Source organism: Ottowia sp. (assembly GCF_046348305.1).
In the GTDB taxonomy this organism is placed as follows: domain Bacteria; phylum Pseudomonadota; class Gammaproteobacteria; order Burkholderiales; family Burkholderiaceae_C; genus Ottowia.
Genome location: NZ_JAXMEM010000004.1, coordinates 1 through 55,945, shown reverse-complemented (window position 1 = coordinate 55,945; position 55,945 = coordinate 1). Strand labels below are relative to the sequence as shown.

Sequence of the window (55,945 nt, the reverse complement as noted above, 5' to 3'; positions counted from 1 at the left end):
GCGCGTGCGCGTGCCAAGGGGACCGCCGGCGTCTAGTACTGCGACCCGAAAGTATCGAAACATGAAATCGCGCCTTCGCACGCATGGCGGCGTTGCAAATCCTCGCAATAGCTTCGGCTATTGCTGCGGTTTGCGCCTTGCCCTGCGCGTGAATTCATCGATTTCATCTTGTTCCTCTACTTCCGGGTCGCAGTACTAGCGTTTCTCACGCATGCGCGCAGCGGCTTCCCTCGACTGCATGGGCAGCGAGATGACCAGGTAATCCACTTCCAGGTAATGCACGGGCCGCGCCCCATGCGTGACGAGCACCCGGCTTTCCTGGACGGGCTTGCCTTGCATGTCGTGCGAGGTGAAGTACACGGGCAGTGGCTTGGAAGAAGCGAAGTTCTCCAGCAGCGCGTTGACGATGGCCTCACTGCCGTTTTCGCCGTTGCGATTTGACGGGTGGTCGGCCAGCTTTTCGATCAATCTGAGCCAGCGCTGGCGTACCGCGTTGTCGGCTGGCGACAGGTTGAGCGCTCGCATGCTTCGGTGCAGCGGCCGGCCTTTCTTGAAGATGCGAAATTCTTTCTGAATCTCCGCCATTTCCTCGATGCCCCCATACAGCCGCTCGTCGGCCACGTTGGGCTGCGGCGGTGCAAACCGCAGATTGAGCTGGTTGAGCAGGTCGGGAATCAGGATGTCCGCATATGACATGAAAAAGCCCATGTTGGTCTCCTCACTCAAAAAATATGGGGGCGTCAAATATCCCATGGTCGCCGGGGACGGCGCAAGCACGGACAAGGTAGGCGCGCGGGCCCGGTCCTGGGGGTCGCCTCGCGCGTCAACGGTCGATCGGACGGCTGGTCGATCCCGGTGGCGCGTGCGCATGTACCAGCAGGGTGTATTCCGGGAGGCCGTAGCCGTGCAGCAGGGTGACTTCGGCGCCGGGCTGGTGCTGCGCCAGGTGCGTCAGCCAGTGCTCGGGCGGCGGGCGGTACAGCTGGGGCGGGCTGGCCTGGCCCGGCGCCGGTGGGACGATGAAGTTGACCGCCCAGCCCAGGCGGCTGTGGCGCTGCAGGTCGGCCAGGGTGCGCGCCACCAGCGCCTCCCACGCGGGCAGCGGGCAGTCCAGCTTGACGTTGAAGATGCCGCTGGCCAGGCTGTAGTCGGCCAGGCGCGTGGCGCCGGCGGCCACCTCGAACGCGCAGTCGCCGCGGTGGCGCCAGCGGCGGCGCGCGGCGGCCACCATGGCTTCGGACACGTCGGTGCCCCGATAGTCGATGCGGGCGCGCCGGTGGCGCTGGCTGAGCAGGGCGCGCAGCGCGCCATAGCCACAGCCGACGTCGTTGAGCGTGCGTGGCCGGCTGAAGTCGCACAGCTTCAGAAGTTGCACGAAGCGCAGCTCCTGGTTGAGCCGGTTGGGCCAGTCCACGCCCAGCGGGGTGGCGCCAAAGCGCCGCAGTTTTTGCGTGTAGTAGTCGGCCACGGCATCCAGCGCGCGTGTCGCGGCGGGGTTGTGTTCAGGCGCGTTCATCGGCGTCATCCGGCGGTCCATGCCGCACGGGCTCCAAGGCGGTGGCGCGCGTTGCGCGGCGCCCGGCCGGCAAGCCGTGGCGGGAGTGAATAATGCGCCCAATGAAAATCCACAACATCGGTGATTCCGTGGTCGGCTCCCGGGGCGATCGCGGCACAGGCGGTGCCGGCCTTGTCTGACAGCGTACCGGTTTCTGGCGAGGCGGCGCCCGAGGCGCCGCGCAAGCTGTCCTGGCTGGACACGCTCAAGGTCTATCTGGCCCCCGAAAGCCTGCGCATGCTGACGCTGGGCTTTTCCGCCGGCCTGCCGCTGCTGCTGGTGCTGGGCACGCTGAGCTTTCGCCTGCGCGAAGCGGGCGTGGACCGCGCCACCATCGGGCACCTGAGCTGGGTCGGGCTGGCCTACGGCTTCAAGTGGGTGTGGGCGCCGCTGGTGGACCGGCTGCCGATCCCGCTGCTCACGCGCGCGCTGGGGCGCCGCCGCTCGTGGCTGCTGCTGGCGCAGCTGGGCGTGGTGGCGGGCCTGATCGGCATGGCGCAGGCCGACCCGCGCGCCAGCCTGGCGCCGCTGGTGTGGTGCGCGCTGGCGGTGGCCTTTGCTTCGGCCACGCAGGACATCGCGCTGGACGCCTACCGCATCGAGTCGGCGCCGGTGGACGAGCAACCTGCGCTGGCCGCCACCTACCAGACCGGCTATCGCCTGGCCATGATCTGGGCCGGCGCCGGCGTGCTGTGGCTGGCCGCGCGCGCGCAGGGCGCGGCCGACGGCTACGACCAGCGTGCCTGGCAGTGGGCGTACCGGGTGATGGCCGGCTCGATGGCCGTCGGCATGCTGACGGTGCTGCTCGCGCGCGAGCCGGTGCCACGCCCGCTCAAGCCGGCGGCCACGCTGGGCGAGTGGCTGCAAGGCGCGCTGCTCGAGCCCTTTGCCGACTTCTTCCGGCGCTACCGCTGGCAGGCGGCGCTGATCCTGGCGCTGATCGCCATCTACCGCATCAGCGACGTGGTGATGGGCATCATGGCCAACCCGTTCTATGTGGACATGGGCTACACCAAGGACGAGGTGGCCGCCGTCACCAAAATCTACGGCGTGGTGATGACGCTGGCCGGCGCCTTCGTGGGCGGCGCACTGGCGCTGCGCGTGGGCGTGATGCGCGTGCTGATGCTGGGTGCGGTGCTGAGCGCCGCCACCAACCTGGCGTTTTCATGGCTGGCGGGCGTGGGACACAACCTGACGGCGCTCATCGTGGTGGTCTCGGCCGACAACCTGGCCTCGGGCATTGCCTCGGCGGCCTTCATCGGCTACTTGTCCAGCCTGACCAACGTCAGCTACTCGGCCACGCAGTACGCGCTGTTCAGCTCGATGATGCTGCTCTTGCCCAAGTTCGTGGCGGGCTTCTCGGGTGACTACGTCAATGCCTTCGGCTACGCCAACTTCTTCGCCAGCACCGCGCTGCTGGGCCTGCCCGTGCTGGTGCTGGTGCTGCTCGCCATGCGGGGGCAGACCCGAAAAAACAAATGAAAATGCCAGAAGCCGGCGTGGACAATGCGCAAACAGCTATCAATAACATAGTGTCCGATGGCGGCCGCCGGGCGCGGCCGGGTTTACCTATCTTTACCCGCGGTTCAAGCGCCGCATGCCTGGAGCGGCCACCATGGCCGATCACGATGGAAAGGACGGCATGAGCATCCCTCAGTTGCTGATGATCGAAGACGACGCCCGCCTGGCGACCATGGTGGGCGAGTACCTCAAGCAGTCGGGCTACGGCGTGGCGCACGCGGGCGACGGCGAGACGGGTCTGGCGATGCTGCAGGACGCGCCGGTCGACCTGGTCGTGCTCGACCTGATGCTGCCCGGCATCGACGGGCTGGAGGTGTGCCGGCGCATCCGCGCCCAGCCGGGCGAAGCTGCGCGCGTGCCGGTGCTGATGCTGACGGCCAAGGGCGACCCGATGGACCGCATCGTCGGCCTGGAGCTGGGCGCCGACGACTACCTGCCCAAGCCCTTCGAGCCGCGCGAGCTGCTGGCGCGCATCCGCGCCGTGCTGCGCCGCCGCCAGCCGGGTGCGGCGCCCGAGCAGCAGCGCCTGCGCTTCGGCGCGCTGGAGATCGACCGCGACGCGCGCACCGTGACCGTGGGCGACGTGCCCTGCGATCTGACCAGCTACCAGTTCGACCTGCTGGTCACCCTGGCCGAGCGCGCCGGGCGCGTGCTCACGCGCGAGCAGATCATGGAAGCCGTGCGTGGACGCGAGCTGGAGGCGTTCGACCGCTCGATCGACGTGCACATCGGCCGCATCCGCGCCGCCATCGAGCAGGACGTGAAAGCGCCCAAGCGCATCGTCACCGTGCGCGGCGTGGGCTACGTGTTTGCCAAGCAGCAGGATTGAAATGGAACACCCCCAGTCTTCACTCGCTGCGCGATGTTTCGCCCACCCCCTTGTATCTTTGCAACTGCAGTCCTCGTTCAGTTGTCGTCAGTGCGCCAAACCTGCCTCCCCCTGGAGCCTTGAGTTCGACCTTGAGCAATCGGTCAACGCATTGACATCTTTCATCCAACCACGTAGCCCGAACAGTTGCCGATCATGAACATGCATGCACAAGGTGGGGTAGTGAGTGGCGTCGGTCGAGCCAACGCCGGTATTGATGTGTCCAAACTGCATCTCGATGCATGCGTGGGCGATCAGCATCGGCGCGTGCCCAACGACGCCGACGGGTGGCAGGAGCTGATCAATCAGTTCAAGAGCACCGATGTTGATTTGGTGGTCATCGAGGCCACTGGTGGCTACGAGCGTGAACTGGTGTGGGCGCTGCAACGTGCCGGCATTGCGGTCGCGCGTGTCAATCCGCGTCAGAGCCACGACTTCGCCAAGTCGATGGGTGAGTTGGCCAAGACCGACAAGGTCGATGCCCGCATCCTGCGCGACTTTGCCGACGTGTTGGCGCGCCACAAGGATCGAGCCAAATACATCACGCCTATGGAGGATGTCCGGCGCCAGGAGTTGGCAGTGCTGATGACACGGCGTCGGCAGCTCATCGAGATGCGAGTGGCTGAAGGCCACCGCTTGGAGCAGGCCAGCGCACGCGCCGCGCGCAGCATCAAAGCCGTCCTCGGGATGCTGGACAAGCAGATCGCGGCCATTGATGCGGACGCCGACTCGCACCTGGATCGACACTTCAAGCAGCAGCGCGCGTTGCTCGACAGTGTCAAGGGCGTCGGTCCGGTGGCGATTCTCACCCTGAGCGCGGCGCTGCCCGAATTGGGCCGGCTCAAGCGACGCCAGATCGCCAAGCTGGTGGGTGTGGCTCCCCTGGCCAATGATTCGGGCGAGCGCAGTGGCAAGCGTCGTATCTGGGGTGGGCGCGCCGAGGTGCGGGCCGTGGTGTACATGGCCGCGCTCTCAGCCATTCGCTACAACCCCGTGTTCAAGGTCTTCTATGAGCGTTTGCTACAAGCGGGCAAACCCAAGAAAGTGGCCATCGTCGCTTGCATGCGCAAGCTCTTGACGATTCTCAACGCCATGCTCAGAGATAAAACCGCCTGGGATCTGTCCAAGCATGAAAATTTCATTCAACAGACTTGACTTGAGAACACAGTTGCTCAAGGGGGCATCGCCCTTGGCCGGGGGACCCCGGCCACGGCGATCGCGCGCATGGCCGGCTTCGCGGCCGTTTCGCTCTTTGGATTCATGCGCCGCGCCATGAGTGACGGTGATGACAACGAGCGGTACCTGACGCCTTGCTGCCCGCTGCGGGATACAGACCATGTCCAATCCCATCGCTCGTAAGCTGTACGTGCGCATCTGGCTCGCGGTGGCCGGCAGCGTGCTGCTGCTCAGCCTGGTGCTGGCCTGGGCCTGGCACCAGGCCGAGCGCGAGCGCGATCGGCTGCGCCCGCTGCCACGCGAGGTGGTGGTGCGCAACGACGCGGGCGAGCGCATCGGCACCGCCGTCGCGCTGCTGCGCCGCGGGCCGGGCCGCGGGACCGGGTTTGCCGTGACCCTGGATGACGGCGAGGTGCTGAACCTGGAGCTGGCCTCTCCCCGTCCAAGCGTGGATGGGGAGCCGGTCGGCCCGCCGCGCTGGCGCCTGCTGGCGTGGTTTCGCCCGCCCTACGGCTTCATCTGGATGGTGACCCTGGCCGGGCTGGCGGTGATGGTGGGCGTGTTCCCGATCGCGCGGCGCCTGACGCAACGGCTGGAGGCCTTGCAGCGCGGCGTGCAGCGCTGGGGCGAGGGCCGGCTGGACGAGCGCGTGCCCGTGGCCGGCGCCGACGAGGTGGCCGACCTGGCGCGCCACTTCAACGCCTCGGCCGCGCGCATCGAGGAGCTGATGCACAACCAGGCCGCGCTGTTGCAGTCGCAAAAGTCGCTGCTGGCCAATGCCTCGCACGAGCTGCGCTCGCCGCTGGCGCGCATCCGCATGGCGGTGGAACTGATGCCCCCACGCTCCGCGGCTGCGCCTGCTGCGCTGCCCCCCGAGGGGGCGCTCGCCACCTTGGGGCGGCCCGGCGGTGGCTCGGAGATGCCCCCACACTCCGCGGCTGCGCCTGCTGCGCTGCCCCCCGAGGGGGCGCTCGCCGCCTTGGGACGGCCCGGCGGCGGCTCGGAGATGCCCCCACACTCCGCGGCTGCGCCTGCTGCGCTGCCCCCCGAGGGGGCGCTCGCCGCCTTGGGACGGCCCGGCGGTGGCTCGGAGATGCCCCCACGCTCCGCGGCTGCGCCTGCTGCGCTGCCCCCCGAGTCCGAGGCACGGGCCGAAATCCAGCGCAACATCGCCGAGCTCGACCAGCTGATCGACGAGATCCTGCTGGCCAGCCGGCTGGACGCGCCGCAGAGCGAGCTGGGCACGATGGAGGTGCTTGACCTGGTCGGCCTGGTGGCCGAGGAGGCCGCGCGCATCGACGCCGACCTGACGCTGGCCCCCGGCCTGCCGCAGGTGCAGGTGCGTGGCGTGTCCAAGCTGCTGCGCCGGGCGGTGCGCAACCTGCTGGAGAACGCCGCGCGCCACGGTCGGCGCGTCGGCCAGCCGCTCGCCGTCGGGGTCGCCCTGTCGGTGCAGGGTGGTCAGGCCGTGCTGCAGGTCGATGACCGCGGGCCGGGCGTCCCCGTCGATCTGCGCGAGCGCATCTTCGAGCCCTTTTATCGCCTGCCCGGCGCCAGCGAGCGCGAAGGCGGCGTGGGCCTGGGCCTGGCGCTGGTGCGCTCGATTGCGCAGCGCCATGGCGGCAGCGTCGCGTGTGGCGAGCATCCGGGCGGCGGTGCGCGCTTTAGCTTGCGCCTGCCCCTCGCTCCCTGAGCACTATTGCACGCTGCGCGGCGTGTCGTCGCCGGGCGGGGCGCGGTGCGCGGCATCGGGCTGGGTATAGTTCCAAGCCATCGCTGTCACACGATCCCTCGGTGGGGCAACGTCGGTCTCATGCCGGCGCTCGCCAGCCACCACCACCGGCCGCCCTTCACGGGCGGTTTCTTTTTGGCCAGGCGCGGGGGCCGGGCACACGGCGGATCCCGCAGGTCGTATCGGCCGCAGCAGACGAAAAGCACCCGGCGGCGCGCGGGCATCCGGGCCGTGGGCACGGCCTGTCACGCACAGAACCCGCTCCGATTTTGTATTCTGTTGCCCGGCGTCGCCTTTGCGTTGTGCGCGCGCTTGTTCAATCCACTGGCCCATCACCTCGAACCATGCAAACCCCCCTCAACCCCTTCAAGCAGGCGCTGCACGACAAGCGGGCGCAAATCGGCTACTGGCTGAACCTGCCCAACACCCTGGTGGGCGAGATCGCCGCCGGTGCGGGCTTTGACTGGCTGCTGATCGATGGCGAGCACACGGCGCACAGCCTGCAAAGCATCCTCTACCAGTTGCAGGCCATTGCCGCCTACCCGTCGGCGCACGCCATCGCGCGCCTGCCCATGGGCCTGGGCCACGTGGGCGAAATGCTGATCAAGCAGTATCTGGACCTGGGCGTGCAGACCCTGCTGGTGCCCATGATCGACACCGCCGAGCAGGCCGCGGCTGTGGTGCGCGCAGCGCGCTATCCGGACGAGGACGGCAGCGGCGGCATCCGCGGCATGGCCGGTGGGCGCGCCGCGCGCTGGGGGCGCCATCCGCGCTACGTGCACGAGGCCAACGACCGCCTGTGCGTGCTGGTGCAGGCCGAGACGCGCACCGCCATGGACAACCTGGAGGCCATCGCCAACGTGGACGGGGTGGATGGCATCTTCATCGGTCCGGCCGACCTGTCGGCCTCGATGGGCCACCGCGGCAACCCCGGTCACCCCGACATGGTGGCGCTGTTCGAGCAGGCCACGCGCCGCATCGTCGCCACCGGCAAGGCCGCCGGCACGCTGGCGGTGGACGAGGCCATGGCGCGGCGCTATCTGGACTGGGGCGCCACCTTTGTCGCCGTGGGTCTGGACACCGTCAGCCTGGCGCGCGAGACCACGCGCCTGGCCAAGGCCTTCAAGGGACAGGCATGACCGCCGCCGCCATCCCCGCCCGCAAGCTGCTGGGTCGCGTGCATGCCGACGAATGGGCCGCGCGCGTGCAGCTGGCCGCCTGCTACCGCGTGTTCGCGATGCTCGGCTGGACCGAGATGATCTACAACCACATCACCCTGCGCGTGCCCGAAAGCGCCGCAGGGGGCGACAAGCATTTCCTGATCAACCCTTTCGGTCTGCACTACAGCGAGGTCACGGCCAGCAACCTGGTCAAGATCGACCTGGCGGGCAACATCCTGGACGGATCGGAGCACCCGATCAATCCGGCCGGCTATGTGCTGCACAGTTGCATCCACGACGGGGTGCCAGGCGCGCACTGCGTGATGCACACCCACACCACGGCCGGCGTGGCCGTGGCCTCGCTTGCCTCGGGCCTGAGCCAGAGCAACTTCTACAGCGCGCAGCTGCACGGCATGGTGGCCTGCCACGACTTCGAGGGCATCACCATTCGCGCCGAGGAGAGTCCGCGCGTGGTTTCGAGCATTGCTGGCCGCAAGGCGGTGATCCTGCGCAACCACGGCCTGCTGTCCTGGGGCGAGACCCTGCCCCTGGCCTTTGCCGTGCTGTGGACGCTGCAACGCGCCTGCGAGGTGCAACTGGCCACGCAAAGCATGGGCGCGCCGCTGCCCGTGCCCGAGGACATCGCCGCGCAATGCACGCGCGACTCCTTCCAGTTCGACCCGCGCAAGGGCGCCGGGCAGGATGTGTTCGACGCGCTGGTGCGGCAGGTCGACCGGATCGACGCGAGCTATAAAAACTAGTACTGCGACCCGGAAGTAGAGGAACAAGATGAAATCGATGAATTCGCGCGCAGGGCAAGGCGCAAACCGCAGCAATAGCCGATGCTATTGCGAGGATTTGCAACGCCGCGATGCGTGCGAAGGCGCGATTTCATGTTTCGATACTTTCGGGTCGCACTACTAGAGCTGGCTGCGATTGATGGACAAGCGCGTGCGGCTCAATGTCCATCGTCGCCGCGGTCGATGGCGCGCACCAAGGCGGCGAACTCGTCGGCATTGAGGTCCGACACCACCCAGTGCGTCATGCCGCCGCGGATTTGTTCCCGCCCGACCGGGCGTTGGCCCCATCGAACTTGCAATCGAATGTGCGTATCGGCCGGGCACCCGCTGGGCGAGAATGGAATCGGCCGGCGGGCCGCAACCCGATGCTCGCCCGAGGGCCCAACCACTATCAAAAATGAAGCTGCTTGCGCTTGATGGGCAAGCGATGAAAGGCGATATGTTTGAAAAAATCACGATCTACGGCGTCGGCGCCATCGGTGGCTGGATCGGCGCGCGCCTGGCCGCGCAAGGGCAGCAGGTCAGCGCCGTGGCGCGTGGCGCCACGCTGGCGGCGCTGCGCGCGCACGGGCTGCGCCTGATCGAGGCCGGCGCCGATGGCCAGCCGCACGAGCGCGCCTTCGCGGTCCATGCCGCCGCCACGCCGGCCGAACTGGGCGTGCAGGATTTGGTCATCGTTGCCGTCAAGGCGCCGGCCATGGCCGATGTGGCGCGCCAGATCGGCCCGTTGCTGGGGCCCGACACCGTCGTGCTGACGGCGATGAATGGCGTGCCCTGGTGGTTTTTGCAGGGCTTTGGCGGCGCGCTTGCGGGCACGCGGCTGGAGTCGGTCGATCCGGGCGGCGTCATCGCGCAGGGCATCCCGGCGCGGCACGTCATCGGCGGCGTGGTGCACGCCAGTTGCGCGCTGGATGCGCCGGGCGTGGTGCGCCGGCACTTCGGCAACGGCCTGATCGTGGGCGAGCCGGCCGGTGGCCAAACGCCGCGCCTGGCCGCGCTGGCCGCGCTGCTGCGCACGGCCGGTTTCGACCTCACCGTCTCGCCGCAAATCCAGAAGGACGTCTGGTACAAGCTGTGGGGCAACATGACGATCAACCCCATCAGCGCCTTCACCGGCGCCACGGCCGATCGCGTGCTGGACGACGACCTGGCGCGCGGCTTTGTCAGCGCCGTGATGCTGGAGGCGCGCGAGATCGGCGCGCGCATCGGCGTGCCCATTGCCGAGCTGCCCGAGGACCGCCACCAGGTGACGCGCAAGCTGGGCGCGTTCAAGCCCTCGATGCGCCAGGACGTGGAGGCGGGCCGCGCGGTCGAGATCGATGCGCTGGTCACCTCGGTGCGCGAGCTGGGGCAGCTGAGCGGCGTGGCCACGCCCTTCACCGACGCGCTGCTGGGCCTGGCCCGGCTGCACGCGCGCCAGCTGGGCCTGTACTGAACACGCCCCAGTCCCTACCCGCTGCGCGATGTTTCGCGCGCCCCCGCAGGAGGCGCGCCACCGCCCGCGGCGACTGCTGGCGTGGCCTGCTTGGCGGCCGCCGGGCTCTTGTGATCGCGAGGCTCGCCGGTGGTTTTTGAGCATCGTCGACGACCGACCGCTCGGGTTACGATGGCTGATTCCATTCAAGCCCATGTCATGACCGACGCCCCCACCCCGCCCGACGCCACCGCCTTTGAAGACGACCCCGTCAGCGCCACCCTCGGCGCGCTGGAAAGCGCGCTGGACACCGTGCGCGAGCGCCATCCCGACAGCACGCCGCAATGGGAGTATTGCGAGGGCGTGCTGACCGCGCTGCTGTGCACGCGCCGCGCGGTGCCGCCCGAGGAGTGGCTGCCCATGCTGTTTGACCGGGAGGCGGACGAGGTGTTTGCCAGCGAGAGCGAGCGCACCCACTTCATGATGCATTGGCTGGCGCGCGAGGCGCAGTTGCGCGCCGGCATGCAGTCGGACGTCGATGACCTGAACGACGAACGTGCGCTGGACCCGGGCGTGCTGGACTGGCGCGGCCTGCTGGCCACCCTGCCCGAGGCCGAGCGCGCCGAAGCCTCGGCCGAAGGCCAGCCACCCCCCTTTGCCCAAGCCTGGGCGGCCGGTTTTCTGGACGCCACCGAATACTGGGCCGACGACTGGGCGCCGCCGCGCGACAAGGAAGTCGCGGCCGCCATGGAAGATGCGCTGGATTGCTTCGTCGATCTGCTGGACGACGAGCGCGATCCCCCCGTCCTCAACCTGTACGACCACGACGCCGCTCCCAGCGTCAGCCAGGCACGCTTCGACGCCTTTGGCGAGGCGATCTGGGCGGTGTATGACCTGTATGACATTGCCCGCAGCCTGGGCCCGCGCATCGCGCCGGCATTCAGCGTCAAGATCGGCCGCAACGAGCCTTGTCCCTGCGGCAGCGGCAAGAAGTACAAGAAGTGCTGCGGACAGTGACCACCCCAGGCTCCACACGCTGCGCGTTGTTGCGCCTCCCCCTCAAGGGGCGCGCCCACTGGCCAGGGAAACCCCGGCCACGGGCGCTCTGGCTTGGCCTGCTCCGCGGCCCCTCGATCATGGCCGACGCGGCAAAATCGCTGGACACTCTTCTGTCGATAGCTGCCTGCGCTTGACGGATAAGCGCTGGAGCCCGATTTGATCCTGAACTACGTCTGGCTGGCCTTCTTCCTCAGCGCCTTCGTTGCCGCGCTGGTGCAAACGCTGGCGGGCGATCTGGGCGCCTTTCCGCGCCAGATGGAGGCGCTGTTCGGCGCGGCCAAGACCGGCTTTGAAATTTCGCTGGGGCTGACCGGCATGATGGCGCTGTGGCTGGGCTTCATGAAGATCGGCGAGCGCGCCGGCATGATCGAGCACTTCGCGCGCGCGGTGCAGCCGGTCATGCGGCAGATCTTTCCGGGCGTGCCGGCGGGCCACCCGGCGCACGGCGCGATGACCATGAACATCAGCGCCAACCTGCTTGGCCTGGACAACGCCGCCACGCCGCTGGGCCTGAAAGCCATGCAGGAGCTGCAATCGCTCAACCCCCGGCCCGACACCGCCACCAACGCGCAGATCATGTTCCTGGTGCTCAACACCGCGGGCTTGACGCTGATCCCCACCTCGGTCATCGCCATCCGCCAGACCATCGCCGTGCAGCAGGGCGTGGCCGGTTTCAACGCGGCCGACATTTTTTTGCCCACGCTGCTGGTCACCGCCATCACGCTGGTCGTGGCGCTGCTGGCGGTGGCCTGGGTGCAGCGCATCAGCCTGCTGCGCGCCAGTCTGCTGGCGCCGCTGGCGGGCTTTGTCGCCGTCACCGGTGCGCTGGTGGGGTGGCTGGCCAGCCTGCCGCCCGATCGCGCCGCGCAGTGGATGGGCGTGATCGGCGCCGGCGCCATCCTGTCCATCGTCGCGCTGTTCATGGCCGCCGGGCTGGTCAAACGAGTGGACGTGTATTCGGCCTTCGTCGACGGCGCCAAGGAGGGCTTTGCCGTCGCCGTGCAAATCATTCCCTACCTGGTCGCCATGCTGGCGGCGATTGCCGTGTTTCGCGCCGCGGGCCTGCTGGACTGGCTGATGGGCGGCATTGCCTGGGCGGTGGCGGCGGTGGGCCTGCCCACCGATTTTTTGCCGGCCGTGCCCGTGGGGCTGATGAAGGTGCTGTCGGGCTCGGGCGCGCGCGGGCTGATGGTGGACGTGATGCAGGCCCACGGCGTGGCGTCCTTCCCCGGCCGGCTGGCCGCCATCATCCAGGGCTCGACCGAGACCACCTTCTACGTGCTGGCGGTGTACTTCGGCAGCGTGGGCGTCAAGCACGTGCGCCACGCGCTGGCCTGCGCGCTGCTGGCCGATGGGGTGGGGTTGGTGGTGGCGGTGCTCGTGGGGTATGCGTTTTTTCGCTGATTTGATTCAAATAAGATAGCTGTTCGCGCTTTTCCAGAAAGCGCTGGGCCCTGATTTGACCTTCAATTCCGTGGCGCCTGCCAAGCCAGCGCCTGCTCGTACAGCGCATTGCGCGGCGCGCCGGTGATCTCAAAGGCCAGCTTGACGGCGGTTTTCAGCGGCAGCTCGGCCAGCAGCAGGCGCAATACGCGCTCACTGTCGTCGGCACTCGTGCTGGTGGCGGCGGGGGTGGGGTGCAGCACCAGGGCAAATTCGCCGCGCTGGCGCTGGGCGTCCTGTGCCAGCCAAGCGGCAAAGTTGGCGCAGGGCAGGGTGATGATCTGCTCGAACTGCTTGGTCAGCTCGCGCGCCACGGTGATGGGGCGCTGGCCCAGCACGGCCAGGGCGGCGGCCAGCGCGGTGATGCGGTGCGGGGCCTCCAGCAGCACGACGGCGCGCGGCTCGGCGGCCAGGGCCTGTACGGCGGCGGCGCGCTCGCCGGGCTTGGCGGGCAGAAAGCCCTCGAACACAAAGCGGCCGTCGCCGGCCAGGCCGGCGGCGCTCACGGCCGTGGTCACGCTGCTGGCGCCGGGCAATGGCACCACGCGCAGGCCGGCCGCCGCGCAGGCGGCCACCAGGCGCGCGCCGGGATCGCTCACGGCGGGGGTGCCGGCGTCGCTGGCGTAGGCCACGCGCTCGCCGCGTTGCAGGCGCTGGATGACGTGCTGGGCGGCTTCGGCCTCGTTGTGCTCGTGCACGGCGACAAGCGGCTTGCCGTCCAGTCCCAAGGCGTGCAGCAGCTGGCCGGTGTGGCGCGTGTCCTCGCACGCAATGGCGTCCGCCAGGCCCAGCACGTGCAGCGCGCGCAGCGTGATGTCGGCCAGGTTGCCGATGGGCGTGGCCACCACGTACAGGGCCCCGGCCGGATAATGCTGCGACCCGGCGCCGGCCGTGGCGGCGGCCAGCGCGGGGCGGAAGTCGGCCTTGCCGACGGGGGCGGAATCGGACATGGGAACGGTCACACAGTCATGGGGTGGATGAATCGGGGGTCATCGGCGAGCGCGACCACGCGCGTGCGCGGCGCGGCGGCCGAGGACCTGGCGCTGGCCCACCTGCAGCGCGCCGGCCTGCGCCTGGTCGAGCGCAATTATCGAACCCCCGGCCGCGGCGGCGGCGAGATCGACCTGATCCTGCGCGAGAGCGACGGCACCCTGGTCTTCGTCGAGGTGCGCGCGCGGGCCTGCGGCACGCAGGGCGGGGCGGCGGCCAGCGTGGGCGCGGTCAAGCAGCGGCGCATCGTGTTCGCGGCGCGGCACTACCTGCTGCGCTGGCCGGCGCTGCCGCCTTGCCGCTTTGACGTGGTGGCCATCGAGGGCGAACGCATCGAGTGGCTGCGGGCGGCGTTCGATGCGGGGTGAGAGCAACCCCCAGTCTCCACTCGCTTCGCGATGTTTCGCCCACCCCCTTGCGAGGGGGCATCGCCAGTGGCCGGGGAAACCCCGGCCACGGCGATCGCTGGTCTGGCCTGCTCCGCGGCCGCTGGGCTCGTTGGGTTTCATGTCCTGCGGGTGGCGCGCCGCGCCATGGCCAACCGAAATGATTTTAATAGGGTGAACCCTTATTTCAAAAAGGTGCAACCTCGCTGAAAATCCCGGTCATCCACTTTCCGAGGTTTCCATGTCCACCACCACCATCGGCATCAAGGTTGACGACGCCCTGCGCGAACGCATTCGCGCCAGCGCCCAGCAACTGGGGCGCACCCCGCACTGGCTGCTCAAGCAAGCCGTGGTGCAGTATGTGGACGCGCTGGAGCGCGGCGCGCCGACCATCGCGCTGCACCGGGACGGGGCCACTGATGACGCGATTCTGGAGATGGTGCAACCGTCGGTGTCGCCGGAGGTGCAACCTTTCCTGCACTTCGCCCAATCCATCCTGCCGCAGACCGAGCTGCGTGCCGCCATCACCGCGGCCTGGCACCGGCCCGAGCCCGAATGCCTGCCGGCGCTGCTGCCGCTGGCGCGCGCACCCGACGAGGCGCAGGCCGCCAAGGTCAAAGAGCTGGCCACGCGCCTGGTGCAGGGCCTGCGCGATGCACCGGTGACCAGCGGCGTGGCCGCGCTGGTGCAGGAGTTTTCGCTCTCCAGCCAGGAAGGCGTGGCGCTGATGTGCCTGGCCGAGGCGCTCTTGCGCATCCCCGACAAGGCCACGCGCGACGTGCTGATCCGCGACAAGATCAGCCACGGTGACTGGCGTGCGCACGTCGGGCGCTCGCCCTCGCTCTTCGTCAACGCCGCCGCCTGGGGCCTGGTGCTGACCGGCAAGCTCACCAGTACCAGCAGCGAGAAAAGCCTGTCCTCGGCGCTGACGCGCGTCATCGGCAAGGGCGGCGAGCCGCTGATCCGCCAGGGCGTGCACCGCGCCATGAAGCTGATGGGCGAGCAGTTCGTCACCGGCCAGAACATTGCCGAGGCGCTGGCCAACAGCCGCAAATACGAACAGCAGGGCTTTCGCTACAGCTACGACATGCTGGGCGAGGCGGCCACCACCGAGGCCGACGCGCAGCGCTACCTGCAAGCCTACGAGCAGGCCATCCATGCCATCGGCAGCGCGTCGGCGGGGCGCGGCATCTTCGAAGGGCCGGGCATCTCGATCAAGCTGTCGGCCCTGCACCCGCGCTACAGCCGCGCGCAGTACGACCGCGTGATGACCGAGCTGCTGCCGCGCGTGCTGCACCTGGCCGAGCTGGCCAAGCAGTACGACATCGGCATGAACATCGACGCCGAGGAGGCCGACCGGCTGGAGCTGTCGCTGGATCTGCTGGAAGCGCTGTGCGCTGCGCCCAGCCTCAAGGGCTGGAGCGGCATCGGCTTCGTGGTGCAGGCCTATCAAAAGCGCTGCCCGCAGGTCATCGACTACCTCATCGACCTGGCCGCCCGCTGCGCCGCCGCCGCCTGATGGTGCGCCTGGTCAAGGGCGCCTACTGGGACAGCGAGATCAAGCGCGCCCAGCTGGACGGCCTGGCCGGCTACCCGGTCTATACGCGCAAGGTCTATACCGACGTCAGCTACCTGGCTTGCGCCCGCAAGCCGCTGGAGGCGCCCGACGCCATCTACCCGCAGTTCGCCACGCACAACGCCCACACCCTGGCCAGCATCCACCAGTTGGCGGCCAGCGTGGGCGGCAGCTACTACAGCGGCCAGTATGAATTCCAGTGCCTGCACGGCATGGGCGAGCCGCTGTATGCCCAGGTCACCGGCCCGGCGGCCGAAGGCAAGCTGGCGCGGCCGTGTCGCATCTACGCACCCGTCGGCAGCCACGAGACGCTCTTGGCCTACCTGGTGCGCCGCCTGCTTGAGAATGGCGCCAACACCTCGTTCGTCAACCGCATCGGCGACGCCAGCGTGCCCGTGGCCGAACTGGTGAGCGACCCGGTGCAGGACGCGCTGGACATCGCGCGCACCGAAGGCCGCCTGGGCGCACCGCATCCGCGCATCGCCCTGCCGGGCGAGCTGTTTGCGCAGCAGGGCAGCGAGGCGCGCCCCAACTCCCATGGCCTGAACCTGGCGCACGAGCAGCAACTGGCCTCGTTGGCCGCGGCGCTCCTGAACAGCACGCGCCATGCCGCGTTTGCCGCGCCGGCCGGCGTGGCGCTGCCCGCCGACCCGGCGCAGGCCGAGGGTTGGGCCCGGCTGGCCAACCCGGCCGAGCTGTCCGACACCGTCGGCTGGGTGCGCGAGGCCACGCCGGACGAAGCGCAAGCTGCCGCCGAGCGCGCCGCGCAGGCCGCCCCCATCTGGGCCGGCACGCCGCCCGCCACCCGCGCCGACGTGCTGGCGCGCGCCGCCGACCTGCTGGAGCAGCGCAGCCAGCCGCTGATGGGCCTGATCGTGCGCGAGGCCGGCAAGACCCTGCCCAACGCGGTGGGCGAGATCCGCGAGGCGGTGGATTTTCTGCGCTACTACGGCGCGCAGGTCGCCGCCCGGTTCGACAACGCCGCGCAGCGCCCGCTGGGCGTGGTGCTGGCCATCAGCCCCTGGAACTTTCCGCTGGCCATCTTCACCGGCCAGGTCGCCGCGGCGCTGGCCGCGGGCAATGCCGTGCTGGCCAAGCCGGCCGAGCAGACGCCGCTCACCGCCGCCGCCATGGTGGCCATCCTGCACGAGGCCGGCGTGCCCGAGGGCGCGCTGCAACTGCTGCCCGGCCGGGGCGAGAGCGTGGGCGCCGCCCTGGTGGCGCACCCGCGGGTGGCGGGCGTGATGTTCACCGGCTCGACCGAGGTGGCGCGCCTGATCAACCGCCAGCTCAGCACCCGCCTGTCGCCCAGTGGCCAGCCCATTCCGCTGATTGCCGAAACCGGCGGGCAAAACGCGATGATCGTCGATTCCTCGGCCCTGGCCGAGCAGGTGGTGGCCGACGTGCTGGCCAGCGCCTTCGACTCGGCCGGCCAGCGCTGCTCGGCGCTGCGACTGCTGTGCCTGCAGGAGGACGTGGCCGATCGCACCCTGGCCATGCTGCAGGGCGCCCTGCGTGAGTGGAGCCTGGGCAACCCCGACCGCCAGAGCACCGACGTGGGCCCGGTGATCGACGCCGAGGCGCGTGCGCAGATCGAGGCGCATGTCGAGCGCATGGCCGCCGCCGGACAGAAGGTCACCCGGGTGGAGCGCCAGGACGGCCCGCTCAACGGTCACTTCGTCGCCCCGGCAATCATCGAAATTGATAGCACGTCGCGCTTGACCCGTGAGGTTTTTGGCCCTGTCTTGCATGTCATCCGTTTCGAGCGCGAGCGGCTTGACGCGCTGGTGGACGACATCAACGCCACCGGCTACGGCCTGACCTTTGGCGTGCACAGCCGCATCGACGAGACCATTGCCCACCTGACCGAGCGCGTGCACGCCGGCAACATCTACGTCAACCGCAACGTCATCGGCGCGGTGGTCGGCGTGCAGCCCTTTGGCGGCATGGGGCTGTCGGGCACCGGGCCCAAGGCGGGCGGGCCGCTGTACCTGCACCGCCTGGTGCATGGCGCGCCCAACGCCGCGCTGGCGGGGCTGGCGCGCGCCGAAGGTCCGGCGCCCGCGCTGCAAGTGCTGGACGGGCTGGCCAGCGCGAGCTTGCCGGGCGTGGACGCGGTGCAGGCGCGCGCCGTCTGGGCGGCGGCCCGCGCGGCCTCGTGCCTGCACGCCCACATGCTGATGCCCGGCCCGACCGGTGAGGCCAACCGCTGGCGCCTGCTGCCGCGCGGCCCGGTGTGGGCGCTGCCGCGCACGCCGCTCGGCCTGGTGCATCAGGTGGCGGCCGCGCTGGCCGGCGGCAACCCCTGCCGGGTGGTGCTGCCCGAAGGTGACGCGGCGTGCGCCGCCGCCTGGCAGGCGCTGCGGGCCGCGGCCGGTGTGGGCGGCGCGGCCTGGCTGCAACCGGCCGATGCGTCCGGCCTGGACGACCCCGGCCAAACCATCGCCGCGCTGCTGTTCGAAGGCGACGGCGACGCCCTGGTGCAGGTCGGCACGCGGCTGGCCGCGCGCGAAGGCGCCCTGGTGCGCGTGGAAAGCCGCAGCAGCGACGAGTTGCAGGCCGGCCGCGGCTACGACCTGGCCGCGCTGTGCCACGAGCAGTCGATCAGCACCAACACGGCCGCAGCGGGCGGCAACGCGCAACTGATGACCATGGCCTGAACGCGGACGGCGCCCGGCCACCGCGCCATGCCGGCGCTGCACGCGTGGCACGGCGGGCCATTCGACACCGGTTGCAACACCGACGGCGCCCCCGGTCGGGGATGCGCTGCTATGATTGCTATCAATGCATGAGCAACGCATCCAGCAGCGGTTCATCGACAGCGCCGACCTGAGCTATCAGTGGGCCGAGGCGCTGGCGCGGCCTATTGCGCAGGCCACGCAAGCCTTGCTGGCGTGCGTCACCGGCGGCGGCAAGGTGCTGACCTGCGGCGAAGGCGCGTCGGTGGCGCTGGCCCAGTATGTGGCGGCGCTGCTGGTGGGCGGCTTTGGTCGTCCGCGTCCCGAGTTGCCGGCGCTGGCCCTGGGCGCCGACGCGGTGACGCTGGCCGCCATCGTGCGCCGCGGCGATGCGACGGACGTCCTGGCCGCGCAGGTGCGGGCGCTGGGCAGTGCGGGCGACCTGCTGCTGGTGCTGTCGGCCGACGCACAAAGCCCCACCCTGCTGCGTGCGGTGCAGGCCGCGCACGAGCGCGACATCAGCGTGCTGGCGCTGACCGGCGCCGGCGGCGGCGCGCTGGCGCGCGAGTTGCGCGACACCGACGTGCATGTCAGCGTGCCGAGCGAGAGCGCGGCGCATGTTCACGAGGCCCATTTGCGCGCGCTGCACTGCGTGTGCGAGGGGCTGGACCAGCAGTTGCTGGGCGATGAGGAGAGTGCCTGATGAAGACTTCAACCCGTTCCATTGCCGTGTTGTCCCTGGCCGTGGCCGCCACCGTGTTGACGGGCTGCGCCGCGGCCGTGGTGGGCGGGGCGGCGGCGGCCGGCGGCATGGTGGCCACCGACCGCCGCAGCTCGGCCACGCAACTGGCCGACCAGGCGATCGAGCTGCGCGCCTCCAGCGCCATCAACGACGCGCTGGGCGACAAGCGCGGGCACGTCAGCGTCACCAGCTACTACCGCAAGGTGCTGGTGACCGGCGAAGTGGCCACGCAGGAGGCGCGCCAGCGTGCCGGAGCGGCCGTGGCGGCCACCCCCGACGTGGCCAGCGTGATCAACGAGCTGGCGGTCATGCCCGAGTCCAGCCTGAAGCAGCGCTCGGAAGACACGCTGGTCACCGGGCGCGTGAAGGCCAAGCTGATCGACGCCAACGGCGTGCCCTCCAACAGCATCAAGGTCGTCACCGAGCGCGGCACGGTCTACCTGATGGGGCGCCTGACCGAGCGCGAGGAGGCGCTGGCCACCGAGGTGGCGCGCACCACCCCGGGCGTGCAGCGCGTGGTGCGCATCATCGACCGCATCAGCGAGCAGGCCGCGCTGCACCCCAATGACGCCAGCGGCCAGACGCCGGCCCCAGCGCCCGTCACCACGGTGCCATCGTCCGGCGCCGCCGCGACACCGACCGCACCGGCTGTTGAAGTGCATCCGGTCACCCAGCCCACCGTGATCCAGCAGCCGCCGGTCGAGGTGCGGCCGCTGCCGCCGGTGAAATAACGCGCCCCCCTGCGTCGCCTGCGGCGCCTTCCCCCGAGGGGGACGCCGCCAGTGGCCGGGCCAAGCCCGCTCCACGGCGTCCGCTGGCTTGGCCTGCTCCGCGGCCGGCTGCGGTGATCGATTCCGCCGGCTGCGGGCGAGACGGTTCAGCGGTTGGTGGGACGGGTCATTTCAGTTGTTCATAGCACTGCGCGCCACCCGCAGCCGATGAAACCCAAGGACCCTAAAGGCCGCGGAGCAGGCCAAGCCAGCGATCGCCGTGGCCGGGGTTCCCCCGGTCACTGGCGATGCCCCCTGCAAGGGGGTGGGCGAAACATCGCGCAGCGAGTGGAGACTGGGGGTGTTCCTTATTTCAATCGCTTGATCAGGCTGGATGTGTCCCAGCGCCCGCCGCCCATGGCCTGGACGTCGGCATAAAACTGGTCGATCAGGGCGGTGACGGGCAGGCGCGCGCCGTTGCGCTGGGATTCATCCAGCACCAGGCCCAGGTCCTTGCGCATCCAGTCCACGGCGAAGCCGAAGTCGAAGCGCCCCTCGGCCATGGTCTTGCCGCGGTTGTCCATCTGCCAGCTCTGCGCGGCGCCCTTGCCAATGACCTCCAGCACCTGGGTCATGTCCAGCCCGGCCTGCTGGCCGAAGGCAATGGCCTCGGCCAGGCCCTGGACGACACCGGCCACGCAGATCTGGTTGACCATCTTGGTGAGCTGGCCCGCGCCGCTGGGCCCCATCAGGGTGACGGCGCGCGAGAAGGCCATGGCCACCGGCTTCATGCGCTCGAACACGGCAGCATCGCCCCCGCACATCACCGTCAGCACGCCGTTTTTGGCTCCGGCCTCGCCGCCGGAGACCGGCGCGTCGATGAAATGCAAACCCCGCGCCTGCGCCTTGGCGGCCAGCTCGCGCGCCACGTCGGCCGAGGCGGTAGTGTGGTCGACGAAGACGGCGCCCGCCTGCATGCCGGCGAAGGCGCCGTTGTCACCCAGCGTGACGCTGCGCAGGTCATTGTCGTTGCCCACGCAGCTGAAGACGAGATCGGCCCCGGCAGCGGCCAGCGCCGGCGTGGCGGCGCACCGGCTGCCCGCGAACTCGGCGCAGAAGGCCTCGGCCTTGCGCGCCGTCCGGTTGTACACGGTGACGCGGTGCCCGGCGACGGCCAGATGGCCCGCCATGGCATGGCCCATCACGCCCAGGCCGAGAAAGGCGACGGCGCGTGGCGGGCAGGGTTCGTAGGTCTTGGTGGCGATGGAGGTGCTCATGCCACCGATTCTATGGATCGGCGAGCGCTCGGGACCGGCAGAAAGACCGAGTCGCATCATTGCCCCGATGGATTGACCGGACGAGGCAACCCATCAATTTGGTTTTCTTTTGCGTCTTTTGCGAATCCTTTGCGTCCTCTGCGTCCGGCTGTTTGGCGCGCCATCTATACGATCTGCAGGTGCTCGGTGCCCGCCGCCAGGTCGCGGTCCTTGGCGCGCTTGCTGGTCAGCTTGATCTGCAGGCGCAGGTCGTTGGCCGAGTCGGCGTTGCGCAGCGCGTCTTCGTAAGTGATCAGGTTGTCCTCGAAGGCGTCGAACAGCGCCTGGTCGAAGGTCTGCATGCCCAGCTCGCGGCTGCGCCGCATCACGTCCTTGATCTCGCCCACCTCGCCCTTGAAGATCAGGTCGCTGATCAGAGGCGAGTTGATCATGATCTCGACCACCGCCGTGCGGCCCTTGCTGTCCTGCTTGGCGATCAGGCGCTGCGAGACGAGGGCGCGCAGGTTCAGCGACAAGTCCATCAAAAGCTGGGCGCGCCGCTCCTCGGGGAAGAAGTTGATGATGCGGTCGAGTGCCTGGTTGGCCGAGTTGGCGTGCAGCGTGGCCAGGCACAGGTGGCCGGTTTCGGCAAAGGCCACGGCATGCTCCATGGTCTCGCGGTCGCGGATCTCGCCCATCAGGATGACGTCGGGTGCCTGGCGCAGGCTGTTTTTCAGCGCGGCCTCCCAGTCGTCGGTGTCCAGCCCCACCTCGCGCTGGGTGACGATGCAGTTCTTGTGCGGATGCACGAACTCGACCGGGTCTTCGACCGTGATGATGTGGCCGAAGCTGTGAATATTGCGCCAGTCCACCATGGCCGCCAGCGAGGTGGATTTGCCCGAGCCGGTGGCGCCCACCATGATGGCCAGGCCGCGCTTGCTCATGGACACGTCCTTGAGGATCTTGGGCAGCCCCAGGCCGTCGATGGTCGGCAGCTCCTGCGGGATCACGCGCAGCACCATGCCGACGTTGCCCTGCTGCACGAAGGCGTTGACGCGAAAGCGCCCGATGCCGGCCGGCGCGACGGCGAAGTTGCACTCCTTGGTGCGCTCGAACTCGGCCGCCTGCTTGTCGTTCATGACCGAGCGCACCAGCGCCAGCGTGTGCGCCGGCGTGAGGTTTTGCGGCGACACCTTGGTGATCTTGCCGTCCACCTTGATGGCCGGCGGAAAGTCGGCCGTGATGAACAGGTCGCTGCCCTGGCGCGTGAGCATCAGCTTGAGCAGGTCGTTGATGAATTTGCTGGCCTGGTCGCGTTCCATGTGGGTCGTCCTTGAGGTTGCTTGAATCGGCGCTCGATTTATCGAAACCGTCCGGCTGCCGCCGGGCCGCTCCCAAGGCGGCCGGGGCCCCCTTGGGGGGCAGCGCAGCATGCGAAGCAGCGAAGCGTGGGGGCCATTTTCAACCCGGGAAGTTTTCCGGAATCTTGGCTTTCCCGCGCGCCTCGGCCGAGCTGATGACGTTGCGGCGCACCAGGTCCGTGAGGGTCTGATCCAGCGTCTGCATGCCCATGCCCTGGCCGGTCTGGATGGCCGAATACATCTGCGCCACCTTGGCCTCGCGGATCAGGTTGCGGATGGCCGGCGTGCCAACCATGATCTCGTGCGCGGCCACGCGGCCCGAGCCGTCCTTGAGCTTGCACAGCGTCTGCGAGATCACGGCCTGCAGCGACTCCGACAGCATCGCGCGCACCATTTCCTTTTCTTCGGCCGGAAACACGTCGATGATCCGGTCGATGGTCTTGGCTGCGCTGGACGTGTGCAGAGTGCCGAACACCAGATGCCCGGTCTCGGCCGCGGTCATGGCCAGGCGAATGGTCTCCAGGTCGCGCATTTCGCCCACCAGGATGGCGTCCGGGTCTTCGCGCAGGGCTGAGCGCAGGGCGTTGGCAAAGCTGTGCGTCATGGGGCCCACCTCGCGCTGGTTGACCAGGCACTTCTTGGACTCGTGCACGAACTCGATCGGGTCTTCCACCGTCAGCACGTGGCCGTACTCCATCTCGTTCAGGTGGTTGACCATGGCCGCCAGCGTGGTGGACTTGCCCGAACCCGTGGGGCCCGTGACCAGAACCAGGCCGCGCGGCTTGAGCGCCAGCTCGCCAAAAATCTTGGGGCAGTTCAGCTGCTCCAGCGTCAGGATCTTGCTGGGGATGGTACGCAGCACGCCGGCGGCGCCGCGGTTCTGGTTGAAGGCGTTGACGCGAAAGCGCGCCAGGCCCTCGATCTCGAACGAGAAGTCCACCTCCAGGTTTTCCTCGTACACCTTGCGCTGGGTATCGTTCATGATGTCGTAGAGCATCGCGAACACCTGCTTGTGATCCAGCGGCTCCACGTTCAGGCGGCGCACGTCGCCGTGCACGCGGATCATGGGGGGCAGGCCGGCCGACAGGTGCAGGTCGGAGGCGTTGTTCTTGACGCTGAATGCCAGCAGTTGGGTGATGTCCACGGTGCCTCTGCGTGCGGTTGGGTGGTTGCAGTTTGATACGCTCGGGCGATTATGACGATGATTGAGCGCAATCTCCAAGCGGTTCGTGCCCGAATCGCAACGGCTTGCCAGGCCAGCGGGCGAAACGTGCAGGATGTCGCGCTGCTGGCCGTCTCCAAGACCTTTGGCGCGGACGCCGTGCGCGCTGCCCACGCCGCCGGCCAGCGCGCCTTTGGCGAGAACTACATCCAGGAGGCGGTCGAGAAAATGGCCTTGCTGGCCGACCTGCCGCTGCAGTGGCACTGCATCGGGCCGATCCAGAGCAACAAGACCCGCTGGGTGGCCACGCACTTTGCCTGGGCCCACACGGTGGACCGCCTGAAGACCGCCGAGCGCCTGTCGGCCCAGCGCCCGCCCGAGCTGCCGCCGCTGCAGGTGTGCATCCAGGTCAACGTGGACGGCGGCGCCAACAAGTCCGGCGTGGCGTCCGGCGACGCCTTGGCCCTGGCCCGCGCCGTGGCCGCACTGCCGCGATTGAGGCTGCGCGGGCTGATGGCGATCCCCGAGCCTGCTCCTGATTTCGAAGCTGCTCGCGCCGTCCACATGCGCGCCAAGACCCTGTTTGACCAGATGAATGCCGCCGGACTGGGCCTGGACACCTTGTCCCTGGGCATGAGCGCCGATCTGGAGGCGGCGATTGCGGCGGGCAGCACGATGGTGCGCGTGGGCTCGGCGATCTTTGGCGGGCGTCCGCCCAAGCCGTCTTTCTGATTCGACCCAATGAAGTCTTGAGTTGTGGGGGCGGCCTTGGCCGCGATGGTCGTGCATTGCCTTGGGCACGCAGCGATCGCGGCCAAGGCCGCTCCCACAGACGCTGCGACCGTCAATGGGCCCGATCAGCGGCCAACGGCGGGGGGTTGCGGCGCGGCTGGCTCGCCAGCACACCCGCGATTGCGCCACCCGCCATGGCAGTGGCGCGGGCCCCGCAGCAGCAAGGCCGCGCCAAGCGCAATCAGCAAGAGCGTGCCAATCAGCGGAAACATGCCGACAGGGATCAGGCCGAAATACTTGGCGACGCCAAGCGAGCCAATGACGATCAGGGCGATGGGAAGGATTCTCATGATGGGCTCCAGGTTGGGTTGAGACAAGTGACGAAGGCTGGTGTGCAAGGGGTGTGGGGGATCCGGCTTTCAGCGCGGCCCGCGGGGGGCGGGCGGCTCGACGGGCGTGGCGCCAGCGCTGCCTTGGTCACCGCAGCCGTGCCATTGGTTCATGCCGGCGCGAAAGCGGTCGCGCTCTTCCTCGCTCAGGCGGTTCCACCCCGGGCCAAAGCGGCGGTGCATGCGCCGCTCCCATTGCCCCTGCATGCGCTCGCGTGCGTGGGCGCGCCAACGCGGGCCGGCCACCAGCATGGCCACGCCGATGGCGATCAGCAGCAAGGGCCAGAACAGGCGCATGAACTCAGGGTCGATCAGGCCAAAGTGCTTGAGCAACGCGATCACGCCGATGGCGATCAAGGCAAGGGGAAAAATGCGCATGGTTTTCTCCACAAAAACGGGGTATCAGATGATCAAGTCGCCGTACTCGGCCTGCAGCCTGGCGCGCAGGGCGAGCACCGCATGGCGCTTGCGCGCCAGCAAGGTGTTTTGCGGCACCTGCCATTGCGCCGACATGTGGGCAAACGACAGGCCTTCGATCTCGTGCGCCAGAAAGACGTCGCGTTGCTCGGCAGGCAGCGCCTGCAGCGCGGCATGGATGGAGGCCAGCAGCACCTGGCGGGCATAGGCCGCGTCGGGGCCGGCCGCCGGGTCGGGCAGCGCCTCTTCCAGCCAGAGCGGGTCGTCGTCGTCCGCGGCCAAGGGCGGCGCTTGCTCCCGCTTTTTGCGCGAGCGATCGACGATGCGGTTCTTGGCCACCCGAAACAGCCACGCGCCGGCTTGCTCGACGGCGTCCGCGGCCAGGTAAAACTCCAGCAAGACCTCTTGCAGGATGTCCTCGGCATCGGCCACGTTGCGCACCTGCCCGCGGATGAAGTGACCAAGCCGCGCGCGCTCGCGCACCACGATGTCGGTAAAGCGCGAGGCGTTGCTGGGCACGGCAAAAGGGGCTGACGGCGTTGGGCCGATCGGGGCGTCCATGGAGGGTAGACGAATCAGCCGCGCAAATATTGTGCGCCGGTGGCAAAAATTTCCGCGCGCCGGGTCAGGGGGCCGCCGGCGGCCCCTGCGCTATCGGAACACCACCGTCCGCTGCCCCGACAGCAGCACCCGGTGCTCGCCGTGCCACTTCACGGCGCGGGCCAGCACCTGGCTTTCGGTGTCGCGGCCGATGGCGGTCAGGTCTTCCACCGTCTTGCCGTGGTCCACGCGCGCCACGTCCTGCTCGATGATGGGGCCTTCGTCCAGATCAGCGGTCACGTAGTGGGCGGTGGCGCCGATCAGCTTGACGCCGCGCTCGTGCGCCTGCCAGTAGGGCTTGGCGCCCTTGAAGCTGGGCAGAAAGCTGTGGTGGATGTTGATGGCGCGCCCGGCCAGGTGGCGGCACATGTCGTCCGACAGGATTTGCATGTAGCGCGCCAGCACCACCAGCTCGGCGCCCTCGGCCTCGATGATCTCCAGCTGCCTGGCCTCGGCCTGCGCCTTGTTGGCCTTGGTTATGGCGATGTGATGAAAGGGCACGTTGTAGCTGGCTGCCAGCTGATAAAAGTCGCGGTGGTTGCTGACGATGGCGCGGATGTCGAGCGGCAGCAGGCCCGACTTCCAGCGAAACAGCAGGTCGTTCAGGCAATGGCCCTCGCGGCTGACGAAGATCACGGTGCGCATGGGCTGGCTGGCCGCGTGCAGTTGCCAGCGCATGGCAAAGCGCTGGGCCAGCTCGGCCAGGCGCTCGCGCAGCGCCTCGGGCTGGCCGGGCGCGCACGAGAACTGCACGCGCATGAAGAACAGGCCGTTGCCGGCGTCGTTGAACTGCGCCGCTTCTTCGATGTTGCCGCCCTGCTCCAGCAAAAAGCCCGAGACGGCGTGCACGATGCCCGGGCGGTCGGGGCAGGACAGGGTGAGGATGTAGGTGTCTTGCATGAAGCGGCGATTGTCGCAGGGCCGTTACAACGCGCGACCCAAGGCAGCGCTGGCTTCATGCGCGCTTGACGCGGGGCGGACAAAATCAAGCCCGTCGATGCCCTTTTGGGAGGATGCTGGCATGAACAACCCTGTCTTCAACCGGCGCGCGCGCACCCTGGCGGTGGCGGCCGCCGGCCTCTGGCTGGCACTGGCCGGGCCGGGCGTGGCGCAGGCGCAGCTGGCCCTGTCGGTGCAGGTGGGCCCGCCGCCGCTGCGCGTGGAGCCCGTGCCGCGCCCGCGCCCGGGCTGGGTGTGGGCGCCGGGCCACTACGAATGGCGCCACGGCCGCTATGTGTGGCGGCGCGGGGTTTGGGTGCAGGCGCGCCCCGGCTATGTGTATGTGCCGCCGGTGTGGGTGCAGCAGGGCCCGCAGTGGGTGTATCGCCCGCCGCGCTGGGACGTGGGCCCGCCGCCGCCGCCGCGGCCGGGATGGGGGCCGCCACCGCCGCCGCCACGCCCAGGCTGGGGCCCGCCACCGCCGCCGCCACGCCCAGGCTGGGGCCCGCCGCCGCGGCCCAGACCCGACGGTTACCCGCAGCCTCGCCCCCGCGGTGACCGGGATTGGCCCCGTGAGAGCCCGGTGGGGCGTCCGCCGCCGCCCTATTGAGTCGCGCCGCGCAAGGCTCGGCGCACGTCGGCGCAATCGTCGCGCGGGGGCCGGGGCGCGGTCGGCCAGCGCAGGTCGGCGCCGCTGGCCGCGGCATCGGCCGCGTCGGGCGCGGGCGCTCCGGGCGGGCTTTGCGATTGGGCCGAGATCACTTTCAGCCGCAGCGCGGGCGGCAGGTGCAGGGGCACGCCCAGGCCGCGCTGCACGTGGCCGTTGCCGGCCACCAGCAGCACCGTGCGCCCGCTCTGGCGCGCCTGCATCAGCGTGTGCGCCATGGCCAGGTCGCGCGCGATCTGCACGCGCGTCATGGGGCCGATTTGCGCGGCGGGCAGCAGGTCGCAGTGCGCCAGGCGAATGCGCCGCTGCTGCTCGGCCAGCACGGCGGGCGGCACCTGGCCGTCCAGGCTGGCGTCGGCCATGGCGGCGCGCATCTGCGCGCGCGGCAGGTTGCCGCCCAGCACCGGCACACCGGCGCGCACCGCCGCCATCGCCACCGGGCCATAGTCGGCCCAGGGCCAGCCGTGGTCGTCCCAGGCCAGGGCCTCGCGCACCTGGGCGGCGCTGGCGCTGCGCGGCAGGGCGCGCGTGTCGTGCCCCTGCTCGGCCATCTCCAGCACCAGGGCCGCCAGCGCGCCGCGCGCGGCCAGCCATTGCACCGTGGCGCGCTCCAGCCGGTGATGCGCGGGGGCGTCGTGCTGCTCGCCCAGCAAGATCACGTCGGCCGGCAGCAGGGCGGCCAGTTGCGCCTGCTCGGTGGCGTCCAGCCGCGCCGGGGCGGCGCAGGCCGCCAGCAGCAAGGCGGCCAGGCAGGCGGCGGCAAGCAGGGTGAGGTGGCGCATGCCGCCATACTAAGGCCGATGTTCATGCTCGATCGTCCGCAGCGGCCGCAGGCCCGGCGCGTCGCCCTGGCGCTGCTGCTGGCGCTGGGCGGCGCGACGCTGGCCGAGTGGGCGCATGGGCCGGTGCCCTGGATGATCGGCCCGCTGCTGGCCACGGCGGGCGCGCGCATGGCGGCGCTGCCGGTGGCCAGCAGCACGGCGCTGCGCAACGGCGGGCAGTGGGTCATCGGCGCGGCGCTGGGCCTGTACTTCACGCCGCAGGTGACGGCGCTGGTGCTGGGCCTGGGCTGGGCCGTGGTGCTGGCCGTGGCGTGGGCGCTGGGGCTGGGCGCGCTGTTTGGCGTCTGGATGCACCGCGCGCTGGGCCCGGCCGGCGCCGCCCTGACCCCCGCGCAGCGGCGCGCCACGGCCTGGTTTGCCAGTTCGGTGGGCGGCGCGTCGGAGATGACGCTGCTGGCCGAGCGCGCCGGCGCGCGCGGCGACCTGGTGGCCGCCGCGCACAGCGTGCGCATGACGGTGGTGGTGCTGGTGCTGCCCTTTGCCATGCAGTGGGCCCGTCAGCACTGGCAGCTGCCGGCGCTGGACGCCACGCCGCCCGGCCGCGCCGCCGCCCAATGGCCTGGCCTGCTGTGGCTGGGCCTGGCCACCGGCGCCGGCGCCTGGCTGATGGGCCGCACGCGCCGCGCCAACCCGTGGTTCATCGGCCCGCTGCTGGCGGCGATGGCGCTGACCATGGCCGATGTCCACCTGTCGGCCGTGCCCAAGGCGCTGACCAATGCGGCGCAGCTGGTGATTGGCGTGAGCCTGGGCGTGCGTTTTTCGCGGCCCTTCTTGCGCACCGCCCCGCGCTGGCTGGGGGCCGCCGCGCTGGGCACGCTGGGCATGATGGCGCTGTGCGCCGGCTTTGCCACGCTGCTGGCCTGGGCCACGGGCCTGCACCCGGTCACCCTGATGCTGGCGACCGCGCCCGGCGGCATTGCCGAGATGGCCATCACCGCGCAGGTGTTGCAGCTGGGCGTGGCCGTGGTGACGGCCTTTCAGGTGTGCCGGCTGGTGGCCGTGCTGCTGCTGGCCGAGCCTTTGTACCGGGGGTGGGAGCGGCGCCGGCGCGGCGGAGCATGAAAAAAGGGCCCGCTGGGGCCCCGGATCCGGCTTGGCGCGCGGGCCAGTGGGTCAGTGCAGGACGACCGGGTTCTGCGCCAGCTCGGCGTAGCCCTCCAGCGTGTCTTCCACTTCCTCTTGCGTGGGGGTGTTTTGCTGCCACTCGGTGATGCGGCGCTGGAACAGCTCGGCCCACAGGCCGTCCAGGTACACCTCCTTGCCCGAGCGCTTGTCGACGATCTCGAAACCGTGGCGCGCCAGCGTCGGTGTGCCCTCGGGCGCATCGGCGTCGTATGCCGCTTCGGGCAGCAGGTGCACCACCGCAAAGCTGTCGGAGTCGTAGAGGGTGTTCATGTCGATCGCTTGGCCTTTCACCATTGTGCCCTGACAAGGTAATAACGATCCGGCTGATTTCAAGGTGGACAGGGTTTTCCTTGGGAGCCTGCGCGCCAGTCGACGCGGAAAGCCGGCGCTGCGGATCGGGATGGGGTGCGAGGCGCGAACCGCAGCGATAGCCGCAGCTATCGCGAGGATGAGTAACGAAGCAGACCGCCCGAGCCCGCAGATGCCGGCGGCGCGGCGACTGGCGCGCAGGCTCCCCTATTGCCCCTACACTTGCCGCCCATGAAACTGGCAAGTTACAAAGACGGCTCGCGCGACGGACAACTGGTGGTGGTGTCGCGCGACCTGGCCACGGCGCATTACGCCACGGGCATCGCCAGTCGGCTGCAGCAGGTGCTGGACGACTGGAACTTCATGGCCCCGCAGCTGCAGGACCTGTCGGACGCGCTCAACCGCGGCCAGGCGCGCCACCCCTTCCCCTTCGAGCCCGCGCGCTGCATGGCGCCGCTGCCGCGCGCCTACCAGTGGGTGGATGGCTCGGCGTATCTGAACCACGTCGAGCTGGTGCGCGCCGCCGGTAACAGCGACGTGCCCGAGCGCTTCTACACCGAGCCGCTGATGTACCAGGGCGGCAGCGACGCCATGCTGGGCCCCTGCGACGACATCGTGGTCCCGGACGAGGCCATGGACATCGACTTCGAGGCCGAGCTGGCCGTCATCACCGGCGACGTGCCCATGGCCGCCACGCCCGAGCAGGGGCTGGACGCGATTCGCCTCATCCTGCTGGCCAACGACGTCAGCCTGCGTGCCTTGATCACGGGCGAGGTCGAAATCCGCCTGGGCCTGCTGCAGGGCAAGCCCTCCACCGCGTTCAGCCCGGTCGCCGTCACGCCCGACGAGCTGGGCGAGGCCTGGCAGGGCGGGCGCGTGCATCTGACGCTGCAAACCACCTGGAACGGCCGCAAGGTGGGCCTTTGCGACGCCGGGCCCGACATGCGCTTTCACTTCGGCCAGCTGATCGCGCACGCCGCGCGCACGCGGCGCCTGGGCGCGGGCACCCTGGTGGGCAGCGGCACCGTCAGCAACCCGGGCGTGGACAAGAACGGCCGCCGCGACTGGCCCAAGGGCTACGGCTGCATCGCCGAAAAACGCGCCATGGAAACCCTGCAGGACGGCGCGCCCAAGACCGAATACATGCGCTTTGGCGACACCGTGCGCATCGAGATGAAGGGCCGTGGCGGCGAGTCGATCTTCGGCGCCATCGACCAGGTTGTCAGTCCGCTCGAGGCCTGATTCAGTCAGCCCAATTCCAACCAAGAACCAAGGAGACATCCTCATGCAACGCCGACACTTCATCTCGCTGGCCCCTGCCGCGTTCGCCGCCCCCTGGGCGCGCGCGCAGAGCGGCTGGCCCACGCAACAGATTCGCTGGGTCGTGCCCTATCCGGCCGGCGGCGGCACCGACGCGCTGGCGCGCACGCTCGCCGAGGCCATGCGCCCGGCGCTGAACCAGCAAGTGATCGTGGTGGACAACCGCCCCGGCGCCTCCACCAACATCGGCGGCGAGCTGGTGGCCACGGCCAAGCCCGACGGCTACACCGTCATGTCGGCCGACAACGCCATCCTGGCCTACAACGAATACCTGTTTTCCAAGCTGCCGTTCAGCCCGGCCAAGAGCTTCACCTACATCGGCGCGTTCGGGCGCTTTCCGCTGGCGCTGGTGGTCACGCCGAAGTTTCCGGCGCACACGCTCAAGGAATTCCTGGCCTACGTGCACGCCAATCCGGGCAAGGTCAACTACGCCTCGCCCGGCAACGGCTCGCCGCACCACCTGGCGATGGAGCTGTTCAAGAACCGCACCGGCACCTTCATCACCCACATCCCCTACCGCGGCGCGGCCCCGGCCATGCAGGACGTGATGAGCGGACAGGTCGAATGCATGTTCCTCGATTTGCCCGCGGGCCTGCCCACCATCGAAAGCGGCAAGGTGCGCGCGCTGGCCATCGGCTCGGCCCGGCGGGTGCCGCAACTGCCCAATCTGCCCACGCTGGCCGAAAGCGGCGTCAAGGACAGCGAGGTCTATGCCTTCCAGGGCCTGCTGGGCCCGGCCGGCCTGCCGCAGGACGTGGTCGCCAAGCTCAACGGCGCCATCAACAGCGCGCTGAAAGCGCCCGAAGTGGTCAAGCGCATGCAGGACTACGGCATGGAGGCCCAGCCCGGCACGCCGCAGCAGTTCTTCGAGATGGCGCGCGCCGAGGCCAAGCGCTGGGGGCCGGTGATCAAGGCAGCGGGCGTCAAGCTGGATTGACTCCCCCTGCGTCGCTGCGCGCCTTCCCCCTCTCTCTGCGGGAGGGGGACAACGCCAGTGGCCGGCGCAGGTCCGGCCACGGCGTTCGCTGGCATGGCCTGCTTCGCGGCCACCGGATCAAGGGAGTTCAAGCGCAGGTCGTGCCTTGGTGGGCGCTGCCGTGTGGCCTGCAGCTGTGTTGGGCTACAGCTGCTGCGCCAGCGACTTGATCGCGCGCAGCAGCATCTCCACCGCCACGGCCACCAGCACCAGGCCCATCAGGCGCTCGAAGGCCTGCAGCACGCGCGGGCCCACCCATTGCTGGATGCGTTCGGCCAGCACCAGCACCAGCGCGCACACGGCCATGGTCACGCTGAGGGCGGCCACCCATTCCCAGCGCCGCTCGGGCGCCTGGCTGACCAGCAGCAGCACGGTGGCCAGCGCCGAGGGGCCGGCCAGCGCGGGCACGGCCAGCGGCACGATCAGGGGCTCGGTCGTGGCCTCCTCGGCCGGCGCGGGCGGCGGCGGAAACACCATGCGCAGCGCGATCAGGAACAGCACCACCGCGCCGGCCAGTTGCAGCGACAGCTGCGACAGGTTCATCACGCGCAGAAAGCCGTCGCCCAGGAACATGAAGGCCAGCAGCAGCACGAAGGCGATCAGCACCTCGCGCAGGATCACGCGCGGGCGCCGCGCGATCGGCACGGTCTTGAGCGCATTGGCAAAGATGGGGATGTTGCCCAGCGGATCCGTGATCAGGAGCAGCAAGATGGTGGCGGAGACGAAGGTGTAGGTCATGGCAAGACGCGCGGGCAGGGATGCGCAGCCCGGCATTGTGCAGGCTGCGCGCGCGCCGGTACGATGGCGGCCACATGGATCATTTCAACCCAGCCAGGAGACCGCCCATGAACCCCGCGTCCGTTGACTACAGCCGCTACAAGACCTTGGCCATCACGCGCCGCGGCGAGGGCGGGGCCGTGATCGACCTGCAAATGAAGGCGGCCAACGGCAAGCTGCCCACCGCCGGCCACGACGGCCACTGGGAGCTGTCCGAGATCTGGCGCGACATCGACCGCGACGACAGCGTGCGCGTGGCCGTGCTGCGCGGCGAGGGCATGGGCTTTTCGGGCGGGGGCGACCTGGCCCTGGTGCAGGACATGGCCAGCGACTTCGCCGTGCGCACGCGCGTGTGGAAGGAGGCGCGCGATCTGGTCTACAACGTCATCAACTGCGAAAAACCCATCGTCAGCGCCATGCACGGCCCGGCCGTGGGCGCTGGCCTGGTGGCCGGCCTGCTGGCTGATGTGTCGATCGCCGCCAAGTCCGCCAAGATTGTCGACGGCCACACGCGCCTGGGCGTGGCCGCGGGCGACCACGCCGCCATCTGCTGGCCGCTTCTGTGCGGCATGGCCAAGGCCAAATACCACCTGATGCTGTGCGAGGCCGTCAGCGGCGAGGAGGCCGAGCGCATCGGCCTGGTGTCGCTGGCCGTGGACGACGATCAGCTCCTGCCCAAGGCCTACGAAGTGGCCGACCGGCTGGCCGCCGGCAGCCAGAGCGCGATCCGCTGGACCAAGTACTCGCTCAACAACTGGTACCGCCAGGCAGGGCCCAGCTTCGACACCTCGCTGGCGCTGGAGTTCATGGGCTTTGCCGGGCCCGACGTGCGCGAGGGCGTGGCCAGCTTGCGCGAGCGGCGCGCGCCGCGCTATTGAGGCAATGCAGAACAAGTCCCACGCGCGTCGCGCATCCCTGCTTTGGGCGGTCTGCGGCGTTGCAAATCCTCGCCATAGCCCCCGCTATGGCTGCGGTTTGCGCCTTGCAGCCCATCCCAAATCAGGGCGCGCGCCATCGCGGAGACTTATTCAGCATTGCCTTGATCCAGCCGCACGGGAAAGCCCTCGCGGTTGAAGGGCAGATAGGCGCTGACGGTGCCCGCCTTGACGGCGTCCACCATGCGGTGCAGCGCCCGGTCAACGTCGCCTTCTGACGGGGCCTGGCCCGGTGGACCGGCCAGCGCGGCGGCAAACACGAGGCGCCAGGGCTGGCCGGGTGCTTCGAACTGCTGCGATTCGCGCAGAAGCGCGTCGAAGGAGGCCAGCTCCTCGGGCGGCTTGTCCACGCACATCAGTGGCGCCAATGCGCCGCCTTCACCCTGGGCAAAGCGCGCGCGCTGCTCAGGCGTGGCGTCGGCGGGCAGCTCGGCGCCCGCAAACACCAGCAGCAAGCGTTCACGGCGCTCACGCGCGGCGTGCAACAGATCGTCAAAGTGTTTGATTTCGGTCATTGGATTCCCGTTGAGGTGACCAGGGCTGCACGCCCTGGCCGGGCGCCAGGGCGCCCACATATTGCGCCGGCACGGGGCGCGCACGCGCTGGCTTGCGCGACTGCACCGTGCCCACGCTGACAAAGCACAGGGCGCGTTCGCCCTCCTTGAGCGCAAACAGCGTGCGCAGGGCCCGCGACTGCAGCGCCTTGCCACTGGTGAGCGCCGAGCCGAAACCCAGGGCCGTGGCCATGAGCAGCAGGTTTTGCACCGCACAGCCGGCGGACACCAGGCGCTCGGCGGGCACGATGTCCGGGTCGCCCCCCTGCTCATCGGCCACCAGCAGCAGGAGCAGCGGCGCGCGCAGGGCCTTTTCGCGCGCCTGCGCCTGCTGCTCGGGCGTGGCCGCGGCGTCGCGTTCGCGCAGCGCCTGGGCAAAGGTATCGCCCAGCGCAGTGCGCGCCTGTTGCGGCACGAGCACGAAGCGCCAGGGCAGCAGGCAGCCATGGTCGGGCGCATGACCGGCGGCGGCCAGGATGGCCTGCAGCTGCGCCGCATCGGGCCCCGGCGCCCCCAGGCGCTTGGGCAATACGGTCTGGCGCGCCTGCAGCAGGGCCGCGGCCAGTTCGGCGCCCTGGCCGTCAGTCCACGAGTATTTGTCCATCGTGCTCCACATAAGGCGGGTAGGGCCCGGTGCCGCTGTTGTCGGCCTTGGAGGCGGCCACAAACCCGCCGGTTCGGACATCGAACACATGCACCTCGCCGTCCTCGATCACGTAATGCCAGCCGTGCAAGGTGATGCGCCCGTCCTCGACGCGGCGACGCACCATGGGGTAGTCCATGAGGCGCTCGAGCTGCAGCACCACGGCGCGCTGCTCGGTGCGGCGCAGGGCCTCGGGGCCGGACTGTACCGGCAGCACGGCCTCGCGCCCCAGATCCAGCCAGCGCTTCAGGTTCTTCGCCTCGTCGTTGACCTCTTCGTACAAGGCCTTGATGGCCCCGCAGTGGCTGTGGCCGCAGACCACGATGCGGCTGACGTTGAGGTTGAGCACCGCAAACTCGATCGCCGCCGCGGTGCCGTGGTGACCGTGGGAGCCGTCATACGGTGGCACGAAGGCGCCCACGTTGCGCACCAGGAACAGCTCGCCCGGCCCCGCGCCCGTGAGCAGATAGGGCACCAGGCGCGAGTCCGAGCAGCCGATGAACAGCGTGGTCGGATGCTGGCCCTGATTCACCAGGGCCTGGAACTGCTGGCGGTACTGCGGAAAGGCGTCCTGGTGAAAGCGGCGCAGCCGCTGCAGCAGCTCGTCGTCGGGCATGGGCGGCGTCCTCGTGTGCGGCCGGCCTATTGCACCAGGGGCGAGTCGGCGGCGTCCAGCTGCACGCCCTCGAGCTCGGCGCTGCCCGCGAGCAGCTGCAGGTACTGGCGCAGCGCATTCACCCAGGCCTGCTGGCGCAGCACCAGCGCGATCGAGGCCTGTACCTCCTCGAACACCTTGGGCTTGGCGGCCTTGCGGCCGCACACCTGCACCACGTGCAGGCCAAAGCGGCTGTGCACCAGGCGCGCCAGCACGCCGACCTCGTGCGAGCCGAAGACCTCGCGCGCGAACTCCGGTGCGCAGTCCTCGGGCGTGAGCCAGCCCAGGTCGCCGCCCTGCGCGCCGCTGGGACAGTTGGACCATTCACGCGCCGCCTCGGCAAAGCGCGGGCCGCCATCGTCGGCGCAGCGCAGCTCCAGCAGCAGTCTTTCGGCGCGCTGGCGCAGCAGGGCCACATCGACACCGGGGGTGACGGCAAACAGCACATGGCGCAGGTGGGCGCTCTCGCCCTGGCTGCCAAAGCCCGGGTGGGCGGCGTGGTAGCGCCGGCAGGCCTGCTCGGAGGGCTCAGGCACCTGCAGCTCGCGCTCCAGCAGCTGCTCGATGGCCTGGGACGCGGCGGCGCTGGTGGCGCCGTTCAGGCCGCTCTCGTCGTCCGGAGCCAGCAGGCCCTGGCGCTGCGCCTGCTGGCGCAGCAGCTCGGTGCAGGCGCGCTGGCGCAGCATGTCGGCGGGCAGCTGCACGCCGGCGGCGTGCAGGGCCACGCCGTTGATGCGCGCAACCGGTGCTTCGGTGGTGGCGGCAGCGGTGGCGGCGCCGGAGCAGCCGCAGTCATGGGATCCGCAGGTGGAAGTCATGCCATTCTCTCGTGGGTCTTGTCAGAGCGTGCGGCGCGGCTGGTTCTGGCCGGCCGGCAGGTTCAGGCGCCGCGCGCGCACCAGCTGGTAGGGGCGCAGCACATAGGCCAGGGTGCCAAAGCCGCTCCAGATATGCACCAGGCGCGTGAACGGGAAGATCAGGAACACCGTCATGCCCAGAAGCAGGTGCGCTCTGAAGATCCAGCCAGTGCCCGCCAGCATCTCGACCGCGTCGGAGCGGAAGGTCACGATGCGCTGACCCCATTCGGCCAGGCGCACCATGACCGAGCCGTCCAGGTGCTGCGCCGACAACGGAATGGTCGCCAGGCCCAGCGCCAGTTGCACCCAGAAGATCCACAGCAGGGCGATGTCGCTGGTCTTGCTGGTGGCGCGGATGCGCGCGTCTGTCAGCCGCCGGTGCAGCAGCAGCGACACGCCCACAAAGCCCAGCACGCCGGCGATGCCGCCTGAGACCATGGCCAGCACCTGCTTGTGGCCAGCGCTGATGAAGGGCTCATACACCGCGTGCGGCGTGAGCATGCCCACGAAGTGGCCGAAGAACAGGAACAGCACCCCAACGTGGAACAGGTTGTTAGCCCAGCGCAGGCTGGCGGTACGCAGCAGCTGCGACGAGTCGCTCTTCCATGTGTACTGGTCGCGGTCGAAGCGCAGCCAGCTGCCGATGAAGAACACGGCCAGGCAAATGTAGGGGTACAGGCCGAACAGGAAGTGGTCGATCCAGGCACTCATGGCGAGACTCCTTGGGAAGAAGGGGCGGGGCGGCGTGCCTTGCGCACGAAATGCAGGGTTTGAGGCTGGCCGGGGCGGTTTTGTCCGCGCGTGGCGCAGCCGTCGAAGGCCTCGGGTTCGGCCCAGGCCTCGTCCATGTCGGGCTCGGGCGCGATGGCCACCGCCTGGGCTTTTTCGCCGGCGGCCTCGAGCACGGCGGCGATCACGCTGGCGTAGGGACTGGCCTTGGCTTGCAGCCCGGTGAACAGTGCGTTGAGCACGTGCGCCATTTCGGCCAGGAACTCGCGCGCCACTGCGGGCGGCTGGGTGGAGGCAAATTCCAGCACCACGCCCAGGTGATCGGGCAGCTCTCGTGCGTCCAGGCGCAGGCCGGCCTTTTCGTAGGTCTGCGTCAGGTCGATCAGCGCCGGTCCGCGCTCGCGCGAGTCGCCGTGGATGTGCTCGAACAAGTGCAGCGAGGTGCGGCGGCCGCGGTCGAAGGTTTCGACGTAGCGCTCCTCGGCCTCATAGGGATCCATGGTGCCGAGCTGTTGCACGAGAGCTTGCAACTCGGTCACGCGGGCCGGGGGCAGGGCCTGTTCGGCCTGCAGCGCGTCGATCAGCGCGGGCAGCTGGGTGCGCAGCTCGGCGTCGGGGTAGGCCAGCAGGCGCGCCAGCGCACGCAGCGTCAGGCGCATGGTGTCGGGGAGTGTATTGAACATGGGCTCGCTCCTCAGACCACCGCCTTGACGGGGATGGTGCGTTTTTTCTTGCTGCCGAAAACGCTGATCGGCGTGGCGCCGTCCGAGCAGCCGTTGCCGAACGAGAAGCCGCAGCCGCCGCGCACGTCAAAGGCGTTCTCGGCGTATTCGCGGTGCGTGGACGGGATCACGAAGCGATCCTCGTAGTTGGCAATCGCCATGACCTTGTACATGTCCTCGACGTCGTGCTTGGACAGGCCCACCTGCTTGAGCAGTTCGAGCTTTTCCACGCGATCGACGTGCACGCCGCGCTGGTAGGCGCGCATGGCCAGCATCCGTTCCAGGGCGCGTACCACCGGGCCGGTGTCGCCGGCGGTGAGCAGGTTGGCCAGGTACTGCACGGGGATGCGCAGCGCCGATACGTCAGGAATTTCGCCGTTGACGCCCAGGTGACCGGCGTTGGCCGCCGACTGGATGGGCGAGAGCGGCGGCACGTACCACACCATGGGCAGGGTGCGGTACTCGGGGTGCAGCGGCAGGGCGATCTTCCAATCCACGGCCATCTTGTAGACCGGGCTGTTGCGGGCGGCTTCGAGCCAGTTGTCGGCAATGCCGTCGATCTTGGCCTGGCGGATGACTTCCGGATCGTTCGGATCCAGGAAGATGTCCAGCTGCGCCTGGTACAGATCCTTGTCGCGCTCCACGCTGGCCGCCTCCTGGATGCGGTCGGCGTCGTACAGCAGCACGCCCAGATAGCGGATGCGACCGACGCAGGTCTCGGAGCACACCGTGGGCTGGCCCGCTTCGATGCGGGGGTAGCAGAAGATGCATTTCTCGGCCTTGCCGGTCTGCCAGTTGTAGTAGATCTTCTTGTACGGGCAACCCGAGACGCACATGCGCCAGCCGCGGCATTTGTCCTGGTCGATGAGCACGATGCCGTCTTCCTCGCGCTTGTAGATCGAGCCGCTGGGGCAGCTGGCCACGCAGGCCGGGTTCAGGCAATGCTCGCACAGGCGCGGCAGGTACATCATGAAGGTGTTCTCGAACTGGGCGTACATGTCCTTTTGCACCTGTTCGAAGTTCACGTCGGCGCTGCGCCTGGAGAACTCGCCGCCCAGGATTTCTTCCCAGTTCGGGCCCCAGACGATCTTCTCCAGCCGCTCGCCGGTAATCAGGCTGCGCGGGCGCGCCACGGGGGTGTTCTTCATCTCGGGCGCCGACTGCAGGTGGTCGTAGTCGAAGGTGAAGGGTTCGTAGTAGTCGTCGATCTGCGGCAGGTTCGGGTTGGCGAAGATGCGCATCAAGAGCTTCCACTTGCCGCCCTGACGCGGCACGATGGAGCCGTCGGCCAGGCGCGTCCAGCCGCCGTTCCACTTGTCCTGGTTCTCCCACTCCTTGGGGTAGCCGATGCCGGGCTTGGTCTCGACGTTGTTGAACCAGGCGTATTCCATGCCGTCGCGGCTGGTCCAGACGTTCTTGCAGGTCACCGAACAGGTGTGGCAGCCGATGCACTTGTCCAGGTTCAGCACCATGCCGATTTGGGCGCGAATTTTCATGGTCGTTCTCCTTCTTCTTCAGGCATGGGCGCCGGCGGCGGGGGTGCTGGCCTCTTCGTCCATCCAGTCCACATGGCGCATCTTGCGCACCAGCACGAACTCGTCGCGGTTGGTGCCGATGGTGCCGTAGTAATTGAAGCCGTAGCTGTACTGGGCGTAGCCGCCAATCATGTGCGTGGGCTTGAGCACGATGCGCGTGACCGAGTTGTGAATGCCACCGCGCGTGCCGGTGATCTCCGAGCCCGGGGTGTTGATGATCTTCTCCTGCGCGTGGTACATCATCACCATGCCGGGGTTGACGCGCTGGCTCACCACCGCGCGCGCCGCGATGGCGCCGTTGGCGTTGAACAGCTCGACCCAGTCGTTGTCCACGATGCCGCCACGCTTGGCGTCGTCCTCGCTGAGCCAGATCACCGGGCCGCCGCGGTTGAGCGTGAGCATGTGCAGGTTGTCGCTGTACGTGCTGTGGATGCCCCACTTCTGGTGCGGCGTGATGAAGTTCAGCGCAATCTCGGGGTTGCCATTGGGCTTCTTGCCCTCGACCTCGTGCAGTGCCTTCAGGTGCACCGGCGGGCGGTAGGAGCAGAAGCCCTCGCCAAAGTCGCGCATCCACGGGTGGTCCTGGTAGAACTGCTGGCGGCCGGTGAGGGTGCGCCATGGGATCAGCTCATGCACGTTGGTGTAGCCGGCGTTGTAGCTGACCTTCTCGCTCTCCAGCCCGCTCCAGGTGGGCGAGCTGATGATCTTGCGCGGCTGCGCCTGGATGTCGCGAAAGCGAATTTTCTCGTCCTCGCGGTGCAGCGCCAGGTGCACATGGTCGCGCCCGGTCTGCTTGCCCAGCGCCTCCCAGGCCTTGCAGGCCACATGGCCATTGGTCTCGGGCGCGAGCATCATCACCACCTCGGTGGCGTCGATGTCGCTCACGATGCGCGGGCGGCCCTGCGTGGCACCCTCCTCGCGCACGCGTCCATTCAGTTCGCCCAGCTGCTCGACCTCGGTCTGCGTGTTCCAGGCAATGCCCTTGCCGCCGTTGCCGATCTTGTCCATCAGCGGACCCAGCGCCGTGAAGCGCTTGTAGGTGTTGGGGTAGTCGCGCTCGACCACGGTGATTTGCGGCGCCGTGACGCCGGGGATCAGATCCACCTCGCCCTTTTTCCATTCCTTCACGCCATACGGCTGGGCCAGCTCGGCCGGGGTGTCGTGCATGATGGGCGTGAGCACGACCTCTTTCTCCACCCCCAGGTGGCCGACGCAGACCTCGCTGAAGGCCTTGGCGAAGCCCTTGTAGATTTCCCAGTCGCTGCGGGACTGCCAGGCCGGATCCACTGCCGCCGACAGCGGGTGGATGAACGGGTGCATGTCCGACGTGTTCAGGTCGTTCTTTTCATACCAGGTCGCCGTGGGCAGCACGATGTCGGAGTACAGGCAGGTGGTGCTCATGCGGAAGTCCAGCGTGACCAGCAGGTCCAGCTTGCCCTGCGGCGCATGCGCGTGCCATTTCACTTCCTCGGGCTTGGCCTCCTGCGGCCCCAGGTCCTTGCCCTGCACGCCATTGCTGGTGCCCAGCAGGTGCTTGAGGAAGTACTCGTGCCCCTTGCCCGAGCTGCCCAGCAGGTTGGAGCGCCACACAAACATGTTGCGCGGCCAGTTCAGCGGGTTGTCCGGGTCTTCGCAGCTCATGGCGAGCGCGCCGTTCTTGAGCGACTGCACCACATAGTCCTTGGGATCGAGGCCCATGGCCTGCGCGTCCCTGACCACCTGCAGCGGGTTGGTCTGCAGCTGCGGCGCGCTGGGCAGCCAGCCCATGCGCTCGGAGCGCACGTTGAAGTCGATCATCGAGCCCTGGTAGTCGGCCTTGTCGGCCAGCGGCGAGAGCACCTCATCGACACCCAGCTTCTCGTAACGCCACTGGTCGGTGTGGGCGTAGAAGAAGCTGGTGGAGTTCTGCTGGCGCGGCGGGCGGATCCAGTCGAGCGCGAAGGCCAGCGCCGTCCAGCCGGTTTGCGGGCGCAGCTTTTCCTGGCCCACGTAGTGCGACCAGCCGCCGCCCGACTGGCCGATGCAGCCGCACATCATCAGCATGTTGATGATGCCGCGGTAGTTCATGTCGCAGTGGTACCAGTGGTTCATGGCGGCGCCGATGATGACCATGCTCTTGCCATGCGTCTTGTCGGCGTTGTCGGCGAACTGGCGCGCCACGGCGATGACCTGCTCGCGCGGCACGCCCGTGATGCGCTCTTGCCAGGCGGGGGTGTAGGGCGTGTTGGCGTCGTAGCCTTGCTCGCCGCTCTCGCCCTCGAGGCCCCGGTTGACGCCATAGTTGGCAGCGTGCAGGTCGAACACCGTGGCCACGGCCACGCGGCCCTGCACGCCTTCGCCGTGGAGGTCCAGGTGGGTGACGGGGACGCGGCGCACCAGCACGTCGCGGCCCTGGTCGTTGGCGTTGAAATTGGGCGTGTCGATGCCGCCGAAGTAGGGGAAAGCCACGTCGACGATGTCATGCGTCTGCGCGCCATCCTCGAGCACGGAAAGCTTCAGCTTGACATCGTTGCCACCCTGGGCCTCTCGGGCCTCCAGGTTCCATCGGCCCTGATCCGGGCGACCTTCCTGGCCCCAACGAAAGCCGATGGAGCCGTTGGGCAGGGTCACTTTGCCCTCAACGTTGTAGGCGACGGTCTTCCAGTCGGGGTGATTGGCCTGACCCAGCTGGCCCTCGAAGTCGCTGGCGCGCACATAGCGGTCGGGCACCATGACGGTGCGGCCGTCCTCCAGCTGCTTTTCCTTCAGCACCACCAGCAGCGGCAGGTCGGTGTAGCGGCGTGCGTAATCGTCGAAGTACGCCGAGCGCTTGTCGAAGTAGAACTCCTTGAGGATCACGTGGCCCATGGCCATCGCCACGGCCGAGTCGGTGCCCTGTTTGGGGTGCAGCCACAGATCGGCCAGCTTGGCGACCTCGGAATAATCGGGCGTGACGGAGACGATCTTGGCGCCCTTGTAGCGCACCTCGGTGAAGAAATGCGCGTCGGGCGTGCGCGTCTGCGGCACGTTGGAGCCCCAGGCGATGATGAAGTTGCTGTTGTACCAGTCGGCCGATTCGGGCACGTCGGTCTGCTCGCCCCACACCTGTGGGCTGGATGGCGGCAGGTCGCAATACCAGTCGTAGAACGACAGCGGCACGCCGCCGATCAGGTTCAGGTAGCGCGCGCCTGCCGCATACGAAATCATGGACATCGCCGGAATGGGCGAGAAGCCGATGACGCGATCCGGGCCGTACTTCTTGATGGTATGGACGTTGGCCGCCGCGATCATCTGGTTGACCTCGTCCCAGCTGCTGCGCACGAAACCGCCCAGGCCGCGCTGCTTTTGCCACTCGCGGCGTGCATCCTCGTTCTCGACGATGGCGGCCCAGGCGTCGACCGGGCTCTTGGCCACGGCCAGGGCCGCGCGCCAGTGCTTGAGCAGGCGCCCGCGCACCATGGGGTACTTCACGCGGTTGGCGCTGTACAGGTACCAGCTGTAGCTGGCGCCGCGCGCGCAGCCGCGCGGCTCGTGGTTGGGCAGATCGGGCCGGGTGCGCGGATAGTCGGTCTGCTGGGTTTCCCAGGTGACGATGCCACCCTTGACGTAGATCTTCCACGAGCATGAGCCGGTGCAGTTCACGCCGTGGGTGGAGCGCACGATCTTGTCGTGCGCCCAGCGATTGCGATAGGCGTCCTCCCAGGTGCGGTCTTCGCCCGTGGTGAGGCCATGCTCGCCTGAGAAGGGTTCTTGCGCTTGGTTGAAATAGCTCAGGCGGTCCAGAAAATGGCTCATAGAAGTCTCCAGTCGCAACGGGGGAAGGGGTGGTGGCTCACGGGTTCTTGATTTCCGAACCATTGCGCAGGTAGAACCACCAGTTCAGCAGCAGGCAAAAACCGTAGAACGCGGCGAAGCCGTACATGGCCAGTTGGGGCGTTCCAGCCTTGATCTGCTCGCCGATGACAATGGGGGCGACGAAGGCGCCATAGGCGGCCACGGCCGAGGTCCAGCCGAGCACCGGGCCCGCCTGGGTGCGGTCGAAGATGACGCCGATGGTGCGAAAGGTGGAGCCGTTGCCGATGCCGCTGGCGGCAAACAGCAGCAGGAACAGGCCGAGGAACATGGGAAAGTACTGCTCGGGCGTCGCCGAAGCGTACGCCAGCTTCATCACGTAGCCGACCGCCACCGAACCCACCACCATCACCGCCGAGACGATCTGCGTGATGATGGAGCCGCCCCATTTGTCCGAGATCCAGCCACCGATCGGCCGCACCGCGGCGCCGACAAAGGGCCCGATCCAAGCTATCGCCAGAATGGGCAGAGCGTTCGGGTTGGGTTGCGTGTGCGTCATCACGCCACTGGCGTCGGGAACGTGGATCACGTCGAAAATCACCTTCATTGCCAGCGGCAGCGCCATCGAGAAACCGATGAACGAACCGAAGGTGACGATATACAGCGCCGTCATGCTCCAAGTGTGCTTGTTGCGAAAGATCGCGTACTGCTTGGTCACCGCTTCCCTCATGGGGCCGAAGGCCGCCAGCTTCATGATCGTCAGCGCCAAGATGATGTCCAGCGGGATCGACACCCACATACTGATCAGGCCCACGCCGGTGGGTGGCGGAAGGTACAACCACAGCCCGAAGATGGCCGGAATGAAGGCCAGCGTGTAGAGCCAGGTCACCTTGGCGAAGGCGACGATGGGATTGCCGGTGTCGGGCGAGACCGTCTTCAGATTGTTCATGCCGAACCAACACAGCAGTGCCAGCGGCACCAGCGAGAACACCCATGTGAAGCCCGCGTTCTGAATCCAGGTTGGGGTGCCCGCGGGGATCTTGCCGAAGATCCAGCCGCTCTCCTTGACCAGCATCTCGCTGCCGCCGCCGAGTGTGCCCAGCAGCGGCAGGGTCATCACCAGCGGCACGACGATCTGCATCGTGGTCACGCCGAAGTTGCCCAACCCAGCGTTCAGACCCAGCGCCGTGCCTTGCAGGCGCTTGGGGAAAAAGGTGCTGATGTTGGACATCGAACTGGCGAAATTGCCGCCGCCCACGCCACACCACAGCGCCATGAGCTGGAACGACCACAGCGGCCACTCGGGGTGCTGGAGCACGATGCCGGTGCCGATGGCGGGCGCCAGCAGCATGGCCGTGGTCAGGAAGATGGTGTTGCGCCCGCCCGACAGGCGCACGAAGAACGAGGCCGGGATGCGCATGGTGGCGCCGGCAATGCCGGCGATGGCGGTGAGCGTGAACAGTTCGGCCTGGGTGAAGGGAAAACCCAGGTTCATCATCTGCACCGTGATGATGCCCCACATGCCCCACACGGCAAAGCCGCACAGCAAGGCCGGAATGGAGATCCAGAGGTTGCGGTAGGCCACTTTCTTGCCATGCTGCTCCCAGAACTGTTCGTCCTCGGGGTGCCATTCGGCGATATCGCGTCCGCCGGCGTAAGGGTTGGTCATGCTGTGCTTTCGGTCAGTGTTGGGGAGACATGTCCTGGACGCGCTCGCCCAGCAGCGGGGTGCGGCGCACTTCAGTCCAGTACATCCAGATCAGCGACACCCAGACCACGCCGTACATCAGCATGAAGGCGCTGGAGCGGATGCCGGTCAAGTCCATCAGCGCGCCGAACATGATGGGCAGGATGAAACCGCCCAACCCTCCGGCCAGGCCCACGATGCCGCTGATGGCGCCGATGTTGCCGGGGTAGTCGTCGCTGATGTACTTGAACACGCTGGCCTTGCCAAAGGCCATGGCCACGCCCAGCACGGCCATGATCGCGGTGAACAGGTAGACGTTCAGGCCGATGTGGAAGGTGCTGGGGCCGTTGACGGTCAGGACCGTGAAGTCGGTCTGCGGGTAGGACAGCAGGAACAGGCAGATCCAGCACACCCACATCACCCACCAGGTCACGCTGTGCGCGCCGTATTTGTCCGAAAGCACGCCGCCAATGGCGCGCAGCACACCGCCGGGCAGCGAAAAGCACGCGGCCAGCAGCGCCGCGACGCGGATGTCCAGGCCGTATTCGCCCACGTAGTACTGCACCATCCACAGCGACAGCGCCACGTAGCCGCCGAAGACGATGCTGTAGTACTGGCAGTACTTGAGCACGCGCGGATCCTTGAGCGCCTTGAGCTGATCGGTGAACCTGACGTTGCTGGGCACCAGGTGGCTGGGGTCGCTGTAGCTGAAGAACCAGAACAGCAGCAGCGCGCCCAGCATGATGGCCGCATATACATGCGGCACGGCGGCCCAGCCAAAGGCCACCAGGATCACCGGCGCGACGAACTTGTTCACCGCCGCGCCCGAGTTGCCCGCGCCATACACGCCCATGGCCGTGCCCTGGCGGTTCTTGGGAAACCAGCGCGCCACATAGGGCGTGCCCACCGAGAAGGCGCCGCCGGCCAGGCCTACGAACAGGCCTATGGTGAGGAAATGCCAGTACTGCGTGGCATAGCCCATGACCCAGATGGCCGGCACGGTGACGGCCATGAGCACGGCCATGACGATGCGCCCACCGTACTTGTCCGTCCAGATACCGAGCGGCACGCGCACCAGCGAGCCCGTCAGTACCGGCATGGCGGTGAGCAGGCCGAACTCGGTTGCGTTGAGATCCAGCATCTTCTTGATCGGGATGCCGATGACGCCGAACATCATCCAGACCATGAAGCACACGGTGAAGAGAGCCAGGGTGCTGACGATGAGCACCGACCAGGCCTGACGGTTTCGGCGTGAGTCGTTGGGCGACGCGGTGGCCATTGCAGGAGTCCTCTCTCTTGGTTTGGCTGCCATCGTCGCGCAACACCTAGGGTTTTCCCATACCCCGGTGGAAGGCCTGCGCCGCTGCAAAGGAACGATGGTGCGGCGCCGAACCCTCTCGAAGAATGCCTCAGGGTTTCATGCATGGCTTTGGGGCCGTATCCTCTCACATGACGCAAGGAGCTATATTTTTCATAGCCCACTAAGATACCCCGGCCTTCTCCCCAACCCATGAACCTGGTCGTCGATGACCATCCTGGTGCGCGAGGCGCTCGCATCCTGTTGCTGGAGAGGCCGGGCTCGAGGGCAGCAGGCGGCGAGCGGCGCGGGGATCGGCCCTGGGCCGCGGCCAGGCGGTGGATCTGGTGCGTGGACTTGCGGCTGCCCGATGGCCGGGCTCGACCTGCTGCGCAGGATCGGGGCGGCGAGCATCGGCACCGCCGTTGTCATGTTCGGCGACCTGCGACGGCAAGAGGCGCTGGCGGCGGCGCGGTGGGCTACAAGACCGAGCCTCGCGAAATCATTGCCGGCGCATTGCTGGTGCTGGCGGGTGGCGTTTACGTGCCGCCGGTGGCCTTGCAGACAGCAGCGCGCACGTTCGACACCCGAGCGGCGCCGCCGGCCTGACCGCGCTCGAATACTGGCCCTGCCATGCAGGGCAAGAACAACAAGCTGATCTGCCCTGGGGCCGCCGAGCCCACGGTGAAGAACCACGTCTCCGCCTCTGCGGGCGCTGGGGTGGGCCGCCCGGCGCTGCGTAGCCCTGGGGTGGGCGTTGCCCACCCGCGAAGCAGCCGCGTCGCGCCGAGCGGCGCAACGCCGAAACCGGCTTTTCCAGCATGGGCAGGCCGCTGGCGGCGATGCGCTCGCGCGTGCCAATGGCGGTGTCGCCGTCAGGATGAGCGCGGGCACATCCGCCCCCACTGGCGGCGAGGCCGAGATGGCCGCACGCCGTCATCGCCGTGGTCCAGGCGCATGTCCCCAGCAGCAGATCGACCGGGCCATGCACGTGATCCGGCGCCGTGCGCAGCCAGCACGCAGCACCCCAGCCTTCGAGCAGCCGCGCCGTGCTCGCCAGCACCTGCGCGTTGTTGTCGATGACCAGCACCCGGCGCTGCATCGATGGCGGAGTCGTTCGCAGCCGTGGGAGGTGCGGCTGGCTGGCGGTTTCGGGCACCGTGACCGCGAAGCGAACCCGTCCGGAACCGAGCGCACGCTGACCTGGTGGCCAAGCAACCGGCCAGCCGCGCGACGATGAAGCCAGCATCCGCCATCGGCCGCGCCGCCTTCGGCGTCGAGCCGGTAAAACTCATCGAAGATGCGCTCCTGCTTGTCGGGCGCGATGCCGATCCCGGTATCCACACGGCGATGCGCAGCCCGGCCGCGTGCGCCGGCAGCCCAGAGCATGGCCCCGCTGCGCGTGTAGCGCACCGCGTTGGCGACCAGGTTGCCGAGGATGCGCTCGAGCAGCACGGATCGCTGGCCACCCAGGCGCGCAGGGCGAATGCGCAGCTCCAGCCCTTGTCCGCGCGGCGCCGCGTGCGCCACGTCCATGCGGTCGAGCAGGCGCTGTACGGAACGCCTCCACCTGCGGCGGATGACGCCCGCGTCCGCTTGGACACGTCCAGCAGGCCGTCGAACAGCGCATTGATGGCGGCGATGGCCTGCTCCACGCAGCCCCAGGCGCCGGCGCTCGGCGGCATCGGTCACGCCGCCATTGCGCCACCATCAGGCAGCGCGTGCAGTGGCTGGCGCAGGTCGTGGCGGCGGCCAGCAGGCGACTTGGCCGGTTCGCATCCGACAGCTCGCGCGTGCGCTCTACCTGCCGCCCCAGGTTGTCGTGGCTGGCTGCAGCTCGCGGCATCTGTTGAAACGCTCTCCCGCTCCAGTTCATCGCCGGAATGCAGGGCGATGCGGTGCGACAACTGCCGATCCGCTCTGCGCCCTGGGCCAGCTCGCGCAGCGGCCGGGCGATGCGCCAGGCCGACCACAGGCCGCCGACAGCGCCGCAGCAGGCTCCCGCCGCCACCCACGCACCCTGCACGTTGGCCCACAGGGGGCGTCGGCCTCTTGCAAGCCTTGTCGACCACGACCCGCCACCCGGCGGGGCCAGCACCACGCTGCTGGCCAGCCGCTCGCCCGTGTGCCTGTCGCCGCAATGCCGGGCGTGGAGGGGCATGGGCTTTCTGCTCATCGAAGCGTGCAGGGTAGCGGACAAGTCCGTGTTACGCAGTACGAGATTGATGTCCGGATGGGCAATCAGCGCCCCGCCGGATCGGACAAGACGAGCCTGTCCCCGATGCGGATTTTCGACACCACATCCCAGATGTCCAGGCTCACCTCGGCGATGGCCACCCGCCCGCCGCGCCCGGCCATGGTCATGAACGGCCGCGCCCTTGCGGAAGCTGACGTCGCCGTAGTACGCGCCGCGCACCTGGCGCGCCCCCGGAACGCAGGCAGGCCCGCGGTCGGCCATCGAATCCACCGGCCCAGCGCCAGCCGCGTTCCGCCAGCTCGCGGCCCGGCGTCGATGAGGGCGATATCGGCAATGGCAGGTGTTGCCGCAGCGCGCAGCGCATCCAGTCGCGCTGCGGGCCGCGTCGGGCGTCCAGGGCAGGGCAGCAGCCAGGTCGTTGCAGCTCGATCTCGCGCAGGAACTGCTGGATGCGCGCGGCGGCCGCATCGGCCTGCGCGGTCTGTACGGCGGCCAGGCGTCGCGCTGCTGGCGACACTGCGCGGCGCTCCAGGCCGCGTAGGCCAGCAGCGGCAGAGACACCAGCAGCGCGAAGGTCGCCGCATGGCGCCGCTGGTGCGCCACCACCCGGCCAAGGGCGCTCATTCGATCCAGCTCGACGGAGCGCAACCGGCGGGTAGATCAGGCCCAGCGCGCGGGCTGCCTTGGCGTTGACGACCAGCCGATGTCGCGCGGCTGCTCCACGGCCATGTCGGCGGCGCGCGCCGCGCAGCAGTCGGTCTGCGATGGCGGCCATCTGCCGGTAGTAGCCGACATTCGGGCCGGCTCACGGTTGCCCGCTCGGCGACAGCCCAGCCCGAAATCCGGCGGCTGAGCTGCGGTGGCGCGCCAGCGCCTGCGCCCGAACGTTGATGAGTTGTCGGCACCCCACGGCGGCCCTCCGCTGGCGATGCGGGGCGCGCGGTGTCGAAATCATCCATCGACTTCAACAGATGCCAGGACAGCGTGAGCCGAGTCGCCGTGCCGCCGCCTGCATCGCGCCGATGGAAGCCCGCGCAGGGCGTTGGCGATCACCGCCACGTGCGTGCCCCGCCATCGTTCAATTCGAGCCGCTTGCCCGCCAGTTCGGTCGATAGCGGTGACGCCCGTCAGATGGCCGCCGGGTGCGACGTGGCGACGCCCCTCGACGGGGTCGCCGCCGATGTTGAAGATCACGGGCGTTGCGCCCGACGCCTTCCTGGCGCCGAGCCATCGGCCCCTGCGCGACGAGCAGATCGACGCCGGATTGCACCAGCTCCGCGCCAGTTCGCGCTGCGTGGCTGTCGCCGTCGCGCACCAGCAGTTCGTAGCCGCCATAGCCACGCCTTTCGGTCCACCCCGGTCGGCCAGGCCCGCGAAAGCGTCCAGACCAGCGCGGAAGCCGCCGCCCCGCCGCGCCAGTCCAGCCCGCACCGACGGCCATGCGCGGCGGGCCGGGCACGGGCATCAGTGGCACCAGCGATGCTGCGGCCGCGGCAATCAACCGGGCGCCCGGGGAAGGTGGTGCGTGGACGTCATGGCGATTCATCTTCCACCCGCAGCCGCAGGGGACTGTTCGCGTACCAGTACCGCACCAGCCCCGTACTCCAGCAAGACCACTGGACGATGCGCGGCGCGCCGGATGGCGACGATGACGCCATCAACAACACGAAGAGGAACCCGCCATGACACTGAACCGCCGCACCCTGTGCCTTGCCGCGATGGCCGCGCTCACCTCCGCTGGCGCGCCGCCAGTCGAGCCGTCCGTCCATCGTCGTGCCGAGCCGCCGGCGGCGCATCGGACAGCGCCGCGGCTGGTGGCCCTCGGTCAGCGCCTGGGGCAGCCTGTCGTCGTGGTGAACCGTCCGGGCGCGGGCGGCGCCATCGCCGCGCAGGCGGTCAGGACGCCGCGGCTACACCCTGCTCTGGGGCCAGTCAGCGATGGCGGGACTGCCGCTGGTGCAGGGCGTTCCCAAAGTTGAGCGAGTTCGCCCGTCGCCAATGTCGTGGAACTCGGGTTTGCGCTGTTCGTCAACCGCGACCTCCGGTGCAGAACTTCGCCGACCTGGTGGCCTACGGGCCCCATCCCGGCCAGTCACCTGGCCACCGGCACGCTTGGCGAATACATGCTGGCCGAGCGCGTGCTCAAGGCCGTGGGCACAGGCCCGGCGTGCCTACAAGGGCGGCGCGCACGATGCCCGACCTCATCAGCGGCCAGGTGCAGATCAACTTCGGCCGATCGCCGGCGGCCGCAGCACGCGAGGCGGGCAAGCTGCGGTGCTGGCCACGGCCCTGCCGCAAAGCCCGCCGCGTGCCGACCCGCCGAACTCGGCGCTCGTCGGCGCGCTGTCCTTCTGGAACGCCTGTTCGCCTTTGGGAACGCCGCCGGAGGTGGCCGCCATATCGGCGGCGGTGGCGGCGCTGCAAGACCCCGCCGTGCAGGCCGCTGCGGGCGGCACCGGCCTGGGCAGCACGCCGCAGCAGCGGCGCGCCGTCGAGGCCGCCACCGCGGCGTGGATGGCCTTCGTGCGCGACTACGGCATCGCCCAGGGTGACGGCCATGCCGTCGCCCATGCCCCGTCTCACTTGCAAGGAGAGTCACCATGAACCGCATTCTGCTCTGCGCCACCCTCGGCATCGCCGCCTGCATGGGCGCCTGCATGGGCGCCTGCGCCAACAGCCATCCGTGTACGCCACGCCGCTGCTCGACATAAGGCGGCCAGCGGCCAATGTGCCCGCTGCCATTCCCGCAAGTCCGCCACCGCACGCGCGCCGGCTGTACGTCCTGGGCCCAGGCCGCGCCCATGGAAGCCCTGCCTGGCGGGGCGATCAGCGCTCGCTGGCTGCTGCGGCGACCAGGGCTTGGACGATGCGATGGTGTCCGCCTGGGCCCAGTACGCAAGCCTGGACGCGCCGTCGGACATGCCGGTGCTGGTGCGCGACCTGAACAGGCCGCGCGCCTGGCCACCGGCTGACCGATGCCGGCTTTGCCCCGGTGTTTCTGGTGAGCGTACCGTGGCCAGGCGCAGGGCCAGCGCAGCGGCCTGATTTCCGCGGGAGGCCAGCAGGGCGCGGGAAAACTACCTGCGCCTGCTGGCTGGGCGTTCACGCTGTTCAGTTCGTGCGCATACTCGCCTACCTGCCCATGGCCTGGGCCTGACAAGCGGCAGTTCGCAGCAGCACTCGCTGCTCACATGGGCGATCACCAGCTCGAACATGACGATGGCGGCCTGCGAAGAACGGCGGCTGAACCGCGCCATCGTGGTCAACATCGGCAATGCGCTGATGTGCCTGGTGATCCTGGCGCTGGTGGCGTTCTACCGACACTGATCGACGGTACAACAGCCATCCCTTTGAAAACAGGGGGCAGTTTTCTGAAAACAGGAATTAACCCTTGTGTGGCAAGCGTTGGCAGCAATCAAAAAGAGAGGCTCTGTTGAAAATCGAGTGGGTTACCGGGCATGAGGGTTGACGGCATGGAAGTCGAGCTTGCCGGCGATCAGGAAGACGACGACCTTGATCGTGTTGAAGGTCGCGAAGCCGCGGGCTCGGCGCTTGGCGGCTTGGAACAGGCCGTTGAGTGCTTCGAGGAAGCCATTGGTCTGGCGGGTTTGTGCCCAGGCGACGATGCCTTCGATGTGACGCCGCACGAGGGCGGCGACGTCTTTCATCGGCTCGACCTTGGAGCGCATGACGCAGGTGCACCAGTGCTCGAGCATCGAGCGCACGACGTTGATCTGCTTGCGCTCGAGGATCTCGCGCAGCCGTTCCTTGTAGACCCAGGCGCGAGCCGTGCGCACCGTGGTCATCCTGGCGACCACGCATCGGATCGGCAGCGGCCTCGGGGTTGAGACTGGCGCGACCTTCAGCAGCACCGCAGCCCCTTGAGCGACTTGTCGCTGCGCTGCTCGATGCGCCGCATCTTGTCCACGGCTTGGCATGCCAGACGACGTGGAACTTGTCGAACGTGATGGGGGTTGGGCACTCATCGGTGCAGCCCTTGATGAACGCCGGCGACATGTCGATGCTGACCGAGTCGATTTGCTCGGGCGGGCAGCCGTGCTTGGCCAGTTCGCCACGATGGTTGACGCGGCATCGCGCCCGGTCACGGCCAGCCTCGGCGTTTTTGCGCATCGGCGGCCAGCGTGATGTAGTCGTGGCCTTGGCGCGCGAGGTTCGTCGATGGCCAACGCGGTGACGTCACTGAAATCGGCGGCCTCCAGCGCCAACTCGACATAGCGACGGCAGATGGCCAGCACCCGGTACGCCAGTGCCCACGATGCGCGCCACCGCCGCAAACGGCATCTGCAGCGCCAGCATCGCACCACGCTCAAGAGCGTGAAGCCCGGTTTACCTGCGAACGGCGGCTTGATCAGCGCTACCCGCCCGTCGGGCAGCCTCACGCGCGGCGTGCGCACCTGCAGCACGCATTCGTGCTGGAAAAGTTCAGGTGCCGGTAGACTTGGTCACGGTGTCGTGCACCGGATCTCGCCGGCCACCGCCTCGACAAAGCAGCTGCCGGCGGTGAAGTCGATACCCACCGTCAAGACCTTGGAGGCCTCGTCGAAGCGGACGCCGGCAACGAACCACGGCTGCGTGATGCCGAGCGCCGCTTCGAACAACTTGTCATGCATGCGAATCGCTCCCTGTTTGTCATGGCCGATGCGTCAACGTGCCGCATCGGCCAAGACGACAGCGTACCGGTTGCTGGCCAGCGTCAAGGGTTCGCCGGCTTCGCCTGCCCCCGGCGCAACCCCTCGATTCCCCTCAAAAAGGGCAAAAGAGATTGCTACTCGGCGCGCTGGCGATCCGAGGCATAGACCGCCGCCTGCACGCGCGAGCTGAGGCCCAGCTTGCGCAGGATGTGCTGCACGTGGATCTTCACCGTGGTTTCGGCGATCTCCAGCGTGCGGGCGATTTCCTTGTTGCTGGCGCCGCGCGCGATTTCGCGCAGCACCTGTTCCTCGCGCGGCGACAGCGGCGTAGCGTCTTCCTCGGTCGGCGGCAGCGGGGAGCCGGGAACGCCCTGGGTCTGGAAGGCCGCCACCAGCTTGCCCATCATTTCGGGGCTGACCACCGGCTCGCCGCGGGCGGCGCGCCGCACCGCCTCGGCCAGCAGCTCGCCGTCGATGGTCTTGAGCAGGTAGCCCTGAGCGCCGTGACGCAGCGCCGTGGCCAGATCGGCGCCGTCCTCGCTGACGGTGAGCATCAGTACACGGCTGCCGGGCGAGGCTTCACGCAGCCCGGCGATGGCGTCCACCCCGCGCACGCCGGGCAGGTGGTTGTCCAGCAGGATCACGTCGGGGCACAGCTGGGGCAGCAGGCGCAGCGCCTGACCGGCGTCGCCCGCTTCGCCCACCACGCGCAGGTCATCATATTGGCTCAGCAAGGCCACCAGGCCGCGGCGCAGCAGCGTGTGGTCGTCGATCAGAAACAGGGTGATGGGCGGGTTCATGCGGTGGCTTGTGTGGCCGCAACGGGCTGGTCTTCGAGTTGGGTGGGTGGCAGCTCCAGGCTCACGCAGGTTCCGCCTTCGGGGGGCGAGTCAAGGCGCAGCGTGGCGCCGATGCGCTGGGCGCGCTCACGCATGATGCCCAAGCCGACGTGCAGGGAATCGGGTGGCACGCTGCGCGGGTCGAATCCGCGGCCGTCGTCCCACACCTCGAAGCGCCAGTGCGGGTGGCGCTGCACGCGCAGCGCCACGCTCTTGGCGCCGGCGTGCTTGCGCACGTTCGACAGCGCTTCCTGCACGACGTGCAGTACCTGAATCTGCACGTCCGGTGCCAGGGGCAAGCCTTGGCCTGTCATGGTCAGCGTGGTTGGTATGTGGGTCTGGTGTTCGAACTTGGACAGCGTGGCGCGCAGCGCCTCCTCGATGTCCTCGTCCAGGGGGCGGGTGCGAAAGTGCACCAGCAGCTCGCGCACGTCGGCCAGGCATTCGTGCACCCCCGCGTCGAGCTCGTTCATGCTGCGCTCGCGCGCGGCGCGGTTGTCCTTGGCGATGGCGTCGCGCAGCAGCTGGGTCTGAATCTTCAGGAAGGCCAGCGACTGCGCGATCGAGTCGTGCAGCTCGCGCGCGATCAGGCTGCGCTCCTGGGACACCGCTGCCTCGCGCTCCAGCGCGCTGGCGCGCAGGCTTTCCATGGCGTTGGCCAGGTGCTGAGCCATGGTGGACAGCAGATTACGCGTGTCCTGCGACAGCTCGTGCGCGCGGCGGTACAGCAGTGTCACTTCCGCCACCGGGCGCTGGTGCAGTTGCACTGGCACGACGACCACGGTTTGGAAGCCGGCCTCGCGGCAATGCGGCAGCGCCATGGCGCCGGGTGATTGCAGGATGGGGATCACGCGCATGCGCGCCTGGGCCTGGGTTTGGCCGCATTCGCAGGCGCCGGTCTTCAGGCAGCGCTCGCGCTCGGCCAGAGCGGGTGGAAGATTGTCGGCGGCCAGCAGTACATAGCCCTCGTTGGCGGCGTCAGCCCAGCGCAGCGCCGCGGCGTCGGCGCCAGCGGCGCGGCGGATCTGTTGCACGAAACCTTGGGCCAGCTCTTCAAGGTTGTCGGCTTCTGCCCCCAGGGCGCTGACCGCGTAGAGCACGGCCAAGCGCTGGTTCTGCTCTTCGACGTCGGCAGTCTTCTCGCGCACCTTGCGTTCCAGGTCGTCGTGCGAGGCCTGCAGCGCGTGGGCCATCAGGTTGAAGCCGGCTGTCAGTTGGCCGAACTCGTCGTCGGTCTCCACCTCCAGGCGCGTGCTGAGGCGGCCTTGCCGCATGGCGGCCAGCGCGTGCTGCAAGCGCGTCACCGGATGCAGAACCAGAAGGTAGCTCAGCACCATGAAAATCACCGCGGCGCCGATTGTCAGCGCCACCAGAAACATGTTGAACAGGTACAGGGTGGCGGTCCAGCGCATGATGCGCGTCTCGATGGCCTGCACGAGGCCGTCGATCTCGCTCACGAAGGCATCGCCGCGCGCCACGGCGGCAGCGCCATTGACGGGAGGCGAGAGGGCTTGCCATTCGCGCTGGATGACGAGCCATTGCGCACGAACTTTTTCGAACTGGGCCCGGGTCTCGTCGTTCCAAGGCACGAACAAGGGACGGTTCGGGTCACCGTTGCGCAACATCTCCAGCCCGGCATCAAAGCGCTGACGCAGCCGTGCCAGCTCCTGAGGCGATTCGTTTTGCTGTGCCAGGATCATGCGCAACATGTTCATGCGCAGGCGCCCGGCCTCGTTGACGGCCGCGGCGCCGCCTTCGAGCTGCCAAGTGACCCACAGGGTGAAGCCGATGGACGCCAGGGCCACCAGCAGCGCCGCCGTGCCCATGGCCAGCAGCTTGGCCGACAGCGTGAATGATTTGCGCATGGCGGCAGTTTAGGGTAGTGCCGCAGGTGCGGCCGGGAGTGGAGTCGGCCGCCGCCGACACAAACGTATATGCAGCAACCCATAGTCCGTGCCTCCTGCCGGTGCCACGAACGTCACGCTCATGAATCGGTTTGCTTCCGTGTCTTGCCCTGTTGGCCCGCCGGCGTGCTGCCACGACGCCTGTGGCTGCGTTCGGCCGCGGCTGGTGAGGCTGCGTTGGCGGCGCCGATTTCGTGACGCCGGTGACCGCGCGGGTCATGTCGGTCATGGGCACGTCCACCGAGGTGGTCAACGTGCCCGGCCAATGCGGCTCGGCGGCTGCGGT

Annotated in this window: 51 protein-coding genes and 2 pseudogenes (1 of these 53 cut by a window edge); 24 read left to right on the top strand and 29 right to left on the bottom strand. The window is 68.7% G+C overall.

The annotated features are described in order from the left end of the window. Positions 1-36 carry the 3' portion of an AAA family ATPase gene (locus tag U1F38_RS04410; protein ID WP_409985849.1) on the top strand. 3,105 nt of this gene lie to the left of the window's left edge, so the window shows 36 of its 3,141 coding nt (coding positions 3,106-3,141); its start codon lies beyond the left edge, outside the window; the stop codon is at positions 34-36. 159 nt (positions 37-195) lie between these two features. On the opposite strand, the gene U1F38_RS04405 is transcribed toward U1F38_RS04410, so the two are convergent. Beyond that, positions 196-708 (bottom strand): hypothetical protein, encoded by a 513-nt coding sequence (locus tag U1F38_RS04405; RefSeq protein ID WP_409985848.1) that lies wholly within the window; start codon positions 706-708, stop codon positions 196-198. A gap of 115 nt (positions 709-823) precedes the next feature. Continuing rightward, the gene (locus tag U1F38_RS04400; RefSeq protein WP_409985847.1) at positions 824-1,516 is read right to left on the bottom strand and encodes a methyltransferase domain-containing protein; all 693 of its coding nucleotides are present in this window, start codon (positions 1,514-1,516) and stop codon (positions 824-826) included. Between the two features lie 171 nt (positions 1,517-1,687). Between U1F38_RS04400 and U1F38_RS04395 the strand changes: the two genes are divergently transcribed. The 6 genes from U1F38_RS04395 (at position 1,688) to U1F38_RS04370 (ending at position 8,773) form a co-directional block, all read left to right on the top strand. Continuing rightward, positions 1,688-3,037 (top strand): AmpG family muropeptide MFS transporter, encoded by a 1,350-nt coding sequence (locus tag U1F38_RS04395; RefSeq protein WP_409985846.1) that lies wholly within the window; start codon positions 1,688-1,690, stop codon positions 3,035-3,037. A 133-nt stretch (positions 3,038-3,170) separates the two neighbouring features. Next, entirely contained in the window at positions 3,171-3,905 is a 735-nt protein-coding gene (locus tag U1F38_RS04390; RefSeq protein WP_409985845.1) for a response regulator, read from the top strand. A 222-nt stretch (positions 3,906-4,127) separates the two neighbouring features. Then, the gene (locus U1F38_RS04385) at positions 4,128-5,099 is read left to right on the top strand and encodes an IS110 family transposase (RefSeq protein ID WP_409985785.1); all 972 of its coding nucleotides are present in this window, start codon (positions 4,128-4,130) and stop codon (positions 5,097-5,099) included. 181 nt (positions 5,100-5,280) lie between these two features. Continuing rightward, the gene (locus tag U1F38_RS04380; protein ID WP_409985844.1) at positions 5,281-6,813 is read left to right on the top strand and encodes an ATP-binding protein; all 1,533 of its coding nucleotides are present in this window, start codon (positions 5,281-5,283) and stop codon (positions 6,811-6,813) included. 383 nt (positions 6,814-7,196) lie between these two features. Beyond that, a complete protein-coding gene (locus U1F38_RS04375) occupies positions 7,197-7,991 on the top strand; it encodes an aldolase/citrate lyase family protein (protein WP_409985843.1) in 795 nt (264 codons plus the stop codon). Next, the gene (locus U1F38_RS04370; protein WP_409985842.1) at positions 7,988-8,773 is read left to right on the top strand and encodes a class II aldolase/adducin family protein; all 786 of its coding nucleotides are present in this window, start codon (positions 7,988-7,990) and stop codon (positions 8,771-8,773) included. Before U1F38_RS04375 ends, U1F38_RS04370 begins: the two co-directional genes overlap by 4 nt. A 197-nt stretch (positions 8,774-8,970) precedes the next feature. Here the strand turns inward: U1F38_RS04370 and U1F38_RS04365 are convergent, their stop codons facing one another. Further along, complete coding sequence (locus U1F38_RS04365) at positions 8,971-9,111, bottom strand: hypothetical protein (RefSeq protein WP_409985841.1); 141 nt, start codon at positions 9,109-9,111, stop codon at positions 8,971-8,973. A gap of 140 nt (positions 9,112-9,251) precedes the next feature. On the opposite strand from U1F38_RS04365, the gene U1F38_RS04360 reads away from it, so the two are divergent. The 3 genes from U1F38_RS04360 (at position 9,252) to U1F38_RS04350 (ending at position 12,689) form a co-directional block, all read left to right on the top strand. After that, positions 9,252-10,247 carry a 2-dehydropantoate 2-reductase gene (locus tag U1F38_RS04360; protein ID WP_409985840.1) on the top strand — a complete coding sequence of 332 codons (996 nt, stop codon included), beginning with the start codon at positions 9,252-9,254 and terminating at the stop codon, positions 10,245-10,247. Between the two features lie 198 nt (positions 10,248-10,445). Further along, positions 10,446-11,243: a UPF0149 family protein gene (locus U1F38_RS04355; protein ID WP_409985839.1), complete on the top strand. Its 798-nt coding sequence runs from the start codon at positions 10,446-10,448 to the stop codon at positions 11,241-11,243. 198 nt (positions 11,244-11,441) lie between these two features. Further along, positions 11,442-12,689 (top strand): nucleoside recognition domain-containing protein, encoded by a 1,248-nt coding sequence (locus tag U1F38_RS04350; RefSeq protein WP_409985838.1) that lies wholly within the window; start codon positions 11,442-11,444, stop codon positions 12,687-12,689. A gap of 62 nt (positions 12,690-12,751) precedes the next feature. Here U1F38_RS04350 and rsmI read toward each other — a convergent pair whose 3' ends face one another. Further along, the gene (rsmI, locus tag U1F38_RS04345) at positions 12,752-13,678 is read right to left on the bottom strand and encodes a 16S rRNA (cytidine(1402)-2'-O)-methyltransferase (protein WP_409985837.1); all 927 of its coding nucleotides are present in this window, start codon (positions 13,676-13,678) and stop codon (positions 12,752-12,754) included. A gap of 27 nt (positions 13,679-13,705) precedes the next feature. Here rsmI and U1F38_RS04340 point away from each other — a divergent pair, with 27 nt between their 5' ends. The 4 genes and pseudogenes from U1F38_RS04340 to U1F38_RS04325 all read left to right on the top strand — a co-directional run bounded on the left by U1F38_RS04340 (position 13,706) and on the right by U1F38_RS04325 (position 19,831). Next, a complete protein-coding gene (locus tag U1F38_RS04340) occupies positions 13,706-14,086 on the top strand; it encodes a YraN family protein (protein ID WP_409985836.1) in 381 nt (126 codons plus the stop codon). A gap of 259 nt (positions 14,087-14,345) precedes the next feature. After that, a pseudogene (gene putA / locus U1F38_RS04335) lies at positions 14,346-18,340 on the top strand (trifunctional transcriptional regulator/proline dehydrogenase/L-glutamate gamma-semialdehyde dehydrogenase). 124 nt (positions 18,341-18,464) lie between these two features. Further along, positions 18,465-19,061, top strand: a complete 597-nt coding sequence (locus tag U1F38_RS04330; RefSeq protein ID WP_409985835.1) for an SIS domain-containing protein — start codon at positions 18,465-18,467, stop codon at positions 19,059-19,061. Continuing rightward, positions 19,061-19,831: a BON domain-containing protein gene (locus tag U1F38_RS04325; protein WP_409985834.1), complete on the top strand. Its 771-nt coding sequence runs from the start codon at positions 19,061-19,063 to the stop codon at positions 19,829-19,831. The genes U1F38_RS04330 and U1F38_RS04325 overlap by 1 nt, the downstream gene beginning before the upstream one ends. A 347-nt stretch (positions 19,832-20,178) precedes the next feature. Here the strand turns inward: U1F38_RS04325 and U1F38_RS04320 are convergent, their stop codons facing one another. From U1F38_RS04320 to U1F38_RS04310, 3 genes are all read right to left on the bottom strand, one after another. After that, positions 20,179-21,087, bottom strand: coding sequence for an NAD(P)-dependent oxidoreductase (locus U1F38_RS04320; protein WP_409985833.1), 909 nt, complete (start codon positions 21,085-21,087; stop codon positions 20,179-20,181). A gap of 164 nt (positions 21,088-21,251) precedes the next feature. Next, positions 21,252-22,388 carry a PilT/PilU family type 4a pilus ATPase gene (locus U1F38_RS04315; RefSeq protein WP_409985832.1) on the bottom strand — a complete coding sequence of 379 codons (1,137 nt, stop codon included), beginning with the start codon at positions 22,386-22,388 and terminating at the stop codon, positions 21,252-21,254. 139 nt (positions 22,389-22,527) lie between these two features. After that, a complete protein-coding gene (locus tag U1F38_RS04310) occupies positions 22,528-23,571 on the bottom strand; it encodes a type IV pilus twitching motility protein PilT (protein ID WP_409985831.1) in 1,044 nt (347 codons plus the stop codon). 51 nt (positions 23,572-23,622) lie between these two features. Between U1F38_RS04310 and U1F38_RS04305 the strand changes: the two genes are divergently transcribed. Further along, entirely contained in the window at positions 23,623-24,321 is a 699-nt protein-coding gene (locus U1F38_RS04305; protein WP_409985830.1) for a YggS family pyridoxal phosphate-dependent enzyme, read from the top strand. A 125-nt stretch (positions 24,322-24,446) separates the two neighbouring features. On the opposite strand, the gene U1F38_RS04300 is transcribed toward U1F38_RS04305, so the two are convergent. The 4 genes from U1F38_RS04300 to purU all read right to left on the bottom strand — a co-directional run bounded on the left by U1F38_RS04300 (position 24,447) and on the right by purU (position 26,627). Beyond that, a complete protein-coding gene (locus tag U1F38_RS04300; protein WP_409985829.1) occupies positions 24,447-24,671 on the bottom strand; it encodes a hypothetical protein in 225 nt (74 codons plus the stop codon). 69 nt (positions 24,672-24,740) lie between these two features. Further along, positions 24,741-25,088, bottom strand: a complete 348-nt coding sequence (locus U1F38_RS04295) for a LiaI-LiaF-like domain-containing protein (RefSeq protein ID WP_409985828.1) — start codon at positions 25,086-25,088, stop codon at positions 24,741-24,743. 24 nt (positions 25,089-25,112) lie between these two features. Beyond that, on the bottom strand, positions 25,113-25,688 hold the full coding sequence (locus U1F38_RS04290) for an RNA polymerase sigma factor (RefSeq protein WP_409985827.1): 576 nt from the start codon (positions 25,686-25,688) through the stop codon (positions 25,113-25,115). 90 nt (positions 25,689-25,778) lie between these two features. Next, complete coding sequence (purU, locus tag U1F38_RS04285) at positions 25,779-26,627, bottom strand: formyltetrahydrofolate deformylase (protein WP_409985826.1); 849 nt, start codon at positions 26,625-26,627, stop codon at positions 25,779-25,781. Between the two features lie 121 nt (positions 26,628-26,748). Between purU and U1F38_RS04280 the strand changes: the two genes are divergently transcribed. Further along, positions 26,749-27,276 carry a hypothetical protein gene (locus tag U1F38_RS04280; protein WP_409985825.1) on the top strand — a complete coding sequence of 176 codons (528 nt, stop codon included), beginning with the start codon at positions 26,749-26,751 and terminating at the stop codon, positions 27,274-27,276. On the opposite strand, the gene U1F38_RS04275 is transcribed toward U1F38_RS04280, so the two are convergent. Beyond that, positions 27,270-28,115, bottom strand: a complete 846-nt coding sequence (locus U1F38_RS04275; protein WP_409985824.1) for a ChaN family lipoprotein — start codon at positions 28,113-28,115, stop codon at positions 27,270-27,272. The genes U1F38_RS04280 and U1F38_RS04275 overlap by 7 nt on opposite strands. An 18-nt stretch (positions 28,116-28,133) precedes the next feature. Here U1F38_RS04275 and U1F38_RS04270 point away from each other — a divergent pair, with 18 nt between their 5' ends. Then, the gene (locus tag U1F38_RS04270) at positions 28,134-29,237 is read left to right on the top strand and encodes an AbrB family transcriptional regulator (protein WP_409985823.1); all 1,104 of its coding nucleotides are present in this window, start codon (positions 28,134-28,136) and stop codon (positions 29,235-29,237) included. 51 nt (positions 29,238-29,288) lie between these two features. Here U1F38_RS04270 and U1F38_RS04265 read toward each other — a convergent pair whose 3' ends face one another. Continuing rightward, positions 29,289-29,570 carry a DUF3567 domain-containing protein gene (locus U1F38_RS04265; protein ID WP_409985822.1) on the bottom strand — a complete coding sequence of 94 codons (282 nt, stop codon included), beginning with the start codon at positions 29,568-29,570 and terminating at the stop codon, positions 29,289-29,291. Positions 29,571-29,840: 270 nt separating this feature from the next. On the opposite strand from U1F38_RS04265, the gene U1F38_RS04260 reads away from it, so the two are divergent. After that, positions 29,841-30,851, top strand: a complete 1,011-nt coding sequence (locus U1F38_RS04260; protein WP_409985821.1) for a fumarylacetoacetate hydrolase family protein — start codon at positions 29,841-29,843, stop codon at positions 30,849-30,851. A gap of 43 nt (positions 30,852-30,894) precedes the next feature. Continuing rightward, complete coding sequence (locus U1F38_RS04255) at positions 30,895-31,866, top strand: Bug family tripartite tricarboxylate transporter substrate binding protein (RefSeq protein WP_409985820.1); 972 nt, start codon at positions 30,895-30,897, stop codon at positions 31,864-31,866. Between the two features lie 183 nt (positions 31,867-32,049). Here the strand turns inward: U1F38_RS04255 and U1F38_RS04250 are convergent, their stop codons facing one another. Beyond that, positions 32,050-32,643 (bottom strand): MarC family protein, encoded by a 594-nt coding sequence (locus U1F38_RS04250; protein WP_409985819.1) that lies wholly within the window; start codon positions 32,641-32,643, stop codon positions 32,050-32,052. 107 nt (positions 32,644-32,750) lie between these two features. Here U1F38_RS04250 and U1F38_RS04245 point away from each other — a divergent pair, with 107 nt between their 5' ends. After that, positions 32,751-33,560 carry an enoyl-CoA hydratase/isomerase family protein gene (locus U1F38_RS04245; RefSeq protein ID WP_409985818.1) on the top strand — a complete coding sequence of 270 codons (810 nt, stop codon included), beginning with the start codon at positions 32,751-32,753 and terminating at the stop codon, positions 33,558-33,560. A 146-nt stretch (positions 33,561-33,706) separates the two neighbouring features. Here the strand turns inward: U1F38_RS04245 and U1F38_RS04240 are convergent, their stop codons facing one another. From U1F38_RS04240 to U1F38_RS04195, 10 genes are read right to left on the bottom strand one after another with little or no spacing between them, the layout of a single operon-like run. Beyond that, entirely contained in the window at positions 33,707-34,132 is a 426-nt protein-coding gene (locus U1F38_RS04240; RefSeq protein WP_409985817.1) for a ribonucleotide reductase subunit alpha, read from the bottom strand. After that, positions 34,110-34,775, bottom strand: coding sequence for a nitroreductase family protein (locus tag U1F38_RS04235; RefSeq protein WP_409985816.1), 666 nt, complete (start codon positions 34,773-34,775; stop codon positions 34,110-34,112). Before U1F38_RS04235 ends, U1F38_RS04240 begins: the two co-directional genes overlap by 23 nt. Then, positions 34,753-35,430, bottom strand: a complete 678-nt coding sequence (locus tag U1F38_RS04230; protein ID WP_409985815.1) for a carbonic anhydrase — start codon at positions 35,428-35,430, stop codon at positions 34,753-34,755. Before U1F38_RS04230 ends, U1F38_RS04235 begins: the two co-directional genes overlap by 23 nt. A gap of 26 nt (positions 35,431-35,456) precedes the next feature. After that, entirely contained in the window at positions 35,457-36,287 is an 831-nt protein-coding gene (locus U1F38_RS04225; protein ID WP_409985814.1) for a peptidylprolyl isomerase, read from the bottom strand. Between the two features lie 21 nt (positions 36,288-36,308). Next, complete coding sequence (gene narI, locus U1F38_RS04220; protein ID WP_409985813.1) at positions 36,309-37,037, bottom strand: respiratory nitrate reductase subunit gamma; 729 nt, start codon at positions 37,035-37,037, stop codon at positions 36,309-36,311. Then, positions 37,034-37,738, bottom strand: a complete 705-nt coding sequence (gene narJ, locus U1F38_RS04215; RefSeq protein WP_409985812.1) for a nitrate reductase molybdenum cofactor assembly chaperone — start codon at positions 37,736-37,738, stop codon at positions 37,034-37,036. Before narJ ends, narI begins: the two co-directional genes overlap by 4 nt. 11 nt (positions 37,739-37,749) lie before the next feature. Beyond that, the gene (gene narH, locus U1F38_RS04210; protein ID WP_409985811.1) at positions 37,750-39,273 is read right to left on the bottom strand and encodes a nitrate reductase subunit beta; all 1,524 of its coding nucleotides are present in this window, start codon (positions 39,271-39,273) and stop codon (positions 37,750-37,752) included. A gap of 18 nt (positions 39,274-39,291) precedes the next feature. Beyond that, a complete protein-coding gene (locus U1F38_RS04205) occupies positions 39,292-43,086 on the bottom strand; it encodes a nitrate reductase subunit alpha (RefSeq protein WP_409985810.1) in 3,795 nt (1,264 codons plus the stop codon). Positions 43,087-43,123: 37 nt separating this feature from the next. Next, a complete protein-coding gene (locus U1F38_RS04200; RefSeq protein WP_409985809.1) occupies positions 43,124-44,752 on the bottom strand; it encodes an MFS transporter in 1,629 nt (542 codons plus the stop codon). Positions 44,753-44,765: 13 nt separating this feature from the next. After that, positions 44,766-46,049, bottom strand: coding sequence for an MFS transporter (locus U1F38_RS04195; protein ID WP_409985808.1), 1,284 nt, complete (start codon positions 46,047-46,049; stop codon positions 44,766-44,768). Between the two features lie 492 nt (positions 46,050-46,541). On the opposite strand from U1F38_RS04195, the gene U1F38_RS04190 reads away from it, so the two are divergent. After that, positions 46,542-46,676: a hypothetical protein gene (locus U1F38_RS04190; RefSeq protein WP_409985807.1), complete on the top strand. Its 135-nt coding sequence runs from the start codon at positions 46,542-46,544 to the stop codon at positions 46,674-46,676. 327 nt (positions 46,677-47,003) lie between these two features. Here U1F38_RS04190 and U1F38_RS04185 read toward each other — a convergent pair whose 3' ends face one another. Continuing rightward, complete coding sequence (locus U1F38_RS04185; protein WP_409985806.1) at positions 47,004-47,603, bottom strand: sensor histidine kinase; 600 nt, start codon at positions 47,601-47,603, stop codon at positions 47,004-47,006. Between the two features lie 705 nt (positions 47,604-48,308). After that, positions 48,309-48,431 (bottom strand): hypothetical protein, encoded by a 123-nt coding sequence (locus U1F38_RS04180; RefSeq protein ID WP_409985805.1) that lies wholly within the window; start codon positions 48,429-48,431, stop codon positions 48,309-48,311. Between the two features lie 251 nt (positions 48,432-48,682). Between U1F38_RS04180 and U1F38_RS04175 the strand changes: the two genes are divergently transcribed. From U1F38_RS04175 to U1F38_RS04165, 3 genes are all read left to right on the top strand, one after another. Next, entirely contained in the window at positions 48,683-48,805 is a 123-nt protein-coding gene (locus U1F38_RS04175) for a hypothetical protein (protein ID WP_409985804.1), read from the top strand. A 1,141-nt stretch (positions 48,806-49,946) separates the two neighbouring features. Then, a complete protein-coding gene (locus tag U1F38_RS04170; RefSeq protein WP_409985803.1) occupies positions 49,947-50,243 on the top strand; it encodes a hypothetical protein in 297 nt (98 codons plus the stop codon). Between the two features lie 295 nt (positions 50,244-50,538). Continuing rightward, positions 50,539-50,868 carry a hypothetical protein gene (locus U1F38_RS04165; protein WP_409985802.1) on the top strand — a complete coding sequence of 110 codons (330 nt, stop codon included), beginning with the start codon at positions 50,539-50,541 and terminating at the stop codon, positions 50,866-50,868. Positions 50,869-51,713: 845 nt separating this feature from the next. On the opposite strand, the pseudogene U1F38_RS04160 reads toward U1F38_RS04165, so the two are convergent. From U1F38_RS04160 to U1F38_RS04150, 3 genes and pseudogenes are all read right to left on the bottom strand, one after another. Next, positions 51,714-52,895, bottom strand: a pseudogene (locus U1F38_RS04160) (ISL3 family transposase). 155 nt (positions 52,896-53,050) lie between these two features. Then, positions 53,051-53,716 carry a response regulator gene (locus U1F38_RS04155; protein WP_409985801.1) on the bottom strand — a complete coding sequence of 222 codons (666 nt, stop codon included), beginning with the start codon at positions 53,714-53,716 and terminating at the stop codon, positions 53,051-53,053. Beyond that, complete coding sequence (locus tag U1F38_RS04150; protein WP_409985800.1) at positions 53,713-55,620, bottom strand: type IV pili methyl-accepting chemotaxis transducer N-terminal domain-containing protein; 1,908 nt, start codon at positions 55,618-55,620, stop codon at positions 53,713-53,715. Before U1F38_RS04150 ends, U1F38_RS04155 begins: the two co-directional genes overlap by 4 nt. Positions 55,621-55,945: the final 325 nt, after the last annotated feature.

Excerpts from the sequence above, each read along its gene's own strand:
- purU (WP_409985826.1), bottom strand. The coding sequence starts at position 26,627 with ATGCAAGACACCTACATCCTCACCCTGTCCTGCCCCGACCGCCCGGGC.
- U1F38_RS04200 (WP_409985809.1), bottom strand. The coding sequence starts at position 44,752 with ATGACCAACCCTTACGCCGGCGGACGCGATATCGCCGAATGGCACCCC.
- U1F38_RS04180 (WP_409985805.1), bottom strand. The coding sequence starts at position 48,431 with ATGACCATGGCCGGGCGCGGCGGGCGGGTGGCCATCGCCGAGGTGAGC.
- U1F38_RS04300 (WP_409985829.1), bottom strand. The coding sequence starts at position 24,671 with ATGAGAATCCTTCCCATCGCCCTGATCGTCATTGGCTCGCTTGGCGTC.
- U1F38_RS04390 (WP_409985845.1), top strand. The coding sequence starts at position 3,171 with ATGGCCGATCACGATGGAAAGGACGGCATGAGCATCCCTCAGTTGCTG.
- U1F38_RS04150 (WP_409985800.1), bottom strand. The coding sequence starts at position 55,620 with ATGCGCAAATCATTCACGCTGTCGGCCAAGCTGCTGGCCATGGGCACG.
- U1F38_RS04320 (WP_409985833.1), bottom strand. The coding sequence starts at position 21,087 with ATGAGCACCTCCATCGCCACCAAGACCTACGAACCCTGCCCGCCACGC.
- U1F38_RS04250 (WP_409985819.1), bottom strand. The coding sequence starts at position 32,643 with ATGACCTACACCTTCGTCTCCGCCACCATCTTGCTGCTCCTGATCACG.
- U1F38_RS04400 (WP_409985847.1), bottom strand. The coding sequence starts at position 1,516 with ATGAACGCGCCTGAACACAACCCCGCCGCGACACGCGCGCTGGATGCC.
- U1F38_RS04265 (WP_409985822.1), bottom strand. The coding sequence starts at position 29,570 with ATGAACACCCTCTACGACTCCGACAGCTTTGCGGTGGTGCACCTGCTG.
- U1F38_RS04260 (WP_409985821.1), top strand. The coding sequence starts at position 29,841 with ATGAAACTGGCAAGTTACAAAGACGGCTCGCGCGACGGACAACTGGTG.
- U1F38_RS04270 (WP_409985823.1), top strand. The coding sequence starts at position 28,134 with ATGTTCATGCTCGATCGTCCGCAGCGGCCGCAGGCCCGGCGCGTCGCC.
- U1F38_RS04235 (WP_409985816.1), bottom strand. The coding sequence starts at position 34,775 with ATGGACAAATACTCGTGGACTGACGGCCAGGGCGCCGAACTGGCCGCG.
- U1F38_RS04205 (WP_409985810.1), bottom strand. The coding sequence starts at position 43,086 with ATGAGCCATTTTCTGGACCGCCTGAGCTATTTCAACCAAGCGCAAGAA.
- U1F38_RS04325 (WP_409985834.1), top strand. The coding sequence starts at position 19,061 with ATGAAGACTTCAACCCGTTCCATTGCCGTGTTGTCCCTGGCCGTGGCC.
- U1F38_RS04275 (WP_409985824.1), bottom strand. The coding sequence starts at position 28,115 with ATGCGCCACCTCACCCTGCTTGCCGCCGCCTGCCTGGCCGCCTTGCTG.
- U1F38_RS04170 (WP_409985803.1), top strand. The coding sequence starts at position 49,947 with ATGACACTGAACCGCCGCACCCTGTGCCTTGCCGCGATGGCCGCGCTC.
- U1F38_RS04360 (WP_409985840.1), top strand. The coding sequence starts at position 9,252 with ATGTTTGAAAAAATCACGATCTACGGCGTCGGCGCCATCGGTGGCTGG.
- U1F38_RS04230 (WP_409985815.1), bottom strand. The coding sequence starts at position 35,430 with ATGCCCGACGACGAGCTGCTGCAGCGGCTGCGCCGCTTTCACCAGGAC.
- U1F38_RS04370 (WP_409985842.1), top strand. The coding sequence starts at position 7,988 with ATGACCGCCGCCGCCATCCCCGCCCGCAAGCTGCTGGGTCGCGTGCAT.
- U1F38_RS04185 (WP_409985806.1), bottom strand. The coding sequence starts at position 47,603 with ATGGACGTGGCGCACGCGGCGCCGCGCGGACAAGGGCTGGAGCTGCGC.
- U1F38_RS04405 (WP_409985848.1), bottom strand. The coding sequence starts at position 708 with ATGGGCTTTTTCATGTCATATGCGGACATCCTGATTCCCGACCTGCTC.
- U1F38_RS04315 (WP_409985832.1), bottom strand. The coding sequence starts at position 22,388 with ATGGAACGCGACCAGGCCAGCAAATTCATCAACGACCTGCTCAAGCTG.
- U1F38_RS04375 (WP_409985843.1), top strand. The coding sequence starts at position 7,197 with ATGCAAACCCCCCTCAACCCCTTCAAGCAGGCGCTGCACGACAAGCGG.
- U1F38_RS04380 (WP_409985844.1), top strand. The coding sequence starts at position 5,281 with ATGTCCAATCCCATCGCTCGTAAGCTGTACGTGCGCATCTGGCTCGCG.
- U1F38_RS04245 (WP_409985818.1), top strand. The coding sequence starts at position 32,751 with ATGAACCCCGCGTCCGTTGACTACAGCCGCTACAAGACCTTGGCCATC.
- U1F38_RS04240 (WP_409985817.1), bottom strand. The coding sequence starts at position 34,132 with ATGACCGAAATCAAACACTTTGACGATCTGTTGCACGCCGCGCGTGAG.
- U1F38_RS04155 (WP_409985801.1), bottom strand. The coding sequence starts at position 53,716 with ATGAACCCGCCCATCACCCTGTTTCTGATCGACGACCACACGCTGCTG.
- U1F38_RS04340 (WP_409985836.1), top strand. The coding sequence starts at position 13,706 with ATGAATCGGGGGTCATCGGCGAGCGCGACCACGCGCGTGCGCGGCGCG.
- U1F38_RS04305 (WP_409985830.1), top strand. The coding sequence starts at position 23,623 with ATGACGATGATTGAGCGCAATCTCCAAGCGGTTCGTGCCCGAATCGCA.
- U1F38_RS04255 (WP_409985820.1), top strand. The coding sequence starts at position 30,895 with ATGCAACGCCGACACTTCATCTCGCTGGCCCCTGCCGCGTTCGCCGCC.
- U1F38_RS04295 (WP_409985828.1), bottom strand. The coding sequence starts at position 25,088 with ATGCGCATTTTTCCCCTTGCCTTGATCGCCATCGGCGTGATCGCGTTG.
- rsmI (WP_409985837.1), bottom strand. The coding sequence starts at position 13,678 with ATGTCCGATTCCGCCCCCGTCGGCAAGGCCGACTTCCGCCCCGCGCTG.
- U1F38_RS04280 (WP_409985825.1), top strand. The coding sequence starts at position 26,749 with ATGAACAACCCTGTCTTCAACCGGCGCGCGCGCACCCTGGCGGTGGCG.
- U1F38_RS04290 (WP_409985827.1), bottom strand. The coding sequence starts at position 25,688 with ATGGACGCCCCGATCGGCCCAACGCCGTCAGCCCCTTTTGCCGTGCCC.
- narJ (WP_409985812.1), bottom strand. The coding sequence starts at position 37,738 with ATGTTCAATACACTCCCCGACACCATGCGCCTGACGCTGCGTGCGCTG.
- narI (WP_409985813.1), bottom strand. The coding sequence starts at position 37,037 with ATGAGTGCCTGGATCGACCACTTCCTGTTCGGCCTGTACCCCTACATT.
- U1F38_RS04195 (WP_409985808.1), bottom strand. The coding sequence starts at position 46,049 with ATGGCCACCGCGTCGCCCAACGACTCACGCCGAAACCGTCAGGCCTGG.
- U1F38_RS04225 (WP_409985814.1), bottom strand. The coding sequence starts at position 36,287 with ATGACTTCCACCTGCGGATCCCATGACTGCGGCTGCTCCGGCGCCGCC.
- U1F38_RS04330 (WP_409985835.1), top strand. The coding sequence starts at position 18,465 with ATGCATGAGCAACGCATCCAGCAGCGGTTCATCGACAGCGCCGACCTG.
- narH (WP_409985811.1), bottom strand. The coding sequence starts at position 39,273 with ATGAAAATTCGCGCCCAAATCGGCATGGTGCTGAACCTGGACAAGTGC.
- U1F38_RS04355 (WP_409985839.1), top strand. The coding sequence starts at position 10,446 with ATGACCGACGCCCCCACCCCGCCCGACGCCACCGCCTTTGAAGACGAC.